Genomic DNA, 57671 nt, shown 5'->3' with positions numbered 1-57671 from the left:
GAGTTTGTTTCGACGGACGCTCGCTGCGGCGGGCGCTGCCAATTGCTTTACTCGGCTGCTGGTTTTGGCAGCCTGCGTTCTGGCTGTTAGTGCACCTGCGAGCGCTGCCGAGCGGCCACGCATCCAGGTGAATGATTACGTGATCGATGCCGATCTGGCGCCGAAAACCCACCACATCACCGCCAAAGCCAAGGTGAAGTTCACCGCGCTGGACGACATCAGTACTGCGGTCTTCGAGCTTAACAACGCCCTGCGCGTGACTCGCGTTACCAACGAAGCCGGCAAAGTGATGCCGACGGAGCGCGTTACCCAGGACTTCACGGTGCGGGTTTCCCTGCCGGAGGGAATGAGCAAGGGCCGGTCTCAGACGCTGACCTTCGATTACGAAGGCGTGCTGGACAAGGCGGACGACAGTCCAGTGGAAGGGCTGAAGCTGGCATCGATCGGACCAGACACGACATACCTGCTTTATCCCGCGCGCTGGTTCCCGATGGTCGGCTACAACACGAACCGCTTTACCGCGACGATCAACGTTACAGTTCCAGCTTTCTTCTCTGTGATTGGCAGCGCATCGAAGCCGTTGCAGCCACGTCCAGCCTCCTCGGGCAACAAGACAGTCGGGTTTAATTGGGACACGCCGAGCTTCCCCGGCACGATCATCGCGGGAACGTTCGTCGAGACCAACGACAGCAACCTGAAGGTTTATTTCAAGCCGAATCACAAAGAGCTGGCACGAACCTACGCGGAGACCGCCGCCAAAGAACTGGCGTTCTTCTCCAGCATCTACGGTCCGATCTCCACCGCGAACCTAAGCATCGTCGAACTCCCGGAAGACACAATTCCGTCAGCCTGGGCTCCGCAAGTTGCAGCCATCACTACCAGAGCGATCAGCGAAAAAGTTAACTACCGCCTCCTGGCGAATACGCTTGCCCATCAATGGTGGGGCGCATCGGTGAGCCCAGCAGCTAAGGATGATTTCTGGATCACCGAAGGCGCAGCTCGAGACAGCGAAGTTCGCTATGTGCAGGACGCGGCCGGCCAAGCCGGTTTCGAGGAAGCCTGCAAAGACATGGCAGTCGGCGCGCTCGCCTACGACAACATTCCCCTTTCGGGAGTGGCGAAACTCGATCCGTTCTCGCCGGAATTTCAGTCCCTGGTTACGGACAAAGGCGGCATGATCTTCCACATGCTCCGCTGGCAGTTGCGCGATGCCGGCTATGACCGCACGATGAAGTCGCTTGCCCAACAGTACGCCGGAAAAACAGTCACTACAGAGCAATTCCGCGCACTGGCGGAGCAAAATGCCGGGCAAAAGCTGGGAGCATTCTTCACGCAGTGGCTCGATGGAACTGGGGCTCCTGAGTTCAAGAACAAATACACAACCTACCGCATGGGTAATAACAAAGGCTTCCGCATTGTCGGACAAATCAATCAGGACCTTGATCTGTTCCGCATGCCGCTCGAGATTCGCGTCGATACCGATGGCAAAAGCGAGATGAAACGCATCGACGTAGTCGGAACTGAGTCCACGTACTCGGTGGAAACCTTCGGCAAACCGCGGCGCATTGTGCTCGATCCCAATAACTGGGTCTTGAAGAACTCACCAGATCTGCGTGTGCGTGTCGCGATTCTGCGCGGACAGCAACTTGCGCAGCAGGGAGATTTGGCGGAGGCGCTGAAGGAATATCAGAAGGCACTCGACGCCAACCACAATAGTTCACTTGGGCACTATCGTGTCGCTGAGGTTTTCTTTTTACAGAAAAACTATCAGTCGGCCGCCAATGCGTATCGTGAAGCGCTGAGCGGAGATGGCGAACCGAAGTGGACGGAGGTCTGGAGCCACATTCAACTCGGCAAGATCTTCGACATTACCGATCAGCGTGAGCGCGCAACCAATGAATATCGCCAGGCACTTCAGACGAACGACAACACGCAAGGCGCTCTCGACGAGGCCCGAAGATATTTGAATCAGCCTTACAAGAGAGACCGGGAGACTGTTGGGCAATGAGGAGATGCGATCGTCAGTATCCGTGCTCGCCGGATTGCAAACTGACTTTGCCCCGGAACATGCGGTAAACCATGACGAAGTATCCAATCGCGATGAGCATTCCGATCGACCACCAGATCACGCCGTAAGTAAGCGAGTAGGAACCCGCGGCAGCGTTGTAGATGGTGATGTCCTCAACGTTGGGATTGCTGGAAGGCAGCAAGCTTGGATACAGCGCAAACGCGGCTCCTCCAAGCATGCTCGCCAGATAGGCGCAAGAGGCAATAAAAGCGCGGCGATCATTGCCGGCTCGGCGAGCTGTGAACATGACCGCTAAGCTCACGGCCACGATGACAGGAATGAGAAATCCGATTGGATGCGCTTTGTAATTCTCAAGCACTCGCGGTCGAATCACGATAGTTGCCACGCAGCTCGCTATCGTCAGCACAAGAAGCAATGGCCATAGTTTGCGCGCCGCGGCTTGGCAACGTTGCGCGAGTTCTCCACTCGTTTTCACAGCTACGTAATTAACACCGTGAATTGTGAGCGCAATCAGGGCCATCACTCCAGTCAATACCGTGTACCAGTCGAGCACGCCCGCGTTTTCGCCCGGCAGGAAGTTGGTCCACAGTGGCTCAAAAAAAATAGTGGTCGGCGGCAAGCGGCACACCGCGAATCACGTTGCCCAAAGCTGCTCCGAAGAATATCGCCAGGAAAAGGCTGCCGAGGGAAAAAAGTCCATCGAAGAAGTCCCTCCACACGCTGTTGTCCAGATGCATGCGGAATTCGATGCCAATACCCCGCAGGATCAGAAGCCACAGCACCATGTTGAGAGGCAAGTAGAAGCCGCTGAAGCTCGAGGCATAAAGCAATGGAAACGCGAAGAACAGAGTTCCGCCGGCGGCAAGCAGCCAGACTTCATTTCCGTCCCATACTGGTCCGATGGCGCGCAGAACCATCCTGCGCTCGTCATTCGTACGAGCAACGAAGAGATGCGCGATGCCGGCGCCGAGGTCAAACCCGTCAAGCACAACGTAAGTGGCCAGCATGAATGCGACGAGAAGGTACCAAACCGTTGCCACCGCTAGTCTCCTGCCACACTGATTGGCTGAGATTCAACATTGGGATGCAGAGCTGGCCCATGATCGATCTCACGATGAACCAGGAAAAGAAAGAAGACCCCGAGAAGAGCGTAGAGTCCCATGAAGCCCAGCAAAGTGAATAAGCCGTTTCCAGCCGAAACATTGTGCGAGTATCCCATATTGGTACGCATCAGACCGTATACCAACCACGGTTGACGACCTACTTCCGCGGTCAACCATCCGGCAGTGTTCGCAATATACGGAAACGGCAGGCACAACATGATTACCCATAGCAGCCAGCGCGTTTCAACAAGACTTCTACGCCAGAGCTGGAGGATCGCGAGACTCATGACGGCGATGAAAATAGTCCCGAGCCCAGCCATGATGTGATAGCTGAAATAGAGCAGCGGAATGTTCGTCGGCCAGTCTTCCCGTGGGAATGCATCCAAACCTTTTACTTGGGCTTCGGTCGTGCCGTACACGAGAAAGCTCAGAACTTTGTTCACGACCAAGGGATTATCTATTCGCTGATGCTCCACGTCAGGTTGGCCTATCAACACCATCGGCGCGCCCTTCTCAGTTCGGAAAAGCCCCTCCATGGCAGCCGTAGTTATGGGCTGGTGCTTGGCCAAATACTTTCCGTGAAGGTCGCCCGTGGGAAAGACCTGGAGAACCGAACAAACAAACCCGGCAGTCACGCCGATCCGAAGGAAAATCCGCCCGTATTCCTCGAAGCGCCGGTTGAGCAGATAGAAGGCTCCCACAGCGGACATGACGAACGCACCGGTGATCACGGCGCCGCTCATGTTGTGTGCATACTGCAAGAGAGCCCAAGGGTTAAGCAGCAAACCGGAAAAGCTGCTCACTTGGTACGAACCGTCAGGTAAGCGTGTGTAGGCGACGGGATGCTGCATCCAGGCGTCGGTAACGATGATGAAGAAACCCGATAGCCAGGAGCCGAGGAAGACCATGAATCCAGTCCACCAATGCGCGACGCGAGTCAATCGCTTTTCTCCGAACAAAAACAAGCCGAGAAATGCCGACTCGAGAAAGAATGAAAAGACGCCTTCCATCACCAGGGTTTGCCCAATCACGCCGCCTGTCATCTGGGAAAAGCGGGCCCAGTTGGTCCCAAACTGAAACTCCATCGGAATGCCAGTCACCACGCCCAGAACGAAATTAATCCCGAAGATTTTCATCCAAAAGCGGGCTGCATTGTCATACGCCTGGTTCCCGGTTCTCAGCGCAATGCTCTTCAGAATGACGATGAGCGGGGAAAGGCCCATGGTTAGCTGGGGAAACAGGTAATGGAATGTAATGAGGAAGCCGAAATGAAGGCGATGTACGAAGTACGCTGTGTCCACGTCTCTTGCCCCGCGCAACAGTGTACAGGGAGCGGCGCTGCACCTTGGTCTGACAATCGCAGTCTGACGGTTTCATACGCTGAGAGCTCGACTGGGTAGCGAATAAATCGGCATCTGTCACTACTGCCAGACAGGACAGTGACAATCTGCGTCAGTACGCTGCGCACGAGCGTGTCCGAATTCATACAAGCTTTGTCCGAAAATGAACAACGACTGCGCTGTAAGATTTGTCCCAGCCACTCACTGCAGATCGTGAATCTTGAGGGAACTTGCGGCCATCGGACGGCGTATTGATGGATGGCATACGAAATGTAAATTGATTGACGACCTGCTAACCGATATAGGTGCATAGCGTCAAAGGTACAAACAGGCAACCAGACGGGATCTGGATGAGTGAGCGCAACAACGCGCCGGAGTCGCGCCGCAACGGATCGACTTCAAAGAGTGACGAGCCGGAAGCATCGCTGCATCCGGCATGGCAGGCGTTCGTGCGCTACTGTCAGCAGATGGGACACGGAGAGATTGAAAGACTGAAGATTCAAGATGGGATTCCCGTTCTGGTAGAGGTTTCGAGGCAGAAGATCAAATTCAGCTAGCGAAGTAGCTGACCGAATACATCGGAGGCTGTCGCGATCCTGATTCGTTTCAGGATCCGGCAGCCTCTTTCTGTTTTCAGGTGGTGTTGCGATGTCAGGCATGGAAAGTAGTCCAACGCGTTTCACATCGTTTTCCTTGAAATCGTTTTTCATCCTTCTCGCGATCACGGCATCTATATCTCAACGCGACGCGATAGCAGCTGTGAAACCGATTGGCGAGTCGGAATTTAGCAAGCTGCTCACCCAAGCCGAGAATGGCTCTTTAACTGCAGAGACTCAAGTAGCAAAAGCATATATTTCGGGCCGAGTGGGTAAAGTGAATTACGAAGAGGCAGCACGCTGGTTTCGTAAGGCAAGTGATCAAGGCGATCCCGACTCGCAAACAAATCTTGGCGTGCTCTATCTGCTGGGTCACGGGGTCGAACGCAACGAGTCGGAGGCAATTCGCTGGTTTCTGCGCGCAGCCTCGTCCGGCTATTCAGTTGCTCAGCACAACCTCGCAGTGATTTATCTCAGCGGCTGGGGAGCTGCGAAAGATCCCGAGCGAGCGCTGGAGCTCCTGATTCGTTCCGCAACAGCTGGTCTGGACATTTCACAAGTCGATCTTGCGATGATCTACCTGAATGGTGAGATCGTGCCACGCGACCCCGAACTCGGAATCAAATGGCTAAAACGCGCTGCTCATCGCGACCTTCCTGCGGCGAATTTTCTACTAGGTGTTTGTTACGAAAACGGGAATGGCGTAAAGGCCGATCTGGCCAGAGCTATTGAGCTTTACCGCAAGGCGGCCGACAAAGGTTACGCTGCCGCACAGAACAATCTGGGAAGAATCTATTTTCAGGGAACGACAGGTAAGCAGGATAAGCGCGAGGCCTTAAAGTGGTTTTCGGCAGCGGCGGAACAAGGAAACGGACAGAGTTATCTGAACCTTGCACTCTGCTCCCTGGTCGGCTGCGCAGCGGTCATCGACGCGACTGCCGCATATGGCTGGTACCTGTCTGCAGAAGCTTCTGGCGTTTTCATTCCACAACTGTTTCAGAACAAATTTGCCGAGCTCGCAAGAGAGCTCGACGAGAGTCAGATAAAACAGGCGCAATCGAATTCGCAAACTTGGGTTGCGCAACATCCTTCTGCGGATTTCCGCACTCCAGTTCAGCTCCGCCACGTTCCTGATGCCGCCTTGGCTTTGAACCGACAACCACGAACTATGGAAAACAGTGAGGTGTTCAAGACGTTATGGCAACAGACTCCATACATGCCGCCGCGTTTGCCCAATCGAGATTCCGTGCACTGATCGCCGACGACCAGCCTTCCGCCCGCGAAGCCATAAGCCGCCTTCTCGAGGACGACGACTCTATCGAGATCGTAAGCGAATGCGCAGACGGCAAAGAGGCCCTCGCCGCGATTGCCGAGTACGCACCCGACATGCTGTTTGTAGATGTTCAGCTACCTGAAGTACCAGGTTTCCAGGTAGTGGAATCGAGTCGCGAGAAAATTCCTGCAGTGGTTTTCATGAGCGCCCTCGAACGTTACGCTGCTCGGGCCTTTGACGCGCATGCCGCCGATTATGTGGTAAAGCCGTTCCACGACGAGCGTCTTCTCCAGGCTGTAGAGCGGGCCAAGCTTCGCGTGCAGATGGAGCGCAGCATGGTATCTCGGCCCGCGCCTTCCAGGCCCACGCCGGTGCTGGTTCCGAATCAGGAATCACCAAAGTACCTGGAACGCCTGGCGCTTCGCAACGGCGATCGCATCTTCTTTCAGAAGGTACAACAGGTTGATTCCTTCACGTCATCGGCTAATTATGTTCAAGTGCATTGCGGTTCCCAGGCGCACCGCATGCGGTCTACTATGAACGAGTTGGAAAAGAAGTTGGATTCCAGGCAGTTTGTTCGTATCCACCGCTGCACGATTATCAATATCGAGTGTCTGCGGGAGTTTCGTCCACTGCCTCATGGAGACTACATGGTGAAGCTGGTGGATGGAAAAGAGCTTACGATGAGCCGCAACTATCGCCAGCAATTCCGTAAAGCCCTGTCGGCGCTGAGCTACACACAATAAGCTGTTGACGTCTTGCCCTTGATTGGGATCCCTGATTGTTAAAGCAATCAGGGATTTCGCTTTTTCAGGCCATCTTTACGCTGTTCTATAACCTGCATAAATATTTTTGATTCCCACTATTTTCCAAATGAGGTATAACCACTGCAAAAGCGGGACCTGAGCCCCCAATCGGAATCCCAGTGGGAGTCTGGACCTTGCAAACAAACACTTACTCACTACTGTTTCTCGCGCTAAGCAGCCTGATCCTGCTTCTTCAAATCGGGCTTTTGATCCTTCAATTTCGCAAACAGCAACAAAACCAGCGTTCCCCTCTGCATCTTCTCTCTGGTGTGCGCGTCTCGCAGGTGATGAACGAAATTCCGGCAGCCTCCCCTCATGACACGCTCGAATCTGTGCAGGAGATCATGTTCGCGCGAGAGGTGTTCGCCATGCCGGTGCTCGACGAAGACGGCGAGCTTGCCGGCATGATCAGCATGTCCGACATCGTGAAGATCGACAGGAGCGAGCGAGGACAAGTTCAGGTAGATGCCGTTTATTCACGCGATCTGAAATGCGCATTTCCTGATCAAACGATGCATGAAGTGGTGGAGCGCATGCGTGAGTTTCATCTCGCCAATTTTCCCGTTGTTTCGCGGCGCAATGAAAAACGCCTGCTGGGCATGGTCACTAAAGCGGACGTCATGTTGGCTTATAGGAAGATGACTCTGGAACTGTCGCTCTAAGCTTTCAGGCACGCGGACTATTAGCCAGCTGTGCTGCGCATCGCCTTTAGCTTGATCTCGGCCGCACTGCTCTTCACGGGCTTGCGGTTGTCTTTGAGAACCAAGCGGACTGCGTTCACAAGCTGCTCAGGACCACTACTCACAAAAGCTGTAGACCAGGGATCACGTTCGTCTTGCTCATCCTGAACCATAACGATGGTGAGCGTAGGAAATTGTTCTCTCAAACGCTGCACCAGACGCACGTTTTGGGGTGTGCGTAACGAATCTCCGATCAGAAGCATGTCAAAAAATATTCCGCGCAGCAGCGAAACCAACTCGTCAGCGCGAGTGGTGTGAGCAACGTCGTATCCCGAACGCTGCAAAATCATGGCACGCGTAGAGATAACATGGGCGTCCTCGCCATAGGCGAGAATCCGTTTCATTGACATGTTCAAGGGTAGCTGCTCGAACATTACTGCCGCTGTTTCAGACAGTCAACAAAATTTCGGTTAAGTTTTGCTGCGAAGAATTCGGCGCAACATTACACGGCTAAGTAATTGATTCCAAACATTTAGCAGATTTGCGAGCGGCCAGCTCCTCAGCCGATAGATCGCAATTCCCGCCTCTTGACAACCATTTCATCGCGGAGGAAAATCCTAACTCATTAGGCGAATATAAAGCGAAAGTACGCTAAACCTCTTTGCTTGGGAAACCACGATGAATAGCACCTCCGCACTGCGTACACACCTGGAAACAATCCTGGAACATCGCATTCCTCGAGCACTAACTCCACCTCAGAGATCGCTGCCGGAAATGATCCCAACCACTATCACGGCGATTGATTCTCTTACTGCAGGCGTGCCCCTGGGCTGCGTAACTGAGATCTGCGGACCCACATCCTCCGGGCGAAGCAGCGTTTTGATGGCCCTTATTGCAGAGTCCATACGCCGCGACGAAATCTGCGCGCTTGTGGATGCAAGCGATGCTTTCGATCCACAGTCGGCAACCGGTGCCGGCGTAGATCTGGCAAGGTTGCTGTGGATCAGGTGCGGTTCGCATTCGCCAAAGAGACATGGCGGCACGCACAAGAACAAATCGGTCAAGCAAATATTCAATTCGGTAGGAGTTACATCGCTCGATTCGTCCAAAGAGTATTCCCACATTGAACAAGCTTTGAAAATTACCGATTTACTTTTGCAGGCTGGCGGCTTTGGACTCGTGATTCTCGATCTTGCCGACATCTCCATTCAAGCAGCCCGGCGAATTCCGCTCACAACCTGGTTTCGTTTTCGCCGCGCAGTCGAAAACACATCAACCGCATTCGTCATCGTTGAACAACAACCCAGTGCTAAGAGCTGTGCTTCTCTGGTCCTGGATTTTGCCGCGCGACAAGCTGCCTGGAGTGAAACTGCTGAAGTAGAAGAACCCATCGTAGGCGCACATTTCGGCGGTGCTTCTGTCAACCATGAGGTGGCTTTTCGCGTGACTGCTCAGGGAGTAGCCATACCGTTCGACAAACCAATGGCATCGTCATTTGAAATGCCCCAGCGTTGGATTACTCCGCGAGCACGTCTACTGAATACTACGCACGCACACTTTCAAGTAGCACGATCACGAGACATCAGTAGCTCGAAGAAAGTGCCAGTGCGTTCCGAGTTTGTTGTTCCGGACAGTGCGGCACCGAAGGCATTAGAGAAGGGCATCGGCTTCAGCCGTGCCGGTGAAAGGACTTTAAATTCGTCCGGCTTTAGCCACTGAGGAGTGCAGAAGTGCCAAATTGACATTCGTGTCACGTGAACCTCAGTGGCTAAAGCCGGAAGTCTTAATTGCTAGTATCGGCACGGCTGAAGCCGATGTCCTTCCCTGAATCATCATGCTTTTTGCCTGCATTTACGTTCCCGAGTTCCCTGTACAAGCCATTGCACGCACTGCGTCTGAGCTGCGTGAGCGACCGGTAGCCGTGCTCGATGGCACTCCACCGCTGCTCACGATCATTGCTGCCAATCAGCAGGCGCGGGAGCTAGGCGTCGATATCGGCATGACGAAGGTGCAATCGGAAGCGTGCCCAAATATTCATCTCTGCCGGCGATCGATTGCCCAGGAGGAAGCTGCATATAGTGCGCTGCTCGATTGCACTTATGCTTTCTCTCCGCGCGTCGAAGACAGCTCCCGACGTACCGCAAATCCTGATGACAAGACCAAATCCAGTGACACCGTGATTCTGGATATCACTGGCCTGGAACGCCTTTTCGGATCTCCCTCCATCATTGCTCGCCGAATCCGTTCACATGTTTCCACAATGGGACTTGCAGCCAGTGTTGCGATTGCCGGCAATCCTGATTCGGCCATGTATGCTGCGCGCGGCTTCTCTGGAATGACCATCATTGTTCCCGGCACGGAAGCCAAGCGACTCGGTTCTTTGCCAATTCAGCTACTCCAACCTCCTGCGGAGATGCTCGAAACGTTTGAGCGATGGGGTATCCGTGATTTTGCTGCACTCGCCGCACTCCCGGAGATCGCGCTGAGCCAGCGGCTTGGGCAGGAAGGGTTGCATCTGCAAAAGCTCGCGCAAGGACGAACCGAGCGCACTCTTGTCCCGGCCGAATCGATCACCAAATTCGAAGAATCGATCGAGCTCGAAGATGCAGTTGAGCTGCTCGAGCCACTGGCGTTTATTTTGAATCGCCTGCTCGAGCAAATCTGTGCGCGCCTCGCGGCGCGATCACTTGCTGCCAACGAGTTGCGGATTACGCTGGAGCTGACCGGGCATGAAGATCAATCCATTGAGGAACAGGAGCAGAGTAAGAGCACCTATCAGCGCAGCTTCCAGTTCCCTGTTCCAATGCAGGACAGCCGGACATTCCTGAAACTACTGCAACTCGACCTTGCCGCGCATCCCCCAGGCGGCCCGGTAAAGAAGATTTTTCTGGCTGCGGAGGCCGCTCCTCCTCGCTTCGCACAATCAGGATTATTTCTTCCCCGCGGGCCAGCGCCGGAAAGGCTCGAGCTCACGCTTGCTCGCATTCGCGGCATCGCCGGCGACGATCGCGTAGGCTCTGCCGAATTGCTCGACACTCACGCTCCCAGTGGCTTTCGCATGTGTGCATTCCGTCCATATACAAAAGCCTCGAAGAGTCATGACAGGCCGCGCACGCAGCGGACGGCGCTACGCATCTTTCGTCCACCGCTTGCGATTAAAGTTCAAATGCAAAATGAAATGCCTGCGCGTGTCTTTTTTCGCGGACAGACACACCGCGTAACCGCCGCGGCAGGGCCATGGCGCAATAACGGCGGCTGGTGGACCACTCAAGCATGGACCCGCGACGAATGGGATATCGAACTCCGAGCAGAGCAATCTTCGCCAATGCTGGTGCGTATGTACCGCGATCTAAATTCAGCGAAGTGGTATCTCGAAGGGGCATTTGATTAATCATGAAGGCGATTTCACCACGGAGACACGGAGTCACGGAGTCACGGAGAAAACCAAAGCTAACCACAGAGGACACGAAGGAGCACGAAGGGAATCAAGCCCGAATCCTTTGTGACCCTTCGTGTCCTTTGTGGTTTCTCTCGGGCCTTTCTCCGTGACTCCGTATCTTCGTGGTGAAATCCGGCTAAAAAAGATGTACATAGAACTCCATTCCCGATCTGCTTTCAGCTTTCTCGAAGGCGCTTCCCTGCCCGAAGCCCTGATTGCTGTCTGTGCAGACTACGGCATGCCGGCGATGGCGCTGCTCGATCGCAATGGCGTATACGGAGCACCGCGATTTCATTTGGCAGCTCAGAAGTTCAACATTCTCGCTCATATCGGTGCGGAAGTCACAGTCGATGACACTCTCTTCGGCGAAGCTGGACCCGCACGTTATCCCTTGCTCGTCGAATCGCGTCAGGGATATCAGAATCTTTGCCGGCTCATTACCCGCACGAAATTGCGCGCAAAGAAAGAAGAAAGCGCAGCTCGGATAGAGGAACTGGAAGAGCATGCTAGTGGACTGGTCTGTCTTACCGGCGGCGAAGACGGCCCGCTCGCCGAGGCTCTCATGCGCGGTGGATACGAGGAAGGAGTGCGCGCAGTGGAGCGCATGATGCGCATCTTCGGTCCGCAGAATGTATACGTGGAGTTGCAAAGACATTTCGATCGACGCGAAGAAGCTCGCAACCAGGCTGCGGTCGCCATTGCGCGCAAACTAAGTCTTCCCATTCTTGCGACAAACGGTGTGTCATATGCAACGGCTGCGGAGCGCGAGATTCTTGATGTCTTCACCTGCATTCGTCATCACCGGCAACTGGAGAATGCAGGGCGCCTGCTCTCGATCAACTCCGAACGATTCATTCGTACACCTGCCGAAATGGAACAGCTCTTTGCCGATCTGCCGGAAGCAATTTCAAATACCACGATGCTTTCCAGCCGACTGAAGTTCACGCTGAAGGATCTTGGATACGAATTTCCACGGTATCCGGTGCCTGCGGGGGAGACGACGATTTCGTTTCTTCACGAACGCACCAGAGAAGGCATGCATGAGCGCTACAGGCAGAAGTCGCCTGATTTGCGTGAACGCGCCCAGCAGCAAATCGAACGCGAACTGGCGCTCATCGAGCGTCTCAAACTTGAAGGCTATTTCCTCATCGTATGGGACATCGTTCGCTTCTGCCGCGAACAACGCATTCTGGTGCAAGGGCGTGGATCGGCTGCCAACAGCGCCGTTTGTTATGCGCTGGGAATTACAGCCATCGATCCAGTGGGCATGGAGTTGCTCTTTGAGCGCTTCCTTTCCGCAGAACGAGGCGAGTTGCCGGACATCGATCTCGACTTGCCCAGCGGTGACCAGCGCGAGCGCGTAATTCAGCATGTTTACGCGCAGTACGGCGCACACGGAGCCGCCATGACAGCAAATGTCATTACCTATCGCGGACGCTCGGCAGCCCGCGAGGTAGGCAAATCGCTCGGCTTCGATGTCGAGACTCTGGATCGATTGTCCGCGCTGGTTGGTTCATGGGAGTGGAAAGGACCGACAGACACGATGGAGCAGCAATTCCGCCACGCAGGATTTGATCTTTGCCATCCACGCATCTCGAAATTCCTCGACCTTGCTCTGCGTGTGCAAGATCTGCCGCGTCATCTTGGCCAACATTCTGGCGGCATGGTCGTCTGCCAGGGACAGCTTAGCTCTGTAGTGCCGCTTGAGGCGGCCAGCATGCCCGGGCGAGTAGTTGTGCAGTGGGATAAGGAAGATTGCGCTGATCTCAATCTGGTGAAGATCGATCTGCTGGGATTAGGAATGATGGCGGTGCTCGAAGATTGCATCGAACTGATCCCGCAGCATTACGGTGATCGCGTGGAATTGGCCCAGCTCCCGCAAAATGATCCGCAGGTCTATGAGGGACTGCAGCAAGCCGACACTGTTGGACTCTTTCAGGTAGAGAGCCGAGCGCAGATGTCGGCGCTTCCACGCAATCGTCCGAAATGCTTCTACGACATCGTGATTCAAGTGGCGATCATTCGGCCCGGTCCGATTGTGGGCAAGATGATGAATCCCTATTTGAAACGCCGGCAAGGCCTTGAGCCTGTCAGCTATGCTCATCCAAAACTCGAGCCGGTATTAAAACGCACCCTTGGCGTTCCACTCTTTCAGGAGCAGCTTCTGCGCATGGCGATGGTGGTTGCCAACTTTAGCGGAGGCGAAGCCGAGGAGCTACGTCGCGCGATGGGTAATAAACGCTCCCAGGCCAAAATGGCAGTTATTGAAACGCGGCTGCGTAGCGGCATGACCGAGAACGGTATCGGTCAGCAAGCTCAGGACGAAATCGTTCAGTCCATCGTCTCGTTCGCATTGTACGGATTCCCCGAATCGCACGCCGCCAGCTTCGCGCTGCTGGCGTATGCCAGCGCATATCTCAAGTGTCACTATCTGGCGGCGTTCACAGCAGCCCTTCTAAACAATCAACCGATGGGTTTTTATCATCCAGCGACGATCGTGAAAGACGCGCAGCGGCATGGATTGAGGATTCGGCCTGTGGATGTGACGCGTTCATATTGGCCCTGCACCCTCGAATGCGAGTGCGGCGGCGACGCTCCGCATAACCGGCCCAGCTGCGGCATTTCATTGCGTATGGGATTGCGCTATGTTCGCGGCCTGCGTGAAGAAGCGGCGCTGGCTTTGGTGAATGAACGCAATCGCAAAATATTTTCTTCGGTGGACGATTTAGCGCGTCGTGTTCCGGAGTTGCGTCGGAATGAATTAAACACGCTCGCACAGATTGGAGCTTTGAACGGACTCGGGGGACCTTTTTCGCCGAGTCAACATGCTGCTGCAGATTTGGGGAAGGGCACCGGCTTCAGACGTGCCGATAAGAATTCGGAAATTAATTCGGCTTTAGCCGCTGAGGTAAGTACTTTTAATGAAGGCGTTCTTTCCACAAAACCTGAGCACGCTAAGGAGGGAGAAATATCGCAACCACTTTCGGCACGACTGAAAGTCGATGCCCTGACGCGAACCGAGAATCAAAAGTATTTTTCGGCACGTCAAGCCCTGCCTAACGCGAAATTCCACCGCCGCGACGTATTGTGGCAAGTGGAGAAAGCAGCATGGGTGGAAGGACCTTTAATCGCGGATATCGTGGAGCCTGATCCCCCATCACCTCTAGCGCAAATGACATCCGAAGAGCGCCTCATCGCCGATTACCACGGAACTGGCCTGACGGTTGGGCCGCATCCCATGCTTTATCGCCGCGAAGAGATGAATCGCATGCGGGTGGTTCGGGCTATCGACCTGTGCCACTTAAAACACGGGCAATTCACTCGTATCGCAGGCTGTGTGATTGCAAGGCAACGTCCCGGAACCGCTAATGGCTTTATCTTTCTTAGTCTTGAGGACGAAACCGGAATCTCCAATGCGATCATCATGCCCGATCTGTACGATCAGAACCGCTTACTAGTCATCCACGAGCGTTTTCTTTTAATTGAGGGGATTCTGCAGAACGTGGAGAACGTGATTTCTGTAAAGGCCTTGCGAGTGAGCCGGCTAGAGATCACTGACGCCGTGACTCGGTCCCATGACTTTCACTAGGACGTAAAGCGTTTCAGGAGAATCGTTTCAAGAAAGGCGTTTCAAGGGAAAGCGTTTCGAATGAGGCGTATCTCGTCACCTCTTTCTTGAAATTTACGAACAGTCACTTAACACAAAGCAAAATCCGGGAAACAGGGGGCTTGCACCTTAATCCACAAGTAAGGTTGGGAACAACAACTTAGAAAATTAAGCTTCATTTGAAACGCATCTCCCTGAAACGCCTCTCTTGAAACGCTTTTTCCTGAAACGCCTTTCCTCCACAACCCTTCTGCTTGTTAGAATCAAAACTGTTGTGAGTGATCCGCGGGCATCGCTTCGGTCTCTGCTCAACCTTGAGTACTCAACAGTAACAATCCGCGAATTTGGAGAAGTCCCCCATGGCAAGAGCAAAAGGTTCCAATAAAACGACGGCTAACGCTAACGGCGACGCTGGGAGCAATGGCGCCGCCACCGCATCAAAAAAGAAAATCCCGAGCTCTGTTCTACAAATGAGCTCTGCTGCCGAAAGCAAGGCCGCTAATGCGGACGTCCCGCTGCCCTCACGGGCTACCGACACTAGTGTCTACCTTAGCGTGAGCGAAGACAGAATCCGTCAGCGCGCTTATGAGTTGTACATGCAGCGCGGCGGACAGCACGGAAAACACGTGGATGACTGGTTCCGCGCAGAGGCAGAACTGCGAGGCCACAGATAACATCCGAAGTATCCACTTCTAACGTAAAGCGAAAGGGTAAGAGCGCGTTGAGCAAAACTGTTCTCCTGGTTGATGACAATCCGGTTCAGCTTTCGACTCGGCAGACGGTGCTAAGCCAGGCCGGACTCGAGGTACAGATCGCCACCAGTGCCGACAGCGCACTTGCCCTGCTTCGCAGCCTCTCCGATGCCCAGAAGATCGGGGTAATCGTCACGGACCACGTCATGCCGGAAGCCACCGGGTCGGACTTTGTCCGTCTTGTCCGCAAGGTAAATCCCGAGGTTCCCGTCATTGTTATCAGTGGATTGGCCGAAGCAGAACAGGAATATGCCGGCATGGATATCCTGTTCCGTCAGAAGCCATGCCCGCCCCCGGAATTGATCAAACTCGTCAAGTCGGCCGTTGCTAAGTCAGAACAACGGTGACATCTGTCACATCCGATTTCCGACTACCATCTAGACCATTTGGATGGGCGAGATCCTTGCAAAAGCAGGTAGAATTGTGGCTTCCGGAACATTCCCGACTGTGTAGTTACTAATTTTCCTGCTATGCCTCTGTTTGGAAGCTTCGCACTGCTCTTCGCTCTGGTCTTGAGCGGATATTGCCTGTTGTTCGGGGCTCTTGCTCTCCGGCGGCAAGCCGTGGGTATTCAAAGCGATGGACTTGCGGAAACCGCGCGCCGAGCAGGGATCGCAATCTGGGTAGCCGTTGCCGGAGCCGCCTTTGCCTTAGTTTGGGCGGCACTGAATAATGACTTCTCGGTGGCCTACATCCTGCACCACACCAATCGCGACCTTCCCACTCCTTACAAGTTTGCCGCACTTTGGTCGGGGCAGGAAGGCTCCCTGCTCTTCTGGGCGTTTTTGCTAAGCACTTATGGGTTGGTGCTGCGTCTGCGGCACAAGGTGGACGTAAAGCTTACGGCATATGCCTCCACAATCCTGGCAGCAGTGCAGCTTTTCTTCTTGTTGCTACTCAACTTTGCCGCCCGACCCTTCGCACTCGTAACCGGGAACATCCCAGCGGATGGCAATGGACTTAATCCACTACTCCAGTATCCCGAAATGGTGATTCACCCCCCAATGCTGTACTTGGGATACGTGGGATTCGCGGTCCCGTTTGCCTTTGCACTCGGTGCCCTGATCATGAAGTACCCGGGTGAGAAATGGATCCACATTACCCGTCGTTGGACCATGGTTACTTGGGGATTCCTGACATGCGGGATTTTTCTCGGTGCCCACTGGGCGTACTCGGTGCTTGGCTGGGGTGGCTATTGGGGCTGGGATCCCGTCGAAAACGCGTCTTTCTTCCCTTGGCTGACAGGAACGGCCTTCCTGCATTCGGTGATGATGCAGGAGAAGCGAGGCATGCTGAAAACGTGGAATGTCTGGCTTATCTTCTCCACGTTCATGCTTTCCATTTTTGGGACCTTTCTCACTCGTAGCGGCGTTGTAAGTTCGGTGCACGCGTTCGCGCAGTCCTCGATTGGCGAATGGTTCATGTGGTTTTTGGGAACTATCTTCACGGTCTGTCTCTACTTCTACATCAGGAACCGCGATCACCTGCGGAGCGAGCATCGCCTGGAATCGTTGCTTTCCCGCGAATCCAGTTTCCTTTTTCAAAACCTCGTGCTCCTCGCGTCATGCTTTGCGATTCTTTGGGGAACTCTGTTCCCGGTGCTTTCAGAATGGGTTCAGGGGCACAAGGTTACAGTTGGACCACCGTTTTTCAATCGCGTAAACGTTCCCATTGCAATGTTCCTCCTGTTGCTAACCGGCGTAGCGCCCCTACTAGCCTGGCGGAGCACATCGTGGGCAAGCTTGAAACGCAACTTCACTATCCCGGTAATTGCCGCCGTAGCTACCGCAATTATCTTGATGGGCTTTGGTGTGCGGCCTTGGGAAGATGCCGCTCATTTCTATTCGCTAATGGCGATTTCGCTGGCTGCTCTGGTAACAGCAACCATCATCTCTGAGTTTGTTCGCGGTGGCCGAGTGATCGCCCGACACACGGGACAAAATCTCTTCGCCTCGATGGTGACTCTCACGCGCCGAAACACGCGTCGCTACGGTGGATACATCGTCCACTTCGGCGTAGTGGTAATTGTGATCGGGTTGGCTGGTGCTGCCTTCAATCAGCAAAAAGAACAAGAGCTGGGCTTCCATGAGCAGATGCAAATCGGACCTTACACACTGGTTTGCGATAACTACACGCAGGAAGACAATCCGAACTACAGCATCGAGTACGCTATTCTGAATGTGTACAAAAACGGGAAGCCGATCGGACAGATGTTCCCGGCCAAGAAATTCTTCAAGGCGAGCCAGCAGCCCGACACTATCGTGGCAAACCATTCGACGCCGATTGAAGATCTCTACGTCATCTACGCCGGCAAGAACCTGGACACTGACAAGCCGATCATCAAGGTGTTCATAAATCCGCTGGTAATGTGGATCTGGACGGGAGTGTGGGTGCTGATTTTTGGCACGGTGGTAGCAATGATTCCATCGATCTCCGCCGCTGCAGTTCCCTCTGCTCAACGACTGAGGCCAGCTACCGTTCCTCTGCCAGTCAACTCTGAGCCGGTCGAGGCGGGTGACTGATGAAGGTATTCCGGCAGTTGAGCATTTCCTGTCTCACGGTAGTGCTGTCCGTCGCGCTTCTTGGCGCTAGCGGGGATCGCGCTCGATTTACCGATCTGGGACACCGAATGATGTGCGTATGCGGGTGCAATCAGATACTTCTGGAGTGCAACCACGTTGGCTGTACCTACTCGGATCGCATGCGCGAACAGCTCCTCGCCGCCACTCAGCGCGAGAGTAGCGATGAAAATATCCTGCAAACCTTCGTGAAAGAGTACGGAACTACGGTGCTGGCTGCTCCTACCATGCGCGGCTTTGATAGGGTTGCATGGATCATGCCTTTCGCAGTCTTTCTGGCGGGTGCGCTCATGGCAGTGATTCTGATTCGCAACTGGAAAGCGCGTCAACCTGCGCACGCGGGGCTACCTGGCACAACTGCGGCGCTGGATACTTACCGCGATCAGGCACGCAGGGAGACGTTCCTTTGATTATCGGAATCTGTATTCTGTTTGCTGTTGCCCTGCTGGCATATGTCTTTGCTCCGGGAGTTGCCTTCGAGCGCGCAACCGACAAGCCGCGATTGGTGCATTTGGAAGAGCGCAAGCAAGTGATTTATGAGAACCTTCGCGACTTGAACTTCGACTTCAAAGCCGGTAAATATCCTGCTGAAGACTACGAATCCTTGCGCAATTCCCTGGAAGCTGAAGCCGCGGAGGTTTTGGCGGAGATCAGCGCGTTACAAGAGACTGCACACGCTGTCTAGTGAACCTGCATAGCACTCGCCCGGCGTGGACTTGCTTCAACAGATCATATATATCGCAACGCTAAACACCATCCAATGATTCGTTTTATCGCACGCTCGCTTTTTGATCATCAGAGAATTGCTCGTGTCTGCACTCTACTCACACTAACGACGTCGTGCTTAGCCGCTAATATCACGGGCACCGTCACCAATAAGACCGTCGAGAAACCTTCAGCAGCGGACGATGTTGTGCTGCTGAAGCTCAGTGAGGGTATGCAGGAAGCTGCCCGCACTAAGACTGACGCTCAGGGGAAATTCACACTGCCCGTTCCGGATGATGGAGGACAGCATCTCGTACGCGTGACCCACCAGGGCGTGAACTACTTCAGACCCGCTCCTGCCGGAACTACGAGCGTTCAGGTAGACGTCTACGATGCGGGGAAGCAAGTTGACGGCGTCGCCGGTAGAGCGGACATCATGCGCGTGCAGGCCGATACTGGGCAAATGACGATCACCCAGCTCTTCGTCCTGCAAAACAATTCCAAGCCGCCGCGCACCCAGATGAGCGAGCGTAGCTTTGAATTCACCTTGCCAGAGGGTTCGATAGTGGATGCTTCGTTGGCAGCCGGTCCGGGCGGCATGCCCGTAAACTCAGCTCCGGTCCCAACAGGAGAGAAGAACCGTTACGCATACGTATTCCCGATTCGTCCCGGTGAAACCAAGTTCCAGATCGGCTATCACGTTCCCTACTCCGGAAGCTTTTCCTTCCAACCACAGGTGTTCACGCCTATGGAAGACGTGGTCGTGATGCTTCCCAAGAGCATGCAGTTCAGTGGTGGGAGCTCGGACTTCGCCAGCGGTGGAGAAGAGAAGGGCATGAGCATCTTCGTCGCCCACAACGTGCCAGTGCGCAAGACGCTGGCCTTTTCCGTTTCAGGAACTGGACAGATTCCCCGCGATGCGCAGGACAGCGAAGCTGGCGATGGACAGGTGGCCAGCGGAGGAGGCGCTCCGGATAATCGCCCGGGGGGCGGCCTGGGGCGCCCGGAGGAAACTCCCGACCCACTGCATGCCTACCGTTGGTGGATCATTGGCGGATTAGGCGCGGCTCTTGTGGTGGGAGCCATTGTGGTGATGAACCAAAAGCCACGGACACAAGCAGCCACTGCACCCATTGCAAGCGCGCCTGCGGTGAAGAGCGCTGTCAGTTCGACACAAGTATCACTTCTTGAAGCGATGAAGGAAGAGTTATTTCAACTCGAAACTGAGAGGCTTCAAGGCAAGATCTCAGACGTAGACTACCAGCAAGCCAAGGCAGCCCTCGATCTAACCATTAAGCGCGCAATCGCACGATCCAAAGCGTAGTTCTCTCAAAATCATCTTCCTGTGAGCTTGACCGAGCGCGGCCCGTGCTTTCGCTTTAGAGCAACGGATGACAAAAATATTTCTTGTCTCCTTCGTAAGTTGTTGAGCAGTCTGAACCAGAAAAGTTGTAGAGCAACGGATGAAGCTTGCTTTTTCCGCCTACCTGCGCCATCATCGAGAGGTGCGTGCGAATTCCACTTCGGGAATCATGGGTCTGGGCACAGGGCCATGCTCGCTGAGCCTCGGAGAAAGGGTTTACTCAAGAGTGCTTCCTCAGCTCCAAAATCCCCCGAAGATCTCAGGCATCATACTGAAGGTCGCTGGGGATCATAGGGGATATCCGAGGGGACCACAGGGGATATCCGAGGGGATCACGAGGGGATATCCCCGGGGATCTCACGGGGATATCAATGCTAAGTCCTTTAGATTGAGAATCAGCAAAAAAAGGCCCTGCGATCGTTTGTAGCTCTGTCCCCTGTTCCAGGGGTTTAAGGATTCTTCGCATACGCTGCGCACGGAGCATCCGCCGGCTGATTTGGCAGTGTTGGAGGCGTTGCCCATGCAGCCTTAGTGAAATCGAAGAAGTCCAGGTCCGGCTGCGCTGCGTCGCGTTTGGTAAGGTTCGGCAAATTGAAGCGTTGCTCAATGAACTTCAGGATCGCAGTGGTATCTGACGCCTGATGCGAGACAAAGTGTGGTTTCACATAAGGGGAAACAACCATCAATGGGAGTCGGAATCCAGTTCGTGTGAAGTCTCCGGCTGGATCTTTTGACTGCAGATCCTTTGGCGCGATCCCATCAGGACTAACTGTCGACATCGGCTGCACGTGATCGTAGAAACCTCCAGCCTCGTCGTAAGTCAGAAAGAAAACCGAATCCTTCCAGATTGGACTCGACACGAATGCCTGAATGAGTTTCAGGTCATACACCGCCCCTAGCTGCACGGGATTCCCTGGGTGCTCATCGCGTCCACTCTCAAAGCCGGGTTCAATCAGCGCGACAGCGGGAAAAGTTCCGCTCTTGAGATCGGTGAAGTAGTCAGTTTGGCCGGATGCACATGGCGTAGTGGCGTTCGTGCAGTCCACTGGAGCGAGATGTTTCGCGTCTGTGTGCTGCGCGCCCCAAACGAAGTTCGTCAGCGTTGTGAGCGGTACTCCAGACTGGCTTACATCGGAGTAATAGACCTTCCATGAAACGCCTGCGTTGTCGAGAAGCTCAAAAATATTTTTCACATTCAGTTGCGGCGGCTGATGAGCATATCCAGCGCTGGTTGCCGCGAGTTCAGCAAACCGATTCGGCGCTGAATTCGAAGGAATTGGCGAGAAGAAGCGATCTGACGTCGCGAATTGCGACGCCAGGAAGTAGTAGAACGGGAGAATACTCTCGTCGTAGTACCCCATGTTTCGCTCGCCGCGAACGTCGAAGTAGTGATGATGATCGTTCTGTGAGTTGGCGAACTGCGAAAATCCCGCAGTGATGTGAACAAAGCCGTTGCCAAGCCATGTATTGGAGGCGGGCTCGTCGCGGTTGAAGGCTCCATGACTTTCGAGCCAATCGGGGCTGAAATCCTCAACGCACTGGTCAGTCAGCTTAAAGGACTGCACGTTTACAGCGCTGCCCACGCTCACATGTCCCTGATTGTTGTGAGTGATTGTGACAGTTGGTTCTCCTGCAACGGGAGCTGCAACGGTGAGAGTGATTGAGCCAGTCAAGCCGCTGCTCGAAGTGAAGTTGTAGGTAACCGAACCTGGAGTCGTCGGCGCCTTTACCATCGCGCTAGCGTTTGGTCCGTAAGCCTGCGTGTGCAACGGATCTGGCGCAGGCGTGATGGTCACACTGGATCCGTCCCGCGTGGCCCAAGTGAGCATCGATGTCCCTCCGGGCGCGACTTTCATTGGACTAGCACCAACAACCATGCTAGCCCCGCTGTCGGGAGTCGTGCCTACAACAACCGACGCGTCCGCCGTCAGCCCAGTCGACGAGGTTGCCGTGGCAGTGTAGAGCGTTGCAGTTGCGGGGGCTACTTTCATGTTCCCGCTGGTTGAGCCGGCTGGAGCCCCATTAATGCTGACTGAAACAGCGTTTGCGCTGTTCCAACTCAATGGCGCATCGGCATCGGCGGGGTTCGTAGGCGCCGTCGTCAGTGCGTCGAGCGTGTCGACATCACTGGCGCCGCCCAAACCATTTGCTTTGCGATAGGTGTTTAGGCGGGCGAAATAGTGATCGAAGGAGCGGTTCTCCTGGAACATGAAGACAATGTGATTCAGCGCAGTAATGTTCCCTGCCGATCCGCCTCCTCCGCCCGAGCCTCCCGTCGAGCCTCCCGTTCCGGGATTCGGAGGTGGAGTATTCGATCCAGACTGGTTCAGGCCCCTGCAGCCAGACATGAGCACAATACAGGCGGCCGCCGCTGATAGACGAAGTGCACGTGCAAAGTTGGAGTGTTTCAACAAAGAGCTACTCCCTATACTGCATACTGCGTTGGAAGCAGCAGCTCTCTTGTGGGTTGCCGATTAAGGTTAATGCCTTGACACTTGGAGATCAGTTGCGGGACGGCAACCTTAAACGTTGTGGACGCATCGTGCTCTTCTGTTCACCGATCACAATCGGTGACGCCGTTCAGCCAATACGCACGCGATCACGACGCCGCCGGTCCGAGTGAGCTAAGTCCACGATCTCCTCGACCATTTCGGTATACGATCTCCCGGATTTCTTGGCAGCCATAAAGAACTCAGAGTTGCTGGAAAGCCAAGGGTTTGGATTGGCCTCGATCACATAGACCTCGTCTTTAGATGTGAGGCGCATGTCAATACGACCATAATCGCGAAGCTGCAGCGTGCGATAGGTAGCCAATGCCGTCCTGGAAAGGCGATCGACCGCCTCATCGTTCAGGTCTTCTGCCGGTGCGGACTTCGTAACTTTGTACGCCTCGCTGTCCTTTTCCCACTTCACTTCGGTTCCTGCGACTTTGGCCATGCCCTCTGGAAGCTTGGAGAGATCCAATTCGATCAACGGTAGCGCCTCCGCTTGGTCATTGCCGATTACCGCTGCGTAGATTTCGCGGCCTTCAATGTATTCCTCGATCAGTGCAGGCGAGTCGAACTCCTCCTGGATGTAGTGAATGCGCTCCATGAGTTCCTTAACGGAATTGACCACGGAGTTCTGATCAATGCCGATGGAGCCGTCCTCCGATGTGGGTTTCACGATTAACGGAAACTTGACATCTTCGGCATGGTCGAGGCGTCCGCGGTAACAGGTCGCGAAGTACGGACTTCGGATGTCATGAAACTTGAAAAGCTTTTTCGCCAGTGACTTATCTTGAGCCAGATACAGCCCCTGCGGACCTGCTCCCGTGTACATGCGGCCTAGGAGATCTAGGTACGCGGCTACATGCATCTCCTTGGTGTCGTCACCCGCATATGACTCGGTGAGATTGAAAAATAAGTCGGCATCGTTCTTGCCGAGCGCCGACAGTGTCTTATCGGTGCCATCGAGTGCCACGTAGCTGGGCTCGTGACCAAGCTTTTCCAACGCTTCAAAGATCTCTTCGCGATCATGCTTCTCGCGGCGACGGCGAGTGCGCTTGCGCGACTTGCGCTTGGGCTCGGGCGGCACCTCAGCTTCGTCCTCGCCCCAAGTGTCGTATAGGATCGCTATTTTGAGTTTTTCAGTCATAGGAAAATTAGGGAACAGGTTACAGGGGACAGGTTACAGGGCAACGTCCTTGGATTCCCGTTTGCTTTCGCTCTCAGGTTCTTCTTCATATCCCGTTGGCGGTTTCGGAATTCCATCGCCTGACTCCTGCCCTTTGGTTCTTCTTCTCTCTTCCGTGTTCCCTGCCCCCTGTTCCCTGTCCCCTGTAACCTGTAACCTATTCCCCTTTTGGTTCTTCTTCTCCGTAGTAGGAACAAACTTTCCGCGCGCGACGTAGTTCATCGCAAGTGCTGTCGCGTAAACGGTAATCTCAGTCAAATATTCCTTTTCACGCTGGATTTCCGCCTTTAATTGCAGGTCTGCAACCCGATTTTCAATCGATTCCACGAGCTTCCTCACCAGCGGACGCTGCACGCCAGTCCAATACGTGAGCTTCTGCACCAGCGATTGACGGTTCTCGCGCAGCAAATCCGCGGCCGCTCGCACGCCTTTACGTTTGCGTGGAGAGACGTTGAAGATGTCTTCCAAGTCGGTATCGAGCGCTAAATCTTCGGGCGATGGCTGCTCGCTCATCGCCCGCTCGTAGAACTCGGCGACTGTCGTCTCCATCTCTTCCACTGTGATGTCGGTATCGCCGTGCGTGCGCACCGGATCGAGGCCGCCAACCCGCCGAGCCATACGATCGACGTACCGCAGCTTCTGCATCGCCGGCCAAGACTTATACCGTTCTCGCCACCGTGAACGCGGAGTAATCCACACCGCGAAGGTCTCGGCAAAGTCTTCGTCCGGATGCTTCTGCGCATACCAACCTTCCATGTGTCGCACGTAGTTGCGGGAGAAAGGCACAGGACGATACTGATCGCGATAAGGACGCCGAAAGGGTCCGAACACCTCTTTCCATTCCGGCGTTTTGTACAGCGCGTAGGCGTAATTGACAGCGTGTCCCGCCTCATGACGCAGATACATCATGATTTGCCGCGAGTCCTCCAGGTCATTCATCTCCTTTTCCAGCCGAGACAGCTTGGGATCGGCAAGGTAGAACGGTATGCCGATTACGGGCTCCCCCGATGGACACCCCCACTCGTCGGTCAAGTAGCACAATGGCCGAAACTTCTTGAGTCCCTTGGCCTCCAGCTCGCGATAGAGCTGATTGACGAAGCGCTCCAGCGGAGATCCCTCCAGCTTAAGCCCAAGCTCGCGGATGGGCTTGCCCAGGATCTCCTGTACTTCCAGCGGGGCTTTTTCAAAGGCGGGCACAGTGGTCTAGCGTGCAGGTTAGCACGTAGGGTGCGCCTGAAGCTGCCTGACTGCTCGCCGAGGTATAAGAAAATTGGTTCAGTGCAGGCAGCTTCTCGGAGCTTATTTTAGGAATTCATTCATCGGACTTGCCGTGGATGCAGCCCCGATACTGCCGTCGATTCCCAGGTAATCTGTAATGGTTCGTAGCAAGTTCTCATGCTGGTAGAGTGTCGAGCTCTGGTAACCGGGCTTTACATTCGGACCGGCCATCACCATTGCAACGCGACCGCCACCTCGCGTTCCATCTGATTCCTCGGCTTCGTCAAACACGACGATTAATAATCCCCCATTTTGGAACCGCGCGCCGGAGAACAAAGGACCGATGTTGTGCTGCAACCATGCATCCGCTGTTGCAAGACTGCCATCGTGGGCATCATCGTTTATGTTAGGGAGGACGAACGAGAAGTCCGGGAGTCTCCCACTGCCCAAATCCGCCTGGAACTGGGAGAACCCAACGAGATTCTGCTGCTGCGGGCAGTTGCAGCGAACATCTGAGAAATACGAGAACGGATTGTGGTGCTCGGAATAAGCACCCTGGTCGGAGCCCGTGTATCCAACAAAGGGCAGATCTTCCGCATACGATTTCCAGGTCCTGCCGGCGTTGATCAGGTGGCGAACCAGGTTGTCGACACTCACGGTCGCAGTGTAACCATCGTCATTGGTGATGATCTGCCCGGTTGTAAACATGAAGTAGTTGCCGATCGAGGGATGCGTGTTGGCGTAATACTGCGTCGCCAATCCGTACTTCTGCGCCAAGCCGTTGAGATACGGCATCGCGGAGTTTCCGATCACGCTCGAGAATCCGTGGTTCTCTTCCAATACCAAAACCACAGGTCCGTGTTGTGCCGGCGTGGGAGTGGGAGTTGGCGTCGGCGTTGGGGTGGGAGTTGGTGTAGGTGTGGGTGTTGGGGTGGGTGTCGGAGTTGGAGTCGGAGTTGGAGTCGGTGTCTGGATTGGGGCGGCTGGTGAGTTGCTCAGCGAGGATTGCGCTCCCGTTCCCCCGCAGCCTGCCAGGAACGCAAGCGCAAGGGTGCATGAAGCAAATAAAAGCGGGCTGCCAGGAGACGATTTCGCCGATTTCGCCCCTGTAAATGAATTCCACATGATGGACTCCAATCAAAACGTCGGAATGCGGGTCATCGTAGATATCCATCTACTGTGGATACGAGGGTGAAACCGAATCGAGGGGTTGCCCTAGCTGGGAAAGTGGAAATGGACGTCCTGGCGCGAAGCCACCGGTCTGCCCAGGATTGTTGCCGGCGTGAAGCGCCAGTTCTCGAGAACGGCCAGCACCTTTTCATCGATGCCGTAGCCGATCGACTGCAGAACTTTCTTGTTGGTGATGTTCCCAGCAGCATCGATTGTGACTTCAACGATCACATCGCCAGTGACGCCCGGAGGAAGCTCCGAGGCGTGCACGTGTGGATCGGGAAAGTTGAGTGGCAGCGCAGGACGTGCAGCCCATCCGGCTAACGATCCACGTATGGCGTCTCCATTGGGAGAGCCCATGGAAAGAGCCTGCACTTTCGCCTCGGTTGGATGCTCGTCGGTCTGATGCGGAGCCGTGTGCCGCCGCTTAAGCGAGCGTTTCCGTGCAGCCATGTACTTCAGCTTGTTCGATTCTTCATTGACGGGAAGGCGGAGTGAGGAATCGGTGGGCAAGTAGACCATTCCCAGCGAACTGCCATTGTCGCCGGCCATAATTGAGGCGCGCTGGATCAGCATTGGCTCTGGCTGCCAGCACAGCCAGACCAGCACCGCGCTGTGCAAGACGAGCGATAGGACTAGCGCGCGGGATGGGATCCCGGCGCCAATTTCCCGGTCTTGCAGCTTGCTAAACATCGAGCATCCTGCTCGGGCACGGCGATCCTCGCCGCATGCTGGTTCTCACGTATGTTAACTGATTCAGTATCTCGTTCTCAGCCGACGACCCTCATTTGCACGCTGAACGACGCTAAGACCAATTCCCACAAACAGGGAAAAACACCGGGAAGTTTTTCGTCTTTTTGTTCAAACCCGCATGAACACTGGAGATTTGCACCAGAAAAGGAAAATATCAGCGAACAACAGCGAGTTCATGAATTTCGTCCCTAACTCACCACCAGCAAAGCGCTTAGAGCACATTTCCCGATCCGGCAAGAAAATAACTGGGAATGCCCAGGGATTTTTCGGCTTCTTGAGACGGGCCAAATTCTGTTTACTCATTAGCTATCAACCCAATCAACGCCGCCCTAATCATCCCGTTCCCATCAAGCCGGCCTACTACTTAGATAACCCGATTCCAGATTTGTGAGCAACAAAAAAAGCCGCCCGAAGGCGGCCGTCCAACTACTGCAAGGAGCGCAGTCTAGAACCGGTATGAAGCTCCCACGAGCGGCACCCATTTTGCCCGAAGTCCAGCGTCGTCGAGTTTGAACTGGGCGCCGACGCTGATCAACAAGCCGCCAAACGGGTTGATCTTGAAGCCAACCCCCGCATTATCAACCGCATAAGAAGACGTCAGCTGCTTCCCGTTTGCGTCTGTGGTGGAAACCGACGTGAAGGTGGTACTGCCGACCGGAACCTTGGCCAGGACGATCCGAGGACCATTGATCACGTACTGTCCCAGGAACTCGCCCACCATTGTCAGCCGCTTCGTCAGCTTTACGTCCATGCCTCCCGTGTAGTACAGACTGGCCGGCAGGTTCAGGTGATCTCCCGAAATGGGATCGAAGTACAGGCTGGATTTGCTGTTCCACTGATATCCGAAGTTGAAATTCGGCGTAAACCGCTTCCCGGTATGGGAGACGACAACATACGGCTTGATCCCATATGCTCCGGTGCCCAGGTAATTGATCTCATCGCCGGTCGGAACACGGAATTCCGAGCCGACTGCCAGGCTGATCTTGTTTTCCGTCTTCACCACATTCTGCTTCAGGCTGACAGTTACATCCCCGGGACCGCTCTTCGATCCAGCCAGGTTGATGGCCCCCAGCTGGGAGGAGGAAACCGGATTCCCCTTAGTATCAAAATTGAACTGCGAACCACTGGAGGTTGTCGTCAGGTTCACCGTAGAGAACGGCACAATCAGTGCGATGTCCGTCCGACTCGTGATTCCAAACGTGCCTAAAAATGTGAATTGGTCCACCGTGAGATCGATCCGATTTTGTGTCACAAATGATGAGGTTCCGATTCCAGCAAATGTTGTAATGTTCACACCATCGAAGTTCTTGAACCGGATGCCATCGACGCTACCGAATCCATACCGCTGGTAGTTGAACGAGAAAAAGAGTCGATGCCTGCCAAGGGTATCCCCACGCTGCGTGAGGATGGTTCCGAGGCTCTCCGTACTGAAGGTCGGAATGCCGTTTACAAACGTGATTCCCGTTCCGGAAACCGCTGTCGAAATGGGCAAGTTGCTGACCTGCGCCGCAAGCGCCGCCGGGAGCGAAGACAAGCTGCCTCCCTGTCCTGCACCCGAACGGATTGCGGTAGCGATTTCGCAGGCCAGGTTCGTGTTGTTGACCGGATTGTATCCAGGGCAAGGTGGGGCCGTGATCGTCTGCGCGTGCACAACTGTACCCAGAAGTCCGACGACGAGAAGCCCCAGAACCCTGCTTCGATTTCGCTTTGACATGTAACCCTCCATCAACACCGGGAAGTGAATCATTGTTGTTGCTCTTCGACCCGGCATTAGAACGACACCGTCATCGGAATGCTTCCCAATGCCGTTGGCTGTCCCGTCGCTGAGCTTGTAGCCGTGACTTGCACGGTGTAGTTACCGACCGGCGTCGCATTAGTGATCACCGACCCCGGTTGCAGTCCCTTGTTGTTGAATCCGCCGCCACCGCAGCCCATTGAGGCCACCGCGAACGCAAGCAGCAGCAGGATGCCGATGCAAGTGAGCGCCTTGCGACGCAGCAGCTTCTTGCGCGTAGAAGCGGGTATCGCCAGCGGCAGGAAGACCACCGCAGGCAACGCCAGCGACAACGTGCCGAACACCTGCATGTGCAGCGCGCCAGATGACGGAGCCGGCTGCGCGCTGCTGCCGTTACTGGTTGCAATCTGGACCGAAGCGTTTGCGCTTCCGTTCTTCGGCACCAGCAGGCTGGCCGACGGGCTAACCGTGCAAGCCGTGCTCTGCACCGTGGTCCCCAGGGAAGTGAGAACGGCGCACTGCAGGTTCGTGTAAGTCACGTCCTGGTTCGTCGGATTGCCGATCTGCAGAGTCTGCGCCGGTATCGCCGCTCCTGACGAGGTCGTAATCGCAGCAGCGATGAAGACGCTTGCTCCAACCTGGGACGTTGTTGCAGCGAAGTTTGTGTCCTTGTTATAGACGGCAGTGATGGTGTGCGACTGTCCCGGAGCAAGCTGACCGACCGTTGTCGTGAAGGTCGCCACGCCGTTCACCAAGGTCACAGTGGATGACTGCCCGCCATCTCCTCCAGCTAGCGCGGCACCCTTATCCATGAAGGTCACCGTACCGGTTGGCGTGCCCGAGAACTGCGGACTCACGGTTGCGCTAAACGTGTACTTGGCTGCGTTCGCTCCTGGAGTAAAGGGCACGGTCACCTTACTCGCCGAAGTGGCTGCGGAGACCGTGAGTGTGCTGTTGACCAGCGTGGTCGGATTGTAGTTAGTGAGTCCGATGCCCACAGGTGCGGTGATAACGATCGGGTACGTTCCCACATTGGATCCAGCGGTTGCGCCAGCGCTAGCCAGAGAAGCGCTGTTCACCTGGTCGGCATTCAGCAGTCCGGAGGTAGTGAATTCGGTTCCCACAAAGTTCGTCGTTTGTCCAAAGATCTTGCCGGCGTTGTTCGCTGTAACAGTCAGCGGCGCCGGGTTAATGGTCAACGTACCCGGATTGTTGGTTACCGAGTAGTTGCCCAGACGATTGCCTGGATCGTTGAGAGCTGCGTTGATTACGAACGTCCCGATCGCGGTAGCCGGAGTCGCTGCCGTAGAGAAGCTGGCGGTTATGTTGTCTCCCGCAGTGATGCCAACAAGAGAGCCATCTAGAGTTGGGTTGGCCGCTCCGTAAGTGCGGATCTTGTTGTTGGCAGTAACCGTCAAACCGGCCTGGTTGATGATCAGACTGCCCGCGAGGAAGTTGGCTGCCGGGAAGTCATAGTTGCCGGCTGCCAGCGTGTTCTGCGTGCAGGTGATCGGGTACGAAGCAACGATGCTCGTGACAACTGCCGGTGTGGCGCACTGAGCTTGTCCGGCAACTCCGCTGGTCCCCAGGGACTCGCCGTTGACGAAGCCAGTGATGGTGGCAGTCAACGTCGGATTCGCTCCGCCATAAACGCGTGCCTGAGAGTCGGCCGTCACCATCAAGTGTGCCGGAGTGATCGTCAACACACCGTTAGCGAAGTTTGACATGAGGAAGTCGTAGTTCGGTGCAGAGAGATTCCCTGCATCGACCACGCTGATGGCGTACGTACCCACGGCTGTGGTTGGGCTGGTTGCATTGTTCAAAGTCGCCGACCCAGTCACGTTGGCCGAGATCTGGTTCTCGCCGTTCTGGAACCCAACCAGGTTGAACGAAGTGTTGCCATTGGCTGAGCCGTACAGGCGTGTCTGGTTGACGGCCATCACTGTGAGGTGAGCGCGGTTAATAGTCAACGTGCCGGAGTTATTCGTGACGGAGTAATTGGCGAGCCGGCTACCTGGATCGTTCAAGGTGGCTGTAATCGGCACAGTGCCGATCCCGGTTGTAGCTACCGCCGTCGTGGAGAAGCTGGACGTGATGTTATCGCCCGCAGTAACTCCAACGAGAATTCCATCGAGTAGGGGATTCGGATCCCCGTAGAGCCGAGTCTTGTTATTTGCGGTGATCGACAGCGGCGCCTGTGTCAAAGTCAAATTCCCAGTTACAAAGTTCAAAGCCGGGAAATCGTAGTTGCTGGCCGCTAACGTGCCATTCGTGCACGTAATGGTGTACGGTCCTCCTGCAACGGTGCTGGTAACGCCTGCGGGCGTCGTGCAGTTCGCCAGACCGGTAACTCCACCGCTGGCTAAGTTTTCGCCGTTGACGAAGTTACTCACAGTTGCGGTGAGAGTCGGATTGGCGCCGCCGTAGACCCGCGCCTGCGGATCCGCGGTCACGATCAGGTGTGCAGGCGTGATGGTTAGCTGTCCGCTTACGAAGGTTGCGGTGAAATCGTAGTTCGGCGCCGTGAGGGTTCCCGCGTCAACCACGGTGATCGTGTACGGACTGCCAGCGACTGTGCTCGTCGCTGCCGCTCCCGTGCTCAGCGTTGGAGAACCGGCGACGTTGGCGCTCACTGGGTTCTCGCCATTCTGGAAGCCGGAGAGTGTAAACGTGTTGCTCGGATTGGCGGCACCGTACGTACGCGTTTGGTTATTAGCCGTCACCGTCAAGTGCGCCTTGTCGATAGTTAGCGTGCCCGAGTTGTTAGTAACTGAGTAGTTGGTCAGCCGACCGCCCGGATCGTTCAGCGAAGCAATAATCGGCACAGCGCCGACTCCGGTCGTCGCCACGGCAGTTGTGGAGAAGCTGGCAGTGATCGTGTCCCCAGCGGTAACTCCCATGAGCGTTCCGTCGAGAACCGGATTGGCAGCGCCGTACAGTCGATTCTTGTTATTTGCAGTGACGGTTAGGGGCGCGGTGTTAACCGTGAGCGTCCCGTTCGTCAGCGTAATGCTGTAGTTACCCGCGGTTCCTGAGTTGAACACAGGCGCACTCGGCACGATGTTGTACGTCCCTGCGTTAGCTGTGGGACCAGCACCAGCGCTAGCGAGAGTCACACTTCCAATCGTCTCGCCGTTTACCAAGCCATTCGTGGTGAACTCTGTTCCCGCAAAGGTTACGGTTTGTCCATAGACTTTGCTGGTGCTGTTTGCCGTAATCGTTAAGGGCTCTGGATTGATCGTCAACGTTCCGTTGCTCAGAGTGATGTTGTAGTTGCTGGCTATTCCTACCCCGAAAACGGCAGCGCTGGGTACGATGTTGAAGCTTCCCACTGCCGCCCCTGCGCCGGCTCCGCTGCTGGTCAGCGTTACGCTAGCGACAGTTTCACCGCTCACCAGACCATTCGCAGTGAATTCTGTTCCCAAGAACGTGACTGTCTGTCCGTAGGTCTTGCTCCGGCTGTTCGCCGTAATTGTCAGGGCTGCGGTCGTGATCATCGCTGCCTGTGGACTCTGGATCGTCAATGTGTAGTCACCGGCTTCGCTGCCTGTAAGGGCCAATCCACCAAAAGTCACACTATTTGCTGTTGTAACGTCTTTGGTGTTGTACGTGCCGGTTGCCGTTCCAGTGATACTCACTGCGTCGCCGAAGTAGGGCTTGCCGTCAGCCGTGGTTCCGGCGCCCGGTAACTCCACTGCCTGTAGCGTAGCTGTGCCGCTTACCGCAGCATTCGTTGTTCCGTCGTAGACCTTACTGGCCGCCGCCGAGAGACCGCCCTCGGTCAATCCTTTTGGCGCAATTGTGCCCGTCGTGAAGTTCACGTACGTGTAGCTATAGTTATTTCCGCCATTGCCGTCGTTCACCGTGCCCGACGGAATCAATGTCTTGTTGCCTGCACCTGCATCCTTCGTGCTGTACGCCTCGGTAAAGCCGGCTGAGTCAGGCGCGATCAACGCTGGCGCAAACATCGGAATCCCCGACGCCGAAGTCGTGGCATCGTAGATCTTGGTATTTGTGACCGCCGTCACCGTCAGTGCGAGTGGGTTGATTATGCCGGTGGTGAAGTTCACGTAGGTGTAGCTGTAGTTCGCTCCACCGTTGCCATCAGTCACCGTGCCCGATGGAATCAACGTTTTGTTGCCTACCCCCGCATTCCGGTTGTTGTATACCTCAGTGAAGTTGGCAGTATCGCCAGTTCCCAGTGCGGGCGCAAAGATCGGTACTGCCGCGGCAGTTGTGGTGCCGTCATAAGTCTTCGTGTTTGTCACCGCCGTCACCGTCAACGCCAACTGATTGATCGTGCCCGTCGTGAAGTTCACGTAGGTGTAGCTGTAGTTGTTTCCGCTGTTGCCGTCATTCACTGTGCCCGATGGAATCAGCGTCTTATTCCCAATTCCAGCATTCCGGTTGGAATACGCTTCCGTGAAGGCCGGCGTATCGCCACCTACAAGAGCGGGTGCAAAGGTCGGCACCGCTGCAGCCGAGTTGGTTCCGTCATAGGTCTTCGTGTTCGTAACTGCTGAGACCGTCAACGGGAGCTGATTGATCGTCCCGGTGGTGAAGTTCACGAAGGTATTGGAATAATTGGCGCCACCGTTGCCATCGTTCACTGTACCGGATGGAATCAGGGTTTTGTTGCCAACTCCCGCATTGCGGTTGCTATAAGCCTCAATGAAGTTTGGCGTATCGCCGCCAACGAGCGCCGGTGCAACCGTTGGCACAGCCGCCGCAGTTGTCGTCCCGTCATAAGTCTTCGTATTTGTCACGGCTGTTACGGTCAATGCCAACTGATTGATTGTGCCGGTGGTGAAGTTCACGTAGGTGTAGGTGTAGTTCGCTCCGCCGTTGCCATCAGTCACCGTGCCCGACGGAATCAGCGTCTTGTTGCCTACTCCCGCATTGCGGTTGCTGTACACCTCGGTGAAGTTCGCTGTGTCGCCGGTTCCCAAAGCGGGAGCGAAGGTCGGCGCGGCGGCTGCGCTCGTCATGCCGTCGTAAGTCTTCGTGTTCGTCTGTGCTGTTACCGTCAGGGCGAGTTGGTTGATCACACCCGTCGTGTTGTTCACGAACGTATAGGTGTAGTTGGCTCCGCCGTTGCCGTCGCTCACCGCGCCCGATGGGATCAGTGTTTTGCCACTACCCGCATTCCGGTTGCCATACGCCTCAGTGAAGTTGGCCGTATCGCCGGTTCCCAGTGCGGGCGCAAAGATCGGTAATGTCGCCGCCGTAGTGGTGCCGTCATAAGTCTTCGTGTTCGTCACCGCCGTAACCGTCAACGCCAACTGATTGATCGTGCCCGTGGTGAAGTTCACGTAGGTGTAGCTGTAGTTGTTTCCGCTGTTGCCATCGTTAACGGTGCCCGATGGAATCAGCGTCTTGTTGCCTACCCCCGCATTGCGGTTGCCGTAGACCTCGATGAAGTTTGCTGTATCGCCGGTTCCCAGCGCAGGAGCGAACGTTGGAATCGCGGCTGCGCTTATCGTTCCGTCGTATGTCTTCGTGTTCGTCTGTGCCGTTACGGTCAACGCGAGCTGGTTGATTACGCCCGTCGTGTCGTTCACAAATGTGTAGGCGTAGTTATTCCCACCATTGCCATCGGTTACAGTGCCGGATGGAATTAGCGTCTTGCCGCTGCCCGCATTCCGGTTGCCGTACACCTCAGTGAAGTTGGCAGTGTCACCGGTTCCCAGAGCGGGCGCAAACGTCGGGATTGCTCCCGCGCTGGTTGTGCCATCGTATGTTTTCGTGTTCGTCTGCGCCGTGACTGTCAGCGCGAGTTGGTTAATGACGCCTGTCGTGTCGTTTACAAACGTGTAGGAATAGTCGTTTCCACCGTCACCGTCGTTTACTGTGCCGGATGGTGTGAGTGTCTTTGCTGTGCCCGCATTCCTGGTGTCATATACCTCGACGAAATTGGGAGTGTCGGCGCCCAGCAGTGCCGGATTAACGGTGGGTACTGCAGCTGCGGTCGTGGTGCCGTCGTAAGTCTTGGTATTCGTCTGCGCTGTTACTGTGATCGCCTGTTTATTGACAGTAAGAGCTGAGGAAGCGGCGGTATCGCTGTTGCTGTGATTGGCTGGGGCCGCAGTGTAGTGTCCGCTGATGTCATGAGTTCCGCTGCCGACGTGAGTGGCTGTAACCGAACCGTCGCAGGTTACGACGCCAGTTCCGGTCAACGCCGGAGTGCAGCCTGAGAACGTGTCAGGCCCATTAGAGGTTAGAGAGGTTGTACCTTGAGGATCGAATGAAGGAACGTAGTTTTCCGCACTGCCTACCGTCATTGGCGCAGCGTTAATACCGCCAACCACGAACACAAACGCGCTATTCAATAGCGTCGCCGTCGCTCCTGTTCTGGGACTCGTCAAGAATCGAGGGCTCGCGTGGTTAACGGCCGCGAAAGTTCCAGCGACTGAGTCATACAGCTCGAGAGTGTCGACCGCAGTGCCTGTAACGCTTCCGCCGGCGATGAGCACAATTCCATCGGGCAAGACAGCCGCGCTGTGTCCACTGCGAGCAGAGTTCAAACTGCCGGTAGCAGTCGGAGTTGCGGATGTGGGATCAACCAATTCAGCATCGCCATTCGTATCTCCGCCCGCAACCAAGATCTTCCCGTTCGGCAACAACGAAGCTGTGTGTTCGAATCTCGCCTGGAGTAGTGTCGGAACTCCTGCTGCGAAGGCTCCTGTCGTGGCTGGCGTTGCGCCTGGAGTGAATACCTCGGTGCTCTTGAGAGCAGTACCTGTATCGTCTTGACCACCTGCAATAAACACGGTGCCATCGGCCAGCAAAGTTGCCGTGTGTCCCCATCGCTTGGTTCCCATCGTGGCAACCACGTTTGTGTACGTGCCGGCAACGGGATCAAAGATTTCTGCAGTGTTGAGAGCACCCGGTGCAGCCCCGGTCGAGTTTCCACCGAGAATCAGAACCGTTCCGTCTTGCAACAGTGTTGCTGTGGCGCCAGTTCGCGCGACGTTCAGGTTGCCAGCGCTAGAAAACGTTCCGTTGGTGGGATCGTTACCCGGATCGAAGAGCTCCGCGCTCGTAAGCGGCGTCGCGGCGCCATCCAAACCACCAACAACGAAAACTTTGCCATTGAGCAACAGCGCTGCAGCGTGGCCAGAACGTGCAGTGGTGAGGGCGTTTGCAGCAGCCGTGGATGTTCCAGCCGAAGCGTTCGCCGGAGGATTGTCGGTGATGGTAAACGTCACTGAACTTGAGCCCCTCACAGTAATCGTGGGCTGATTGAGAGTGATATTTACACTTGTTGGCCGATGGTTAATTACCTGAGTGACTGACGCCGCAGTGCTGCCCGCGAAAGTGGCGCTATCTGAAACGTAACTCGCGGTGATTGTGTGTGAACCGACAGCAAGAACGGACGTACTAAAGCTGGCTGTTGAAGAGCTAGGAGTCGCTCCCGCCAAAAGAGCGGTCCCAATTGGAACGTTGTTATCGAGAAAGGTGACTGTGCCGGTCGGCTGCGCGGGGTTGTCGTTATCAGTAACCGTCGCGGTCAACGTGGCAGGCGCGCCCAAAGTGGCCGTAGTGGGCGTCGTTAGCGCTGTGCCCGTGTTATCGGCCGCCGCGCTGACTCCTGTAGCCGCGCAAAGAAAAAGAACGAAAAAAGGCAGAAAACGCAACATACCCGACGGAGTGGAACGCGCCATTAGAGGTCACCTTTTGATTGTGGACAGCAGCAGCCGCAGCGCCCGGGAGGAAGCGCCGAAAACACTACTGACTAGCTGAGGGAGTGGGCGTCATTGTCATGCGGAAAGTACGAAAGTGTCAATAAAAAACAGGGACTTTCGTTTGTGGAAAACTATATCCAACTTAGCCAACCGTAAAGATTACATCCCACAAACAACTAATAGCTTGTGAATTAATCACCTATGGACGTGTCGCGAGCTTAGGAAGGAACGAGGGAAGGCGCTTGATGGGCGTTAACGCTAGTGTTTTTAACATTGGAACTCAGGTCTTCCCCTCAGCTTGTATGATGCACTTATAGTTAACTATCTTGCAGCCTAAGCTAACTATAAGAGTAATAGTTATGCAGTTCTATGAAACTCGCTAGTACACCTTCGATTACTGGGAGTTTTACTGGGGATTGGGGGTGCATTACTTGCTGTTTTGGATCAGCCAGGTTCCGTTGCTCTTGCTGAGGGTGAAGGTTACGGAACTCCGCATGGGTTTTCCGTTTGCGGTAACTGTCTGGCTGCAACCGGCTTTGGCGGTGTCAACGCTGACGACAGGATTGCAGTTCAAATCGAGCATGATGCCGCGGGCGCCCTTGATGGCCTCCTGAACCGGTTTAGGAATGCTGGGCCAAAGCACCTTGGCGGAGTCTGCGTTATTCGACTCGAAGGCACTCTTCCAGCGGTGCTCGAGAAGGTCTTTGATGACCTGGACATCGTCGGCTCCAGCGGATGGTGCTGGACCGGCAGCTTTCGCTTCTACCTTCGGCGCTTCTATCGTCACGGTCAGATCCTGCGTCTTCGTACCGGCTGCGCTCTTGGCAATCAGCGTGTACTTCGTGTCCTTGCTGGGTGTGACATAGACTGATCCGCTGGTCTTCACCGCGCCTACTTCCGGATCAATGGTCACGCTGTCGGCATTCTCGGTTTGCCAGATCAACTTGGCACGCTCGCCGGGCTTGATCTTGTCCGGACCGTCGAAGCTGCCGATCGACGGGACCTTGGCCGTGACGGCGGCAGCGGCAACGTTAACTTTGAGCGTCTTCGGGGCGGATTGGCCTCCAGGGCCTCGAGCGATCAGCGTGTAGGTGATGGTTGAGTTCGGACTGACCGTCTTCGATCCCTTGCCTCCGGAGATGGTTTCTCCATCGAGCGTGACCTCAGTCGCGTTCTGCGCTTCCCATTTCAGCGTGGTTGACTGACCAGCCTGGAGGTTGAGCGAATCGGCCGCGAAGGATGCGATCGCAGGTACCGGTTTGGCAATCGCCTTTAGATTAAGAGCCACGTTCACTCGGTCGCCCGCTTTGGCATTCACATTCTTCGAGGCACTCTCGTATCCGTCAAGGCTTACCTGGATCTGGTGTTTGCCGGGATCGACCGTTACTGAAGCCTTTCCGTCGGCCTGCACTGCGCCCGCTGGCTTGCCATCGACTACGAGTGCCGCATTGGGAACGGAGCTGACGATCAGATACGTCGTTTCCGCTACGGCGCCAGTGCCCTTCTGCAGGGAAAACGATAGTGCCGATTCGGAACCCTCGGCAATCTCAACTGGTAGAGTCGTGGGCTCGTAACCCGACTTCTCGACGCGAATCTGGTGGCTGCCGGAGGCCACACTGACTTTGGCATTCTTACCCCTTGCACGGTCCTTCAATTGGCCATCGACAAAAATGTCGGCGCCATCGACGTTGATCGCCAGGGCAAGCGTACCGACTGATGCTGGGCGCGCTCCTGTTCCAGCGGTTGCTGTCGTCAGCGTCAGACTTTCGGTGTAGGGCTTGGTAACGTCGATCTCTTTCTTCAGCGTTGCGTACTGGTCGTGGGTGGCTTCCACCGCATACTTGCCGGCCTTCAGTTTTGCTGTGCAAGGAGCTGCGCAGTGCTTACCGTCCACGAAGATGTCGGTTCCTGCGGGAGTGGCTTCGAAGCGGACTTCCATCGCGGAACTCCCACCGAAGACTAAGTATCCGATCAGCGCGGCGACTACGACGATTGCTGTTCCAACGGCCGGAATCAGCCATTTCTTTGGTTGCGGCGGCGGAGGAGCAACCGGTTCAATCGGAACTGCACGAGGCGCTGTACGCGCGCGCGGAGGCTGTTCCAGCCTTCGGGTTTCCTGCTCTGGCTCGTGCTCCGGCGCTCTTGCTGGAGCAGCGGCCGATCCGGAGGGCGACGTCCGAATCGTGGCGGAGTCAGAATCGTAATTGCGAATGGTGGCGGAGTCGGCGTCGTATCCAGAAGGCGCCGCTTCAGGAGGCGCGACGGGCTCTTGAACGGCAGAAGAGCTCTTGAAGATTCGGGTCGCGGAGTTCTCCTGCTCCTGCTGAGCTCTGCGAATCTGCTGCTCGGTAGTTTTCAGCTTCGCAACTGCTGAAGGCGAAGCAAACTCGATAAAGGTCTTCGCTCGCTCGATCGCATCAAGCGCGCCCTGATAGCTGTTCGCTTCGGCTTCCTTGTTGGCCTCGGCAAGCAGCGTCTCGATGTGCGCGGTTACGTCGGCGGTTCGGGCGGACTTGATCTGATTTGCGGCCTTGGATAGCTCGGCGCGCATTCCAAACTTGCCGGCGTTTTCCTCAATCAGCCTGAGGCCAGCTTCGAAGTCTCCGTGCTGGGCTGCGGCCATCGCATCAGCGACGGCAGCATGGATCTCTTCCCGCTCGGCGGCCTGGCGGAGCGCCTCGCGTTCGGTGGCCTTGCGGGCCTCTTCGCGTTCGGCGGCTTCTCGCGTTTGGCGCTCGGCGGCGTTTCGGGCTTCGGTCAGGAGAGCGAGAATGTTTTGGTCGGTAGCGCCGAATTCGCTCTGCGCCATCTCCAGCGTGACTACGGCAGAGGCGGCGTCGCCTCGTCCCAAACTGGTCTTGGCGCTCTTCAGATATTGCTCGAGGCGCTTCTCGGCTGCCTGCTCCTGCGCCTTTTCTTTGGCTTTCGCGAGCAGCGTTTCGAGTTTCGGATCGGGAACGCGGAGGCGGGCCTGCTCGAGGATCGCGATCGCGTCCGCATAATTCCTGGATTGGATCGCCTGCTCGCCGGCACGTGTCTTCTCTTCCACGAACTGGCGGCGAGCGAATTCTTCCTGTTGCTTCTCGACCGTGGCACGAAGCTCGAGCAAGGAGCGCTCGTCGGGATACTTGGAGATGGCTTCGTCCAGCTTGCTGCGCGCTTGTTGCAAAGTGCCCGGTACGGCCAGCTGCTGCGCTTCGTTTAGGTAAGCGGCAATCTCGGTGCGCCGAACGTATTCGCGGTATTCGCGAGTCGCGAGTTCCTTGAGCGCCAGGACCCGCTCAGAACGCGGGGCCATGCTCTCCAGCTCGCGGATTACGGTCGAGGCCTCGCGGAAGCGTTGTTCGTGCACGAGGGAGCGCGCCTGCTCGACGAGGTTGTGCTCCTGCGCACATCTGCGATCAATTTCTGCCTGGAAGCGAAGGACCTCGGTGTTGCTGCGATCGAGCGAGGCCGCTTCCCTGATCGCGGTGCTTGCCTGATCGAGATTCCCGCTGATCTGGGCCTGTTGCGCTGCTCGAACCAACTCGTCGATGCGGGCCTGCACGCGGCGGATGTCGGCTAGCTTCTGCTGGAGCTGGGCAACAGTCGGGCTGCCGGGATCGATCTGGCGGGCCTCTTCCAACTGCCGGTAGGCCTCGTCGAACTTTTTCTCCTGGATGGCCCCTTCGGCGCGAACGCACATGTCGCGCAGCTTCTGGTTCCTCTTGCTCTCCTCAAGCAGCTTTCTGAGTTCAAATTTCTTGCGGTTGGCCGGAGTGTTCTTGGGATCGACGCGCAGGATGCCGTTGCACAGCTCATAAGCGGCCGTCGCATCCTGCCGCTTGATCGCAGCATCGACTTCGGCGAGGCGTTCGGTCACGAATTGTGACTTGACCGAGTCTTGGACGCGGGAGAGTTCGAACAGAAATTCTTCCGCCGTCTCGTATCCGCTGAGCTTTTGTTTGCAGATCGCCTTCGCTACCACCTCTTCCAGGCCGGGGGGAAGATTCGGTACGTGATGACTGAGCGGCAGAGCCGGATCCTGGCTCATCAGCTTGCCGTAGGCTACCGGCAGCTCATCGCGATCGGAGGCGTAGGGCACGATGCCGCCGGTCAGTAACTCGTAGAGAACCACGCCCATCGAGAAGACGTCGCACCACGGCGTCCGCCGCTGCACGAAGTGCTCGGGCGACATGTAGGGTAAGCTGCCCGCGATGGACTGGCTTTGGGATTTGCTGGCTTCGCCCTGGGCGATACCGAAGTCGATGAGCTTTACAACCCGCGACTTTTCCGCGTTCTCCACCACCATCAGGTTGTGCGGCTTGATGTCACGGTGGATGACATTGTTCTCGTGAGCGTGCTTGAGCCCTTCTGTGCCCTGGATGATGATGTCGAGCTTCTCGACCATGTGCAGCTCGCGGCGCGTCTTGATAATTGCGCTGAGCGGTTGACCTTGGAGGTACTCCATCGCCAGGTACGGTTTCGTGTTGTCCACGCCGAACTGGTACACCGTAACGATGTTTGCGTGCTGCAGCTTTGCGAGAGTCGCGGCTTCCTTCTTGAAGACGTTGATCGTGGTGGCGTCGTCGCCGAAGCCGGTCAGGATTTTGATGGCGACATCGCGTCCCAGAGAGTCGCGGGCTTTGTAAACGGCTCCGTAGCCGCCTTGTCCGAGCTTTTCCTTAAGCTCGAATTCGCCGATCTTGGTCAGAAGCTCCGGTGACATCGGGATATGGCTGCAGTTAACCTTTCAGGAACTCTGACATAACAGGGATATGCTCCGGAAGCAGCAGCAAGGGGGAAGCGTTAGAACTATCATCCAAAACTGCCGAAATCAAGAAAATTCAGAGACAAACGTTAGTTTTCGGTAAACAGACCGAGTTCCTGAAATGAGTACGATGGCGAGGATGACACAGAGCCGGGAACGGAGGAGAATCTTTCGAATCTGCCTTGGGGCGGAAGGTAACCGAATGCGCATTACCTCTGAGGATTTGCTGCCGCCCTCTGAGCCATCGCCATCCTGCGGACTAACGCTTCGGCGGCTGAAATTGGGTCTTCCATCAGTTTGCGCACCTGCGAATCCACATGACCGTCCGGATCGATCAGGAATCCCTGCGCTACCTGGCCCACAGTGCTGCGAGCGGCCCCCGCGGCTAACAAGGCGGAATTCAAGGCGCTCGTCAGGTCGGTCCCTTCGGGAGCGGCAGCCAGCGCATATAGGTTTCCCTGCAGGCCATTCAGCGAGGTCAGATACGACTGTACCCCGGCTCCGATGGGGTGATCTTCCGTGGCTCCATTAGCCACGCGCTGCACCGCGTCAAAAGACTTGGCTGCACCTGGGAGATCGACCTTGGTGTTTACCGCTGCTACCCAGAAGAGCTGCATGAGCGGGGATCGGTTGCCTGACAGCAGGCGCAGCTTATTGGTCGCATCATTGACTCCAGAAAAACGCAACACCGTTGCCGCCTTGAGGAAATCGCGCCATTGATTCAGATAATCCTTTGTATAGCGGTCGCTGAGCTTTTCCCCCAACTCCTCCTTTGATTCGCTCAGCGCGCTGGCTTCTCCGAGCACCCATTCCTCCGCGCCGTAGAACCTGTCAGGGTTGCTGAGAGCCTCTTTCATCACGGTGAGTCCACCGCGCGTGAAGGCGCCGGGAACTACGTGAGGATCGATCACTACCTGGGCTGAACCGGCATAGCGGCGGTTGAAATCCATTTCGGGATTGTTCTTCGCAGCTTCCACCAGCATGCCCTGGTAGATGCGTTCCATGCCATTGAATTGCTTCAGGTAGCCTCGGGCGTGAAGGACCGCGGCGTTGTCTGCTTCTTGCGGCAGCGGATTCGAGGCCGGGAGATGCCCGCTATAAAACTCGAACTGAGCTTGCGCTAGCGACTGAAGCTCTGGGTCCTGAGCATTTCCGGCGGCCCAGATCTTGGCAAGCGCGGGAGCCAGAAAGTCTGCTGTGCTCTTCTCCGGATTCACGGTCGTGATCAGGTACGCTTTGAGTTTCTTGTAGGCCTCTCCGAAATCGTCTCCCGAAGCCGGAGAAAGATGATTGAGCTGATCGGTCAATGACAGCTCGGTAGGATGCAGCAAGAGCTTGTTGAAATTCGCGAAGTAGATTCGTAGAGCATCAGCCTTGATCTGTTCGCCTGTGTACAACCCCAGGTGCCGATACAGCGGAAGACCGTTCCGCTCTGAGTTTTCGATGGCACTTAGCGAAGAGCGCAAGCGCTCCAGCTGGCGCAGTTGATCCACAGTCGCCAACTGTCCGGCCGAAAGTTCGGGACTTCCCGAAAGAGCACGCGACGCCGCGAGCACGTCGTTCTGCAGATTGCGGTTTTGCAAAAACGAAAAACCAAACAGCCCAGCTACAAACAGCAGACCGGCTGCAACGGCAAACATGAGCACCGCTCCGGCACGGCTGCGAACTCGGCTCTGCTGCCCGATCTTCAATGCCGAGTCATCACGAAGGATGACCTCGGTGAACAATCGCGAGACGAAGCTCCACTCGGGAACCTTGCGAGCCTGTACTGCCGGACCGGATGGCTTGGTCAGCGCGTTGAGCTCTTCCAGGTTAAACATGCGCGTAGCTGCGGCAACAGACGCTGCGGCAGCGGACACCTTCGGAGGCGTGACCGTCTCGGAGATAAGCACGGCCCGTACTCCGGAAAAGTAGAAGCCACGGAGGAAGCAGGCTGCGTCCGCATTCACGGGACGCGAAACCTCAACTAGAAAGTGCGCGACGGCATCTCGGAGCTTGCGAATCTCACGAGGAAACTCATATAGCGATGGCAGCTTCTCCGGGAGAAGCTCGCGACGCAGGAACTCCAGGCGCTTTTCTGCGAGCGCAAAGGTGAGCTCATCGAATGCCTTGTTGACCAAAGCTTCTTCATCTCCAACAAATAGAGCCTCACCAACTTTCTCGCGCGCCAGAGTTACACCCAGCACTTGTGCAGCTTCTTCCTGCGAAAGGGCGCGGGCAAACTCGGCGAAGTGGGCAATCTGGTCCAGCTTGGTAAAGAGCACGTAGACCGGGAAAGAAGAGCCCAGAGTGTCTTCGACGTCGCGCAAGCGTTCAGAAAGCCGGCGGCCGGAGGCGATCGCAGAGTCTTTCGATTTGAGTCGCTCGCAGTCGCAACAAATGACTAAAGCGCGTGGTGGCAGTCCCGAAGTGGAAAGTTCTGCCGGTTGCGTCCTGCGCAGCAGATATGTCCACAATTGCGAGTCCGTGGAGATCTTGCCTCCGGCCTCGATGAAGATCGCTCCACCCGCGGCCCAGACATTAATGCTGGCTGTGGACTCAATTTGACCAACTCGCTCCGGCTCCCCAGCTAGCAGTTCGGGATGAAGTCCGCCGTGCTGGATGGTTGTGGTCTTTGCAGTATTCGATTCGCCTAACACGTACACGATCGGGAAAGTTGCAAGCTTTCCCGCCTTCGCTGCCTTCAGCTTGCCCTCTGCCTCGTTGAGCAGTCTGTCCACATCAAGGAAATATGCAGCGTTTGCGCCGCGCAGCAGCGCATCCTGCGTCAGGCGGCGCCGGAACCACAGGAACGTTCCAGCAGCGACAATCCCGATAAGGGAAAGCCCAGCGCGCAAAACCCATACCCGCGTGCCAGTGAGCCCCATGAGAGAACCGACAAACCAAGCCAGCAACAGGTAAAGAATCAGCGCGGCAGTCGTAATGACATTGGTCAACATCGAATTCCCTTCTGTGATTCCTTACCGCACCAACGAACGTATATCCGCCACACCGGAAAGCAAAGCGAACTTGCTGGCTACAAAAGCGATCACGCAAATCGCCGCTGATATGGCTATCGCAGCGATACCCAATCGACGCGCTCCGCCAATGGGGAGAGGCTCAATCGGCTCAGGGGGCACGCCCCAGTCGGGTACGAGTGATCCACGAACACCGCGGATGTGCAGCATCTTCGCGCTGATCTTGTCGAGAAAATCCGACAGCTCTCCCGACCGATCACTCGTCAAGACGCCGCGATAACCCAGTAGGAGACAGAGATACATAACCTCAATTGTGTCTCCAACTTCTACCGAATCGATAGTTGAGAGAAGACCCTCGAGATCCCGGTAGAAGGCATCTGCCGGAGCCTCCGGAAAGAGTTCCTTCGTCAGCGGCGAAATCCACCAGCTGGAAAAAGCGGTGTTCTGCGAGATCGCGACTGTTTCATCCAGGAAGGCCATCACTGCGTGTCCGGCGATGTTCACATAGTCAGACTGATAACCGCTGCTCTCCGCCTCCTGCGTAGCCAGGCGATACGCTTCGCGCATGTGGGCGCGGAAGACATCTGGCTTAGGCGCAGACTGCCGATTAAAGCGAAGCCTCACGGTGGCGGTGAGAAGCTCCTGGAAGCAAAAAGCTAGGTTCGTCTTTCGCGCGCTGATTTGCTTGGCGGGCATTAGGATCTGCTCCTGAATATCCCCGTTGGTCCTAAGACTTTCTGCAAACTCAGGAAAGGAAGTGTGAATCGATCAACAATCTCGGAACAATGCTTCGGCGGATTAATGGGACCAGGTTCCGGGGACAATGTTCGCATCAAGAGCACCATCAAACCGCACCCGAGTTCTCTGGGACTCCCGCGACTTGCTCCTGATTTTGTTGACCTTTAGGCCAAACGGAAGAATGAACTAGCAGGTGTTATGGGAAACGAATCGTATGCACGAATGTCGCCAAAGTCAAGAAGAACATGTTTACTGAGCGCCTTTCTCGGGGTAAGCTAACTGCCTATCTCCGGAGACATCAGAATGGGCGAGCGCGAAGACGCAGAGCGGGAATTCGAACGAGTTTTTGGCAAAGCGCAGAAGAGTTCGGAGCAGGATGCCTCGTCGATACACGCCCCAACCCAGAAATTGCCGAGCGATTCAGACGTACTTGGTATCCGTACGGATTCGGATCGGTTTATTTTCAGGAATCCAATCCCTGAACGTCTGCCTATTGAACCTCTGCCTACACCGAAGGCTGCGAATAATTCCCCGAGTCCCGATAAGGGCGGCGATATTCCATCACAAGATGCGATGACGATCGCTCTGAACGTGAACGTCTTTGCGAATATTCCCAAGCCGGGTGAAGAGAGAAAGCCAGGCGATCTCGATAATGTCGCTTGGTCTGAAGCGACGCAACTCTTCGTGAGAAAGCCAGCAGCCGAAGGTTCGCCGACATCTGACGGTCCAATGTTTGCAATATCTCTTCCTAAAGAGGCACTCAAGCCTGGCACGCTGGCTCAAGGAGCAAAACAGAACGACGACTTTGCAAGCGTGTTTGGCTCAAACAGTGGAGCGTCCGGCACCGTGGAACCTGCACCCACAGCGAAGTTCACGCGTATCTTCCATGTGCAGGACTCAGTAACTCTGCCGCAATCCGCGGCGCCACCTTCGGGGCAGAATCCGACCGCACCGCCAATATCTATTCCACATCCAGCGGAAAATCCAGCTCCCGCAACACCTCCGGCGACTGGTCCAAGTGATTTCACCCGAATCGTAAAGGGATCAGAATTGCGCGCTCTGCAAGAGAAATTCGCCGCGGCTGTCCCTGCCAGCCCAAATCAGAATGCGTGGCCCGCACCACAACCGGCGGCGCCTTCGCTGCCCGCAGGAATGGCAACCCAGATATGGTCGGCAAGCTCCGCGCAGAGTCAGAGATCTGCAACTCAAACCATGCAGCCATGGGCCCCGCCTAATACCACTCTCCCACCGATGGCGAGACCACCTGACCTTCCGGTTGCGGAACCTTCGAAGTTGTCCCAGTACATGCCGTTGATCCTGGTGCTAAATCTGCTGTTTCTTTTGGCTATCCTTCTTATTGTGTTTTTCGCCGTCAAAAAGTAGATAGCCCCTTTCGCGATACGCACATTCCAGCATCGATCCTTCTGAGTAGCCGAGGTTCCCAGGCTTCTTTATCCAAACCGAATGCTCCGGAAGGAAGCAGAGCTGCTCCTCCAGCTCACGTGCGCAACTCCCCTCAGCGCACTCGGCAGCGCTCTATTGCATCTCTAGAGAGACAGACGAGACCAGTGTCTGCTGAGGATCTGAGGAGGAATTTCATGCGAAGAATCGCATCTCGTGTTGGACTCTGCGCCATGCTCTTGTTCAGTTTTGGAGCGTTCGCGCAATCGACGACGCTGCCGGCGGGCACTGAAGTGCACGTCCGCGTCGATCAAGACATCAATGCAAAGAGTGGAAATGTCTCTCCGGGCGCACAATTCCCCGGAACCATCTCTCGTGACATTACCAATGCTAACGGCAACGTTGTCATCCCGCGCGGTGCGCGCGCACAGCTTGCCGTGGCTCAAGCCAGCGACAAGCCCGATGACCTAACCCTTGATTTGCGTTCGATCGAAGTGAATGGGCGCACTTACCGGATGGACACCGAAGGCACTAGCGCCGCTGGCAGCACCAAGCGCGGCGGTTTGGGAATGAACAAGCGCACGGGTGCATATGTTGGCGGGGGCGCTCTGGCAGGTACGCTGCTCGGCGCGCTGGCTGGCGGCGGCAAAGGTGCTGCCATCGGCGCGATCGTAGGCGGGGCGGCGGGAGCCGGAGCGCAGGTATTGACTCGCGGCAAGGAACTCAATATCCCGGCGGAGACCGAATTGAACTACCGCCTGAATCAGTCTGTTCGGATGAATGGATACACCGGATATCAAGGCCACGGCCGCCAATTGCCGCAGGACAATCGCGACTATAACAATCAGCCGCAGGATAACAACAATCCACCGCGCGACTACAGCACCCCTCGTTAGAAAGGTGCTCTAAGACGGAATTTTCAGGGGCGGAAATCGCCCCTGACGTTTCTTGACTGCCCTCAACCCCTCTGCAAATAGTTCTAAGCCTGCTTCTTTCACAAAAGGCTGCGAACAAATTTGCCTTAATGGCTCCGTAGTTTTGTGCTACGCTTGCGCGCGTTTCCCCCTCCAACACACACTTCTATGAGTGCAATTCCTCAATTACAGCTAGAGACTTATCCCATTCGCTTCGGAACCGAACAGCATTTTTCGCGATTACGGGAGCTGCTTTCACAGATGGGATATGTGCAAGAAAACATGGAAGGCCATTTTCGCATGCATCATGTAGGGGAAGCCCAGTTTGAAGTGGAGGCGCGTGCAATTCAGGACTCGCCTTCATTTGCTGTGCTTGCCGGATTGTTTCTGCAAGGAAGGAGCTTCGATCAAGCAGAACTTCACGGCCTTTTGGGGCAGGAATTGGTGGATTTACTGGCAGATTTGGGGCTCGCAGGAGTGGAAAACGGGCGCTTCGCAGCGAATGTCGCAATGTATGCGACAACTGGTCTCTACATCGTCTCCGACCGCTGGTGTGGGATCGATGGAAAACCGTTTCAACCACCGCCCGACGTCGTATATCCGGCCATCCTGGGCACAACGCGCGGATTTCTGTCTTCAATTCCTTCAACGCCCTGCAAGAGATTCCTCGAACTCTGCGCCGGGACGGGCATCGCAGCTCTCTTAGCGACACGATACGGAGCTGAGCATGCCTGGGCGTTCGATATCGCCGCTCGCAGCGTGCATTTCGCAGAATTCAACCGCCGCCTGAATGGGATTCCGAACGTAACCAATGCCCAAGGTGATCTTTATTCCCCTGCAAAGGGTCGCAAATTCGACCGCATCGTGGCGCATCCTCCGTACGTTCCCGTATTGGAACCCAAGTACGTTTTCTACGACGGTGGGCAGGACGGCGAGCAAATTACACGCCGCATGGTGCAGGACTTGCCCAATTACCTCGAGGAAAAGGGCTTGTTTATCTGCGTTTCGCTGGGCACGGACCGCTTGAACGAACCCTTTGAGGAGCGAATCCGAAAGTGGTTAGGTGAAAAGTCCAGCGAATTCGACATCGGTTTATTTGTGCGTAGCGAGATGGAACCGGCTGTCCAGGCACTGAATGACGTTATTCGCGGGAAAGGCTCATTGGAGCAGGTGCAGCGCTGGAAGGAGGTCTTGAAGCTGCTGAAGATCGTCAGCTTCGTCTTCGGTGGCATGTTTATCTACCGCCACGGCGAAAATCGCGCTGGATTTACGACCCGACGCACCGCTGGAAAGAGCTTCGGACTAAAGGACATTGAATCAGTCCTGGAATGGGAGCGTACAGTAGCGCGAGGTCAGGATGTGGACATGCTTCGCACGGCGCGCTTAAAGGCATCTGAGTGCCGTTTGAACGCCGCTTATGTCCTCCGGGAGTGCAATTGGGCGCTGGAAAAGCAGCACCTGCTGATTGACGAGCCATTCAAGATGGAACTCGAGGCACCCGGTTGGACGCTCGAATTGCTCGCAGCGTGTGACGGTAGTCGGTCCGGCGAGGAACTGTTCGAGATGTTTAGGGTGAAGGAGATGTTCGAACCGGGGACATCATTCAGCCAGTTTGCAGAGATTCTCCGGCTGCTGGTCTCAGGTGGCTACGCAGCCATCCAGCAATAAGTAAGGTGTTGCTACGCATCCGGGCTACCGAGGCGAAGGTGGCGCCAGAAATTTGGCGTCTTGCAGAGCAAGCAGCGGCTTCTTGGCAACAAACCAAATCTGTTTCTTTTCCTTTAAAGAAACCTTAAGCGCATCGACGATTCGGCCGAACTCTGGATGGTTATGGTGCAATGAGAACAGTCCATCGTGCCCCTGAAAGCCAACCTCCAGCCGATTCTTTTGCCGGTTATCGACCAGATGCGAAACAATATCTGCTTCGGCACGCGAGAATTCGGTCACTTCGTGGCCTTTGAGCCCAACCCCCACTGGATGTTTTCTCTCCAAGCTTCTTTCGGCAAGCTTCAGATAATAAGGATAATCGGAGTTGCTGCTCGGTAGATTCGCCGACTCGTTCTGTTCGAAACGAATCACAGATCCAGAATCGGTCTTCTGAATTCCAACAACGATGACCAGCTTTATCATCGCCAACATCAAATCCGGCATCATGAGGCTCCGTTAACTAAGGACCGCGAGTACCTTCATAGCGTTTGTATTCTTCCATGGTCTCTTTGGCGTTCTCGTCTGCACCCTCAGGCGGATCGCTTGATGGCCAATATCCCGAACCACCGCGAGACGGAATGGGAGGTTCTCCTGGGGCCGTTTGCTTCACATATGGATGATCGTGTTGGGCGTCCTTCCACTCTTCTATCGTAACTGGATGGTCGAACATCGAGGGATCGACAACCATATCCTGCATCGTGCCGTCTTCATTCTCCACTGGAATGGTTGGCGCCACGTGATAGCCCCACTCAACCTTGCCATCTGGATGGTTCGGAGTGTCGACCCATAATGGATCATTCGCCGGATCGCTGGAAAATGTCCACACCTTCCCCGGTTTGAGACCCATATTCTGCATGCGCTGTACCATAAGATGAGCGCGCGCGTAACAACCGTCCACCGGAAACTTGAACGCGATGTCTGGCTCCCCGGCCATGAGCGCAAAGACTAACGGTGCCGAAACCGCTGGAATTGGGGCCGAAGGAGGTCCGCCGCCGGCCTCACCAATGATCACAGTCGGGCAGCCGAGGATGATTATTCCACCGTGAGCTGTCATGTCGCCCATGCGAGCAGCGAGCAAATTCCCGATCAACACCGTTGGCGAGCCCTTCACAATCACATCTGGCGGACCAACACATGTGGCCATGTCGGTGACTCGAGCTGCCGGAAGCATGCCGATCAAGACAGTCGGAGCACAGGGTGGCAGAATTGGCCCACCGACGTGCGGCACTACGCCAGTCACCATCGGGCAAGTATGCATGTCGGTGACTCGTGCTGCTGGAGGCATAGATAATTCCCTTAGAGAGCTCCGCCCTTCGATCCGTCATCAGCGGTCTGCGGACCCTTTACATCCTTCGGAGCCTTCGGGTCCGACGGTGATGAACCACCACCCGAGCCTGCCGCGCCACCGCTGTTGATTAAAACCATTGTTCCCTGAATCGTGACTCCTGCCGGACTAATGCTGACGAAATTGCCGCCCACCTTGATCGTGAGCTGTACTCCTCCTTCAATCACGACGTTCAAATTGGACTTGAGATGGATCTCTTGTGCCGCTTCAAGCGCGTAACTCTGGTTGATTTTCTCGTGGCGATTGAGAGCCTGGACCGAAATCTTCCCCTTGACGTTTTCCTTGCGATCACCGTCGATAGCAAGAGAAAAGTCCTTTGAGACTTTCTCCATGTGCTCGCCGACTACGGTTCGCGAGGCATCTCCATCAATCTTCTCCATGTGGTCCTTCTTCACATGCTCGTGCTTTTCCCCGCCAATCGCCTGGAACTGTGAGGCGCCAACGATCAAGTGTTGGTTGCAGGCTACAAACTCGCGCATATCATGCTCGACGCGCTGATCCATGTCGCGTTCGGCATTCATAAATAATTGTTCGTGGTCCTTCTTGTCTTCGAATCGAAGCTCGTTAAAATTCTTGCTGGCGCCATCCTTTGAGCTGCGCGTGATGATGCCGCTGCGCGTGTAGTTGTCGGGCAGCTTATATGGCGGCATATTCGCAGGGTTGTAGACGGACCCGGTTATGATCGGACGATCGGGATCGCCTTCGAGAAACTCGATCACAACCTCCTGGCCGACGCGCGGCCAAAAGTGCGCTCCCCAGTTGGTGCCGGCCCAAGGTTGCGAAACACGCACCCAACACGAACAGGTCTCATCGTTATTCGGGTCCCGGTCCCAATGAAACTTCACCCGCACACGTCCAAACTTGTCGAGCCAACTGTCTTCACCCTTCTTAACCGTTACTGTCGCGGTCTGCGGCCCGGCGATGATGGGCTTCGGCGTAAAGCGCTTTGGCCGAATTGCGCTGCCATAGGCTCCCGCAAAAGGCATGCAGGCAAAACTATTGTGATAGGGATTGCCGGAAGTCTGGCCTCCGGAGATGTAATCGGGAGTCTGCGCGGCGGAAAAATTCACTGAGAGAAGAATAAAAGTGTCCATCGACAAACGGTCTGAAGGGTCGTCCCGCTTGAAGGTGCGGCCCGCACAGAAATTTCGACAAGTTGAACTCCCCCCATAGCTAAATCCGCCCTGCAGTTCTTCCTCAAAGCGGACTCTTACCAATTTCTCACCCTCCTGTTTCACCTTGTCCAAGCGATCCCCAGGTTTGTTGAAACGTGCTGTGAACTCGCCGGGATAGTCATACATCTCGAGGAAACCGTCCTTCTCAATCACCTCCAACGGGTCGGCGGGGAGTTCGAAATGATGATCTCTCATCACGTACTTGCCCGGCTTTAGATTCCAGGCGTGCTCCCAATCCGAGATCACGTCCTCGCGTTCACCGTAACCTTGATCTGGCTCGAACAGTATGGTGCTCTTACCGCTTATGGGAATAAAGGACGTTTGCGTGTCGCTGAATATCAGCTTGTGGCCCTGATCATCGTGCTCGAAGTAGTAACAGATGCCTTCCTGCTCCATGAGCCGCGAGACGAAATTGAAGTCGGTCTCGCGATATTGAACGCAGTAATCCAGCGGTAGATGACGATCGGGAGTCGTGGCGTCGTCGTACTTGACCACATCGCTAAAGGCGCCCTTATACTCCTCGAAGATCTTTTTGATGATCTCGGGGACGGTGAGGTCCTGAAAGATGCGGCATCCCGCGCGTTGCGTAAGCAGCCACATCCAAGGAACTACTTCCGCATGGTAGTGCCGAAAGCCACGGCCGCGATCTGCCCGCTCACCCCTTCCGCGAGCAATTCTTCTGATGATCCCGTTGAAATAGCGCACTCCGTCGCCGGTTTGCATGCTCACACTGACCGCTTTACCATTCAGGTCGAGCACGTCAACCTCGGGGAGCGCCTCGGCAAGAAGTTCCACTTTGAAACAGAAGAGGCTCGACACCGCCTCCGATCCGGAGAGACCGTTGATGACCAGCGCATCCGTCGAGTAAGGCCCCTTGAGTTGGGTCTTCACCTCGAGTAGACGCCCCTTCTGTTTCAGCTGTGGCGTTGCCATTTATCTCCCACTTACGCGGCAGGCTGCTCAGTTCGTGCTGGAACTTCCGCGGTCGAGACTTCGACACGTCCGCTTCCCCAGCTGTAAGTGAACTTGCCATCCGCTCCAATGCCAACTGTCACCGATTCGAGTTCAAGACCTTCCGCCATACGTCCCAGTAGCTCGCGCGAGATTTCCGGCAGCAGCGTATTGCTCAGGATATTGTCGATATTGCGCGCGCCGCTTTCGACTTCAGTGCACCGCTTCGCAATCTCGCTCACCAACGTGTCGTCGTACAGCAGGGCGACCGCATGATTCTCCTGCAAACGGCGCCTGATCTTGTCCAACTTCAACACGACGATGCGCTTGAGCGCTTCGTCCCGGACTGGGAAGTAAGGAACAATCATCATGCGCCCGAGGAATGCAGGTTTAAAAATCTTGTTCAGCTCCGGCTTGAGGGCTTGCACCAGTCCGTGGGATCCAGGCATGGTTTCGGGATCTGCGCAAAGCTTCATCAACGTGTCGGTGCACGCGTTCGTGGTGAGAAGAATGACGTTGTTTTTGAAGTCGATTTCCCTTCCCTCGCCATCTTCCATATTTCCCTTGTCGAACACCTGGTAGAAGAGCTCAAGAACGTCTGGATGGGCCTTCTCGACTTCATCAAGCAGCACTACGGAATACGGGCGGCGACGGACGGCTTCTGTGAGCACTCCGCCTTCGCCGTAACCGACATATCCCGGAGGCGATCCCTTGAGCGTCGAAACGGTATGCGCTTCCTGAAACTCCGACATATTGATTGTGATCAGGTTCCGTTCTCCGCCGTACAGCAGATCGGAAAGCGCCAAAGCGGTTTCCGTTTTGCCAACACCGCTTGGCCCTACGAGAAGGAACACGCCCACAGGTTTGCCGGGATCGTCGAGACTCGCGCGGCTGGTGATAATCCGCTGCGCTATGGAGTCGAGTGCGTGATTCTGTCCAATCACGCGAACCCCCAGTTGCTGGCTCAAATCGAGCACGGAACCGATCTCATCCCTCACCATCTTGCCGACCGGAATACCCGTCCAGCCGGAGATCACTTCGCTGACGGTTTGCGTATCGACGCAGACTCTCATCAACGGCTCGTCGCCTTGCAACGCTTCAAGTTCAGCTTCGAGTTTGGCTAGAGATTCCGTACTGACCTCTGGGTTAAGTGCCGGAGCCGCCGCTGCCCCGCCATCCTGTGCAACCGGCGCTGAAGCAACAGCTCCTTCAAGCTGAGTACGAATCTCGCGGATCTTTTGGACGAGATTTGTTTCCTTTTCCCAACGCGATTGCAGGGAATCCAGACGGGCGCTGACTTGCGTTCTTTCTTCAGCAATTGCGGCCAGGCGTTGCTGATGATCTGCGCCGACCGCTGTCTCGCGCTCGAGAATTCGTTGCTGCACCTCAAGATCATCCAGCCTCCGCACTGCGTCTTCGATCGCAGGAGGAGTAGCGTTTTGACCCAGGGCAAGCCGAGCACAGGCCGTGTCCAGCACGCTAACAGCTTTATCCGGAAGCTGCCGGCCGGCTAAATAACGATTTGACAGCTTTACCGTCGCGGTAACGGCTTCATCGAGAATCCGCAGATTGTGGTGCTTTTCCAGCGACGCGACGATGCCGCGCAGCATGGTTGAGCACTGATCTTCTTCCGGCTCCTCAACCTTCACTACCTGGAATCTGCGTGCGAGCGCCGCATCTTTTTCAAAATACTTCTTGTACTCGGACCACGTGGTCGCCGCGATGGTGCGCAACTCACCGCGCGCGAGGGCCGGTTTCAAGAGGTTGGCAGCGTCGTTCTGCCCAGCCTGCCCGCCAGCGCCAATCATAGTGTGGGCCTCGTCGATGAACAGAATGATCGGGCTCGGCGAGGACTTTACTTCTTCAATTAGCCCCTTCAAACGATTTTCAAATTCGCCCTTTACGCCCGCGCCGGCCTGCAGCAAGGCGAGATCGAGCGAATGAAGATTTACTTTTTTCAAGGGTGGCGGCACATCGCCTTTCGCCAAGCGTAGAGCAAAACCCTCGACAACGGCGGTCTTACCGACGCCGGCCTCGCCGGTAAGAATAGGGTTGTTCTGACGGCGGCGCATGAGAATGTCAATGATTTGCCTGATCTCACTATCGCGTCCCAGAACGGGATCGATCTTTCCCTTGCGAGCGTTCTCGGTGAGATTGGTGGTGTACTGATCGAGATGAGGAGTCTTTCCACCGCCGGCCGGCGCTCCCGGCGCAGCTTGAGCGATACCGCCATCAGCCGCGAGTGGCGAGGCCGTCTCGGATGACATTTGTGTCAGGGCAAAGAAATCCTTTCGCAGGCTCTCGAGATTGATCTTCTCGAACTCGCGCGGACTGATTTCGCGCATGAGCCGCGAGAGGTCGTCTTCACTGAGTAACGCCAGCAGCACGAAGCCGGAGCGGACCTGTCCTGCGCTGTAATTAAGCGAGCCAATGGTCCATCCTTCTGTGAGCGCGCGCAGAAGAGAAGGACTGATGGCCGGCGTGCGCGCATTACCCGACTTAAATTTGTCGATACTGCGGTTCAGGTCGGCCGTGAGCTTTGACTTATCGACGCCGAAGTGTTTCAACACCATCGGCACATCCGTGTCGGGCTTGTCGAGCAGCTTCAGCAAGAAGTGCTCAGGCTCAATGTCGTAGTGGGTGCGACTCAGGCAAAGTCCGGCAGCGGCTTCAAGTGTTCCGCGCGTCGAGTCGTTTAACCTGCCGATCAGCGACTTCAGATTGATGCTCATAGCTCAAGTCCTTTCAACTCAGTTGCAGCACGGCTTCCCCGGGATCGCGATCGAGTGGAACGTTCTTGATCCAGGTGGTCCAACCCAACAGAAGATTCGAATCCGCATCTCCGCTTAGCTCCAACCCCGGCGCTTCATTACGATCGAGGATAAGCTGAACCTCAAAATCGATTTCTGTCCCGCAATAGAACTTCAAAATAGAATCAAGAACTGCGTAGCCCTTCGATCCAGGGCGCGGCAAGAAATCGAGATAGCGCTCGCGGCTGAGTGGCCCGAGCTTCACTCGCACGGTGGACTGGGTATCCCATACTTCGTCGCCAACAACTGCTCCGTACCCAAGTTGCTCGGTCACTCGTTCAGCGTCTTTGAATTCGGTCTGATCCCGCGTAGCTAGAGGAACCCACTTGCCTACAAACTGCTCTACTTCAACGGGCACGTCGAAGTAGTCAGCCAAAAGCTGTTTCAGCGCCAGGGCCGAGCGCGGGTGCTGTCCCAATAACCCTGCGTAGAACATCAGCGACTCGTCGCCAACTTCCTGTCGCGCGGCCAATCCCTTCGTTCCCAATCCGACAAAACTCATGAGGAGAGGAGAAAGCGAGTCAGGTTCACGCCGCTCGTAGCGAACAAAGAAACGATATTTCTCCCACGCGCGATAGAAGAGCGAAATCAGGCGATGATTGAAGATGTCCAGGAAATCGCGGAATCCGTTGTCCTTCTTTTGGACGCGCTCGAGTATCAACTCGGTATATGGGGTTGGCATCACGCCCGATGGCGAACACAGGCCCATGAAATTGACCTTCATCTGCGCAGGCTCGTCTCTTCGCTCAGGCCAATCGAGTGACTGAATTTCGCTGGCAGGAAACGCTAGAGTCGGATTGGCCTGGAAGCGCACCGGTTCATTCGCGGGAGGAACAAACTCTCCCACCGCTCCGCGTTGCGGAAACGCGCGACGCAGCAACCGCACTGCCTGGAAGAAGGAAACGCTCCACGGCTTGGCGCGCAGTTGTTGCAGCGACTCATCGGAAAGTTCGGCCTGAATTTCTACATCAGGATCTGGTTTCCGGAGCGGGGTGGCCATTCGCGGATCGCCTCCTTTCTCTGCTTGCTCGAGGCAGTGAGCTGAGAAAAACTGTTCATGGAGACGTAGTGGCCAAGGAAGCGCTCGAGCACAGCGCAGAAAAGAAACACTCCTTCGCCTGCAAACTGAACTTCGTCGAACTCAACCTCGACGCGAGTGCCGCGCGCGAAACTCGCACCGCCTTCATCTGACGTGACCAGCGCATAATGGCGCCGGCTGTGAATGTCTGTAATGCTGCTGATCTGATTTCGCAGATACAGCGAGTCGGAGAAGTTATACAACCTGAGTATCTCCTGCAAGCCCTCTTTGCCCTGGTCCACGAGCGATAGGTAATTCAGCGAGAGGTGCGAGATCAACTGCCACAGCGTCGCTTTGCCGAGAGGCGGACGGTATGTTGGTGTTGGCCGGCGCAGAGCAAACACTTTCTTGACTGCGGAGAATCCTTCGAGGTTGAAGTCCCCTGCTCCGGAACTCTCTGTTTGCGATCCATTCTGAGCTGCGATAGGGAGTTTGGAAGGCAGGCTTCCATTCGTGCATGTGCATCTCGCCGTGATCGCAGCAGAGTCGAGGTGTAGCGGTTCCCCCGACAGATCGACCAGCGACAGGTACATTTCGCTGGGGGCGTCCTCGTGGAGTTCCGAGCCTTTGCGCACAGCGTGCCAATACTTTGCAGCTTCGCTCTCGCTTGCGCCATGCCGCAGTGCATAGAACGGCCGGAATTCGACCAGGCTGCGGGTGCGAGCGTCCTGGGCAGTTACCTCGTCGATCGAGTAGATTTCGGTTGTGCTCTGACGGTGCAAGTCCGCGATCACCTGATACTCGAACTTGCTTCCGTCCGCCCGAATCGGCTCGGCAACCTGCGAGAAGACATTGATGATTGGCGTGCAGCCTAGCTTAACCGTGCTTTGCGAAACCCCAAGCTCCAGCATCTGGTGACGCTCAGGCCGCTCGAAACGTGAAAACAGAAACGCCAGTTCGCACTTTGTTCCAAAACCTTGCTCGCGAAGAGTATTCAGCGATTGAAGATCGAAGAAATAGAACTTCTCGGGAAAGGTAAAGTACTCCTGCAACAGTCTAAATCCCAAAAAGGAACGGCCAGTGTAAGGAAGAACTCCTTCGTTCTCACCGAAGCCCACTTGCCGCAAGGGAGAAGGGCTACCGAGAGAGGAGTCGAAAAGAACTATCGGCTTGGAGTTCGGCTTCTCTGCATCCCGAGCGGTGATGGCGATGCAGTTATTGAAGAGCAATTCATATAACGAACCGACGATGTTGCTCTCGCCTGATAGGTAGAACCGCAGCGAGTTCAATTCGAGTTTCTGAAAGAACACATCCGGCATGCACTCCAAGTGCACGTTTAGAGCGGCGGTCGCGGTGCCTGTACCTGCGGGCTGAAACATCCCTTCGCTGGAGCGGAA

General features: G+C 55.6%; 37 protein-coding genes (1 of these 37 running past the window's edge). 17 read left to right on the top strand and 20 right to left on the bottom strand.

What is annotated here, in order from left to right; translation table 11 throughout:
- Window positions 1–2008, top strand: partial view of a M1 family aminopeptidase gene (locus VNX88_16360; protein HWY70243.1) — the 3' portion only. Its footprint begins 2 nt before the window's first position; only the last 2008 of its 2010 coding nucleotides appear in the window; its start codon straddles the left edge of the window (only 1 of its three bases is visible, at window position 1); its stop codon occupies window positions 2006–2008.
- A 13-nt stretch (window positions 2009–2021) separates the two neighbouring features.
- Here VNX88_16360 and VNX88_16355 read toward each other — a convergent pair whose 3' ends face one another.
- From VNX88_16355 to VNX88_16345, 3 genes are read right to left on the bottom strand one after another with little or no spacing between them, the layout of a single operon-like run.
- Window positions 2022–2648, bottom strand: a complete 627-nt coding sequence (locus VNX88_16355; protein HWY70242.1) for a cytochrome d ubiquinol oxidase subunit II — start codon at window positions 2646–2648, stop codon at window positions 2022–2024.
- Complete coding sequence (gene cydB, locus VNX88_16350) at window positions 2623–3069, bottom strand: cytochrome d ubiquinol oxidase subunit II (GenBank protein ID HWY70241.1); 447 nt, start codon at window positions 3067–3069, stop codon at window positions 2623–2625. Before cydB ends, VNX88_16355 begins: the two co-directional genes overlap by 26 nt.
- Window positions 3070–3071: 2 nt before the next feature.
- Window positions 3072–4433, bottom strand: coding sequence for a cytochrome ubiquinol oxidase subunit I (locus VNX88_16345; GenBank protein ID HWY70240.1), 1362 nt, complete (start codon window positions 4431–4433; stop codon window positions 3072–3074).
- Window positions 4434–4822: 389 nt separating this feature from the next.
- On the opposite strand from VNX88_16345, the gene VNX88_16340 reads away from it, so the two are divergent.
- The 4 genes from VNX88_16340 to VNX88_16325 all read left to right on the top strand — a co-directional run bounded on the left by VNX88_16340 (window position 4823) and on the right by VNX88_16325 (window position 7809).
- Window positions 4823–5029 carry a hypothetical protein gene (locus VNX88_16340; GenBank protein HWY70239.1) on the top strand — a complete coding sequence of 69 codons (207 nt, stop codon included), beginning with the start codon at window positions 4823–4825 and terminating at the stop codon, window positions 5027–5029.
- Window positions 5030–5129: 100 nt separating this feature from the next.
- The gene (locus VNX88_16335; GenBank protein ID HWY70238.1) at window positions 5130–6323 is read left to right on the top strand and encodes a tetratricopeptide repeat protein; all 1194 of its coding nucleotides are present in this window, start codon (window positions 5130–5132) and stop codon (window positions 6321–6323) included.
- A complete protein-coding gene (locus VNX88_16330; GenBank protein HWY70237.1) occupies window positions 6266–7087 on the top strand; it encodes a LytTR family DNA-binding domain-containing protein in 822 nt (273 codons plus the stop codon). The genes VNX88_16335 and VNX88_16330 overlap by 58 nt, the downstream gene beginning before the upstream one ends.
- Window positions 7088–7281: 194 nt before the next feature.
- Window positions 7282–7809, top strand: coding sequence for a CBS domain-containing protein (locus tag VNX88_16325; GenBank protein ID HWY70236.1), 528 nt, complete (start codon window positions 7282–7284; stop codon window positions 7807–7809).
- A 20-nt stretch (window positions 7810–7829) separates the two neighbouring features.
- Here the strand turns inward: VNX88_16325 and VNX88_16320 are convergent, their stop codons facing one another.
- A complete protein-coding gene (locus VNX88_16320; protein HWY70235.1) occupies window positions 7830–8231 on the bottom strand; it encodes a hypothetical protein in 402 nt (133 codons plus the stop codon).
- A gap of 274 nt (window positions 8232–8505) precedes the next feature.
- Here VNX88_16320 and VNX88_16315 point away from each other — a divergent pair, with 274 nt between their 5' ends.
- The 9 genes from VNX88_16315 (at window position 8506) to VNX88_16275 (ending at window position 20233) form a co-directional block, all read left to right on the top strand.
- A complete protein-coding gene (locus VNX88_16315) occupies window positions 8506–9546 on the top strand; it encodes a hypothetical protein (protein ID HWY70234.1) in 1041 nt (346 codons plus the stop codon).
- A gap of 115 nt (window positions 9547–9661) precedes the next feature.
- Window positions 9662–11218, top strand: coding sequence for a DNA polymerase Y family protein (locus VNX88_16310; protein HWY70233.1), 1557 nt, complete (start codon window positions 9662–9664; stop codon window positions 11216–11218).
- Window positions 11219–11411: 193 nt separating this feature from the next.
- Window positions 11412–14855 (top strand): error-prone DNA polymerase, encoded by a 3444-nt coding sequence (locus tag VNX88_16305; protein HWY70232.1) that lies wholly within the window; start codon window positions 11412–11414, stop codon window positions 14853–14855.
- A 377-nt stretch (window positions 14856–15232) separates the two neighbouring features.
- Window positions 15233–15547, top strand: a complete 315-nt coding sequence (locus VNX88_16300; protein HWY70231.1) for a DUF2934 domain-containing protein — start codon at window positions 15233–15235, stop codon at window positions 15545–15547.
- Window positions 15548–15594: 47 nt separating this feature from the next.
- Window positions 15595–15972: a response regulator gene (locus VNX88_16295; GenBank protein HWY70230.1), complete on the top strand. Its 378-nt coding sequence runs from the start codon at window positions 15595–15597 to the stop codon at window positions 15970–15972.
- Window positions 15973–16095: 123 nt separating this feature from the next.
- Entirely contained in the window at window positions 16096–18147 is a 2052-nt protein-coding gene (locus tag VNX88_16290) for a heme lyase CcmF/NrfE family subunit (GenBank protein ID HWY70229.1), read from the top strand.
- Entirely contained in the window at window positions 18147–18614 is a 468-nt protein-coding gene (locus VNX88_16285) for a cytochrome c-type biogenesis protein CcmH (protein HWY70228.1), read from the top strand. The genes VNX88_16290 and VNX88_16285 overlap by 1 nt, the downstream gene beginning before the upstream one ends.
- Window positions 18611–18889, top strand: a complete 279-nt coding sequence (locus VNX88_16280) for a hypothetical protein (protein HWY70227.1) — start codon at window positions 18611–18613, stop codon at window positions 18887–18889. Before VNX88_16285 ends, VNX88_16280 begins: the two co-directional genes overlap by 4 nt.
- Window positions 18890–18964: 75 nt before the next feature.
- Window positions 18965–20233 carry a hypothetical protein gene (locus tag VNX88_16275; GenBank protein ID HWY70226.1) on the top strand — a complete coding sequence of 423 codons (1269 nt, stop codon included), beginning with the start codon at window positions 18965–18967 and terminating at the stop codon, window positions 20231–20233.
- 488 nt (window positions 20234–20721) lie between these two features.
- Here VNX88_16275 and VNX88_16270 read toward each other — a convergent pair whose 3' ends face one another.
- From VNX88_16270 to VNX88_16225, 10 genes are all read right to left on the bottom strand, one after another.
- Window positions 20722–22620 carry an alkaline phosphatase family protein gene (locus tag VNX88_16270; protein HWY70225.1) on the bottom strand — a complete coding sequence of 633 codons (1899 nt, stop codon included), beginning with the start codon at window positions 22618–22620 and terminating at the stop codon, window positions 20722–20724.
- A 232-nt stretch (window positions 22621–22852) separates the two neighbouring features.
- Complete coding sequence (locus VNX88_16265; protein ID HWY70224.1) at window positions 22853–23908, bottom strand: hypothetical protein; 1056 nt, start codon at window positions 23906–23908, stop codon at window positions 22853–22855.
- Window positions 23909–23941: 33 nt separating this feature from the next.
- Window positions 23942–25144, bottom strand: coding sequence for a putative zinc-binding metallopeptidase (locus VNX88_16260; protein HWY70223.1), 1203 nt, complete (start codon window positions 25142–25144; stop codon window positions 23942–23944).
- Between the two features lie 102 nt (window positions 25145–25246).
- A complete protein-coding gene (locus VNX88_16255; protein ID HWY70222.1) occupies window positions 25247–26290 on the bottom strand; it encodes an alkaline phosphatase family protein in 1044 nt (347 codons plus the stop codon).
- Between the two features lie 90 nt (window positions 26291–26380).
- Window positions 26381–27028 (bottom strand): energy transducer TonB, encoded by a 648-nt coding sequence (locus VNX88_16250; protein ID HWY70221.1) that lies wholly within the window; start codon window positions 27026–27028, stop codon window positions 26381–26383.
- Window positions 27029–27533: 505 nt separating this feature from the next.
- On the bottom strand, window positions 27534–28802 hold the full coding sequence (locus VNX88_16245; GenBank protein HWY70220.1) for a hypothetical protein: 1269 nt from the start codon (window positions 28800–28802) through the stop codon (window positions 27534–27536).
- A gap of 56 nt (window positions 28803–28858) precedes the next feature.
- Window positions 28859–36487 (bottom strand): MBG domain-containing protein, encoded by a 7629-nt coding sequence (locus VNX88_16240; protein ID HWY70219.1) that lies wholly within the window; start codon window positions 36485–36487, stop codon window positions 28859–28861.
- A gap of 448 nt (window positions 36488–36935) precedes the next feature.
- Window positions 36936–41216, bottom strand: coding sequence for a protein kinase (locus tag VNX88_16235; protein ID HWY70218.1), 4281 nt, complete (start codon window positions 41214–41216; stop codon window positions 36936–36938).
- A 251-nt stretch (window positions 41217–41467) separates the two neighbouring features.
- Window positions 41468–44197, bottom strand: a complete 2730-nt coding sequence (locus VNX88_16230; GenBank protein ID HWY70217.1) for an ImcF-related family protein — start codon at window positions 44195–44197, stop codon at window positions 41468–41470.
- Between the two features lie 21 nt (window positions 44198–44218).
- A complete protein-coding gene (locus tag VNX88_16225; GenBank protein HWY70216.1) occupies window positions 44219–44911 on the bottom strand; it encodes a DotU family type IV/VI secretion system protein in 693 nt (230 codons plus the stop codon).
- A 345-nt stretch (window positions 44912–45256) separates the two neighbouring features.
- Between VNX88_16225 and VNX88_16220 the strand changes: the two genes are divergently transcribed.
- The 3 genes from VNX88_16220 (at window position 45257) to VNX88_16210 (ending at window position 48936) form a co-directional block, all read left to right on the top strand.
- Window positions 45257–46336, top strand: coding sequence for a hypothetical protein (locus VNX88_16220; GenBank protein HWY70215.1), 1080 nt, complete (start codon window positions 45257–45259; stop codon window positions 46334–46336).
- A gap of 215 nt (window positions 46337–46551) precedes the next feature.
- Window positions 46552–47250, top strand: coding sequence for a hypothetical protein (locus tag VNX88_16215; GenBank protein ID HWY70214.1), 699 nt, complete (start codon window positions 46552–46554; stop codon window positions 47248–47250).
- Between the two features lie 186 nt (window positions 47251–47436).
- Window positions 47437–48936, top strand: coding sequence for a class I SAM-dependent methyltransferase (locus VNX88_16210; protein ID HWY70213.1), 1500 nt, complete (start codon window positions 47437–47439; stop codon window positions 48934–48936).
- 24 nt (window positions 48937–48960) lie between these two features.
- Here the strand turns inward: VNX88_16210 and VNX88_16205 are convergent, their stop codons facing one another.
- The 6 genes from VNX88_16205 to tssF form a co-directional block, all read right to left on the bottom strand.
- Entirely contained in the window at window positions 48961–49422 is a 462-nt protein-coding gene (locus VNX88_16205) for a hypothetical protein (GenBank protein ID HWY70212.1), read from the bottom strand.
- 13 nt (window positions 49423–49435) lie between these two features.
- Window positions 49436–50260 (bottom strand): protein-glutamine glutaminase family protein, encoded by an 825-nt coding sequence (locus VNX88_16200; protein HWY70211.1) that lies wholly within the window; start codon window positions 50258–50260, stop codon window positions 49436–49438.
- Window positions 50261–50271: 11 nt separating this feature from the next.
- Window positions 50272–52428, bottom strand: a complete 2157-nt coding sequence (tssI, locus tag VNX88_16195) for a type VI secretion system tip protein TssI/VgrG (GenBank protein ID HWY70210.1) — start codon at window positions 52426–52428, stop codon at window positions 50272–50274.
- Window positions 52429–52439: 11 nt separating this feature from the next.
- Window positions 52440–55178, bottom strand: a complete 2739-nt coding sequence (tssH, locus tag VNX88_16190) for a type VI secretion system ATPase TssH (GenBank protein ID HWY70209.1) — start codon at window positions 55176–55178, stop codon at window positions 52440–52442.
- A gap of 13 nt (window positions 55179–55191) precedes the next feature.
- Window positions 55192–56256 carry a type VI secretion system baseplate subunit TssG gene (tssG, locus tag VNX88_16185; GenBank protein HWY70208.1) on the bottom strand — a complete coding sequence of 355 codons (1065 nt, stop codon included), beginning with the start codon at window positions 56254–56256 and terminating at the stop codon, window positions 55192–55194.
- The coding region (gene tssF, locus VNX88_16180; GenBank protein HWY70207.1) for a type VI secretion system baseplate subunit TssF at window positions 56220–57671 on the bottom strand (1452 nt) is incomplete at its 5' end. The genes tssG and tssF, both read right to left, overlap by 37 nt.

The organism is Terriglobales bacterium, assembly GCA_035567895.1.
GTDB lineage: Bacteria > Acidobacteriota > Terriglobia > Terriglobales > Acidobacteriaceae > Gp1-AA112.
This window is presented reverse-complemented; position numbering and strand designations above follow the sequence as displayed.

Excerpts from the sequence above, each read along its gene's own strand:
- VNX88_16205 (HWY70212.1), bottom strand. The coding sequence starts at position 49,422 with ATGATGCCGGATTTGATGTTGGCGATGATAAAGCTGGTCATCGTTGTT.
- VNX88_16270 (HWY70225.1), bottom strand. The coding sequence starts at position 22,620 with ATGTCTGGCTGCAGGGGCCTGAACCAGTCTGGATCGAATACTCCACCT.
- VNX88_16285 (HWY70228.1), top strand. The coding sequence starts at position 18,147 with ATGAAGGTATTCCGGCAGTTGAGCATTTCCTGTCTCACGGTAGTGCTG.
- VNX88_16315 (HWY70234.1), top strand. The coding sequence starts at position 8,506 with ATGAATAGCACCTCCGCACTGCGTACACACCTGGAAACAATCCTGGAA.
- VNX88_16340 (HWY70239.1), top strand. The coding sequence starts at position 4,823 with ATGAGTGAGCGCAACAACGCGCCGGAGTCGCGCCGCAACGGATCGACT.
- VNX88_16245 (HWY70220.1), bottom strand. The coding sequence starts at position 28,802 with ATGTCAAAGCGAAATCGAAGCAGGGTTCTGGGGCTTCTCGTCGTCGGA.
- VNX88_16275 (HWY70226.1), top strand. The coding sequence starts at position 18,965 with ATGATTCGTTTTATCGCACGCTCGCTTTTTGATCATCAGAGAATTGCT.
- VNX88_16215 (HWY70214.1), top strand. The coding sequence starts at position 46,552 with ATGCGAAGAATCGCATCTCGTGTTGGACTCTGCGCCATGCTCTTGTTC.
- VNX88_16200 (HWY70211.1), bottom strand. The coding sequence starts at position 50,260 with ATGCCTCCAGCAGCACGAGTCACCGACATGCATACTTGCCCGATGGTG.
- tssG (HWY70208.1), bottom strand. The coding sequence starts at position 56,256 with ATGGCCACCCCGCTCCGGAAACCAGATCCTGATGTAGAAATTCAGGCC.
- VNX88_16250 (HWY70221.1), bottom strand. The coding sequence starts at position 27,028 with ATGTTTAGCAAGCTGCAAGACCGGGAAATTGGCGCCGGGATCCCATCC.
- VNX88_16310 (HWY70233.1), top strand. The coding sequence starts at position 9,662 with ATGCTTTTTGCCTGCATTTACGTTCCCGAGTTCCCTGTACAAGCCATT.
- VNX88_16305 (HWY70232.1), top strand. The coding sequence starts at position 11,412 with ATGTACATAGAACTCCATTCCCGATCTGCTTTCAGCTTTCTCGAAGGC.
- VNX88_16320 (HWY70235.1), bottom strand. The coding sequence starts at position 8,231 with ATGAAACGGATTCTCGCCTATGGCGAGGACGCCCATGTTATCTCTACG.
- VNX88_16225 (HWY70216.1), bottom strand. The coding sequence starts at position 44,911 with ATGCCCGCCAAGCAAATCAGCGCGCGAAAGACGAACCTAGCTTTTTGC.
- VNX88_16290 (HWY70229.1), top strand. The coding sequence starts at position 16,096 with ATGCCTCTGTTTGGAAGCTTCGCACTGCTCTTCGCTCTGGTCTTGAGC.
- VNX88_16240 (HWY70219.1), bottom strand. The coding sequence starts at position 36,487 with ATGGCGCGTTCCACTCCGTCGGGTATGTTGCGTTTTCTGCCTTTTTTC.
- VNX88_16255 (HWY70222.1), bottom strand. The coding sequence starts at position 26,290 with ATGTGGAATTCATTTACAGGGGCGAAATCGGCGAAATCGTCTCCTGGC.
- VNX88_16265 (HWY70224.1), bottom strand. The coding sequence starts at position 23,908 with ATGACTGAAAAACTCAAAATAGCGATCCTATACGACACTTGGGGCGAG.
- VNX88_16220 (HWY70215.1), top strand. The coding sequence starts at position 45,257 with ATGGGCGAGCGCGAAGACGCAGAGCGGGAATTCGAACGAGTTTTTGGC.
- VNX88_16335 (HWY70238.1), top strand. The coding sequence starts at position 5,130 with ATGGAAAGTAGTCCAACGCGTTTCACATCGTTTTCCTTGAAATCGTTT.
- VNX88_16210 (HWY70213.1), top strand. The coding sequence starts at position 47,437 with ATGAGTGCAATTCCTCAATTACAGCTAGAGACTTATCCCATTCGCTTC.
- VNX88_16330 (HWY70237.1), top strand. The coding sequence starts at position 6,266 with ATGGCAACAGACTCCATACATGCCGCCGCGTTTGCCCAATCGAGATTC.
- VNX88_16230 (HWY70217.1), bottom strand. The coding sequence starts at position 44,197 with ATGTTGACCAATGTCATTACGACTGCCGCGCTGATTCTTTACCTGTTG.
- VNX88_16235 (HWY70218.1), bottom strand. The coding sequence starts at position 41,216 with ATGTCACCGGAGCTTCTGACCAAGATCGGCGAATTCGAGCTTAAGGAA.
- VNX88_16300 (HWY70231.1), top strand. The coding sequence starts at position 15,233 with ATGGCAAGAGCAAAAGGTTCCAATAAAACGACGGCTAACGCTAACGGC.
- tssH (HWY70209.1), bottom strand. The coding sequence starts at position 55,178 with ATGAGCATCAATCTGAAGTCGCTGATCGGCAGGTTAAACGACTCGACG.
- tssI (HWY70210.1), bottom strand. The coding sequence starts at position 52,428 with ATGGCAACGCCACAGCTGAAACAGAAGGGGCGTCTACTCGAGGTGAAG.